Source organism: Limnobacter sp. (genome assembly GCF_036846585.1).
Classification (GTDB): domain Bacteria; phylum Pseudomonadota; class Gammaproteobacteria; order Burkholderiales; family Burkholderiaceae_B; genus Limnobacter.
The window spans coordinates 1-56,217 of sequence record NZ_DAIUBR010000017.1 but is presented as its reverse complement, the minus strand read 5'-3'; the positions used below and the strand labels follow the sequence as shown (position 1 = coordinate 56,217).

Below are 56,217 nucleotides of genomic sequence, written 5' to 3'. Positions count from 1 at the left end.
TGTGAAACAGCGTACTGCATGGGCTGGGAACGAATAAACTCCGCAGCATAAGGCCCAAGTTGATCATTCGCGGGCACTTTGACGCCGAATTGGAGTGGTTTGGTTTTGGTCAGTTTTTCAAGAATGTGGACGGCAGCCAAGGGATCGGCAGGCCGGACAATGGAGGCAAAAATAGGGATGTCGTGATACACGTAATCCTGCCAGGGTTTGTCGATAAATCGAATGATCTGGGAATCGGGCTTGCGCCCCAACTGCTTGAATCGCTGAATCAATCCACCCAACTGCTCCAGACCGTGATCAACCAGCACCCAGTGGGCAGGCAAATTTCGTTTGGCCAACAATTCATCAAGCGACAGTTCATGCACGCTGGCCTGCATCAACATTGCTGCTGCACGCAATCGGCTTTTCAGTTCTTGAGATTCAATGCACAGGGTCAGTTCGGTCATTCAGGGCTCGGCGCACAAGGTTGAAAGTCAACAATCATTGTGCAGTCTGAGGCCCTGAACCGTATCACCCCTTGGAGCTAGTCATACGGCAGGTACCCTCTCCTCAATGCGTACTTTCTGACTGCCCCATTACCTCAAGGCGAAGCATGTCTCGGGCACGGGACAGCCGTGACCGAACGGTGCCAATCGGCAAGTCCAGCTCAAGGGCAGCATCTTGATATGTAAACCCGTCCAGCAACACCAGCTGAACAACATTTTGCATTTTGGCAGGCAGGTGATCAATCGCCTGCTTCAAGGATTCCATGCGCTCTTGCCGCATAAGGGACTCCTCGGGTTCGCAAAAAGAATCTGCCGGGATCATGCTGACCTGCTCCTCGAAATCATCTCCTTGAAAACGATAGCTGGTGTCGCGATAGCGAAAGTTTCTCACCAGATTCAAGGCTATGCCAAACAACCAGGTTTCGGGTTTGGATTCACCACGAAAACGCGCCCAGTTTCTGAATGCAGCCATGTGGGTTTGCTGAATCAGGTCATCCACATAATCTTCACGGCGCAGGTGTTTGCGTACAAAATGGGTCAGCCTGGATTGTTGGGTTTTTAGCAAGGTCTCCAGCGTTTGCAGCTGGGCTTGGGTCAATGGTGCAACGGCTTCGTCGTTGAATTGAACACTGATTTCAATTTGCTGCTTGCTTACGTTCTGCTGTTCCATGTCCTGCCTCTTTTTGCTTGTGTGTAATACCAAGCGTTGTGCAGTGTGCATGCCAGCGTCGCAAAAATATTAAGATATTGATTTAAATAACTATTTATTGATTAGCTCCACCCATTAATTCGATTTTTTACAAAACCGTTGGTAACAATGGCTTAAAAAATCAAAACCCACACCCCAGCAGGGTGCAAGGAAACTTGAGTTGCGGTGTAAAATGCGGGCAACCCGCCGTAGTTCAATGGATAGAACGAGCGCCTCCTAAGCGCTAGATATGGGTTCGATTCCCGTCGGGGGGACCAGTGATAAAAAAAGCCCCTTGCTTTGCAAGGGGCTTTTTGTTGAAATGCAGGCCGCTTAACCAGCTTGCTCGGTCACTATTTTCCAGCGATCATCCTCTTTCTTCAAACGCAAGGTTTTGCGCACATTGTCTGAATACTTGTCGGCTCTGTAGGCTTGGTCGAACTCAGCCGTTGCTTCTTCGCCATTCATCTGTACGTTCAAGTTGCTGATGTCCACTTCAATATTGGACTTGCTGGCAATCCGTTCGCGGCGCTGGCGTTCCCACTGGGAGCGGTCAAGCGAACCCGGCAACTCGAAATCAACGGAATAAAAGCTGAGATAACCTTCCACATCGCGTGCGCTCCAGGCCGCAGCCCAGTTGCTGACGGCCTCTGTCACTTCAGCTTGCACCAGGATGGCGGGCATTGCTGGTGCAGCTTCGACAACGGGTGGTGCCTCTTCAGCAGCAGCGGGGTCAGGCTGGGGCGGCGCTTCAATGGCTGGCTCCGCTACCGCTGGTGTGGGGTCTACCGTCAGCGTAGGCACCTGGTCCAGCACAGAGGGGCGCAATTGATCCAGGCCCAGGAAGTGACTGGCTGGCCTCAAGTTGTCGGCGTTGTTGATCAAGGCCTGGCCACCATAAGTTACGATGAGCAAACCGATAAACAAGGTGTACACCGGCAACAACCAACGCTCGTACCGGTAGTAGAACGGTTTGTGCCGGGTTTCCTCTGCGGCTTTGTCCATTTCCGCTTCGCCCACCACTTGCCTTGCGAGCAATTGGTTCAAGGCCACCGGCGGCGACAGGTAACCCAATTCGAAGGCGGTGATGACGATCATCCAGAAGTGAACAGGGTGAATGCCATTGCTGTACGCGATGGGGGCCACCGTGGCGGAAACCAGAATAACCGCACCGAACGGGTCCATGACCATGCCGATAAACACCATCATGAACATGAAGATGGTCAAGGCCATCCAGATGCTGCCCATTTCAGCAGGTACCACGCTCATCAAGCCTGAACGTTCGATCATGCCACCCACGCTAATGGACAATGCCATCAACATGATCAGCGCACCAATGTGGCCAATGGTTTCATTGGTCGCACTGCGAACGGCCACTTCGAGGCCCTGCTTGTTGCTTTTCTTCTCGGCAAGGGTATCGCCACCCAATTTTGTGGGGCCGCCACGCAGCTTGTCGAAAATGATAACGAACAACATGATCACGGGCAGCATGACTGGCGCGGTGAATTCGTCAAGCTTGGTGTCCAACAGGTATTCGTAGCCATACACCACCAACATCACGATCAAGATGTAAGGCGAGACGGGCACCAAAGCACGCAGCGATTGCGGCAATGCTTCTTTGGCCCTGGCACGTTCAGTAACCCGCCCCTCTGCTTTCAGCAGCGCAATGATCATGAAAATGGTGGAGGTAAGAATGAACACGAACAGGCCCCAACCATACAGTTCGCTGGTGGTAACTTCTTTGTTCAATGCGGCAATAACAACGATAAGCAAACAAGGGCGAAGTACTACACCCAGCGAGCCGGACATGGCTGTCGCTGCAAGCGCGAAGTGGCGACGTGCACCCACGGCCAGTACCTCGCGGTATACGATGGCACCCGCTGCGATCACGAACACACCGGACGCACCTGTGTAAGCAGTGGGTACGGCTGCGGCCAACAGCACAATGTAGGTGAATACTTCAGGGGGCAGTTTCCAGGGGCGCAGAATGTCCATGAACAGGGACACCACGCGGGTTTGCTTGAGCAGCATACCCGCCCACAAATACAGGGCCAGGTTCAGGAAAATACTGGACAGCTCGGTAATTTGACCGAAATAAATTGCCAAGCCGGCAATGTAGTCATCCATGAAAAAGTTGATGCCCGCATTCAACGCCATGAAGGCGTAAAGCGGAATGCTCAGCAAGCCCATGCCGTAACTGCCGCCCTCTTCAGCCTGGGCTGGCATTTTCAGCACGTCTTTCAAGCTGATGAAAGACAATGCCGCAAACAAGGCAATCGCAATGATACTGATGATCGGGTTTTCAACCGCCACGCCTGAATCGTATTGAAGTTTCAGGTAGTAAGTGGCAGAAATGGTCATCAACAGGTTTGCACCCAGCATGGCCAGCGAATACACCTGAAAATCTTTCTTGGTGCGCGGTGGGCGCAAGCTGATGTGGTGAAACTGCTTGGTGGTTGAAATGGCTGCAATGGCAACCATGATCAACAGAATCAGCGGACGGTTCTCAGTACCAAACTTGAATATGCCAAAGAAGCCGGTTTCGATTTCGCGAAATACTTCAACTTCAGGGGTGATGGCTTTGCTGACCCGTTCATACACAGCAACGCGTTCGCGGCACTGATCGCGCGCGGCCTCCAGCGACATCCGTATTTCATTTGGATCAATGGCCACATCGCCAAACAACAGATCCAGATCGGATTGTGGTGCTGTTTCCGCATCGGCCACTTGCTTGCCCACCAGTGCATCAATGTCGGGGTTGGCATCACAGGTGGGGGCAGATGGATCCGCGCGCAGCAAAAAGTACTGCACCTGGTTTGCAGGGTCGCCAAACATGCGTTCGCCAAGGCGAAGCAATTGACCATGCACCATCTCACCTGTACCAATAATCAGGGTGAGCAGCAAAAGGGAAAAGATGGGTAGGCTGGAAAGCCACTCGGAGGATGTGCGACCAAACCACTTCTTGCCGGCGGAGCTCTGCATAACGGATCCTTGTCAGCGTCAACTTGGCAGTTGACTGATCTTAAATAGCCAATTAAAGGTAATAAAAAGGGGGCAACGACAAGCCCCCCTCACTGCCACGGCGGCAGGCGAATAAAATAGTATTCGCCTTGCTGGGTTTACAGTTCAGTTTTTGTCGAACACTCGGAGTCTGCGCGATTCACGCTACAACGGATTTGCTTCATGATATTAAGCGCTTTGGGGTCATAAGATCCACCCTTGGCAAGGCTTACGCGTGATTCACGCAGCAAAATTGTGTATTTCACGGAATCGGCAGCGGGAATGTCCATCCACGCGCCGTTTGGAATGCCCTTTTCAGCATTGTTGATGATCTGCATGCCTGTGGAGAATTTCTTGGACCAGTAATCGCGCGACTTTTGCGCAAAACCTTCGGGGAATTTGCTCTTGTTGACGATCAGTTGATAGGTCAAAACAGCCACAGGGAAACGAACAATGGCACCGGCTGTGCCCAAGCCCTTGTACAGTTCCAGTGGTTTGTAAGCAGCGGCCGGGGCAGCAATAATATCTACCGAACCGTTGTTGAATTTGGCACCGAAGTTGGAAATGTCGGCAGACACTGGGGATGCGCCCACCTTGGAAATCATTTCTTTCTGGGCCGAATCGTAGTCAAACGAGGCGATTTTCTTGCCGGCCAGTTTTTCAACTGAATTGATGTCGCGGCTTTTCACATACAGGTACGCGGCACCGAACGGGAAAATACCGGCCACTTGGTAGTTGCCTTGGGTCATCAAGGCATCCGCTTTGGGGCCAGAAAATAACTGGATTGTGCGCTTGACCACTTCGTAGCTCAGTGGCATGTCCACCTTGCCATCTTTCACAACAGATGCGGCACCCAGTGCATCAATGGAACCAGCAACGGAATTGTAGGCTCGCGTGCGAAACGAGGTTGCAACCAGCATGTCGCACTGACCCGTCTTGAAGTTTTCTGACGCTATTTTTTCGTCCGTGAATGCTTCCAGCTCCAGGTCAGCACCAAAGCCTTTGGCCGCCAGTACATAATCCTTGCTCAGGTTGAACACGTCGCCACCTGCGCCCAGAATATCGAACACACACACTTTCTGTTTGGCCAAAGCCGGTGATGCTGATGCCATCAGGGCCAAGCCAAGGCTGGCGGTCATTGCTTTGATTTTCAATTTCATTGTCTGGTCTCCCACAATTGTGTTTTCGCAACCCGAATGCGTTTGCTAGAAGTTGCCCCGGGCTTGTTGTACGCAAAAACTTAGTTCAACAGATCGTCCACGTTTAACCCTTCGGGCATCGCGGCTTCTTCATCCCAATATTTTCCCATGCTGCCCACGGGGGTTCGAGTGCCCACATTTTCTGTCCAGTAACGGTCAGATAGGTTGGTCATCACAGCAACGGAAATTCCTTCCACCAAGGCATACTGCTGGCTTGGCTTGTAGTCTTTAACATTTGCGAAACGCTTGGTTGAATCGCGGAATCGCAATGTATCGCCCACGGCCAGCGCGGACAATCCGTACATCACGTGGGAAAGGCGGACGCCTTGGCGCTCCCCGATCAGCATGGACAAACGGAACGTACCCCAGACATCTTTTCCTTCAGATGCACCGGGCAAAATGCTCCACACCACTGCACGCGCTGCATTGGGCGCGCCCCACCACTTGGCATTTGAAATGCAAGTGAGCGCACGTTCGGATTTCGGGGCAATGTCGGTGGGAACACCCACCATTTGCTGGGACGCAATGTCGTTCACCACTGCCTGCAGGCCAGCCACGGTGCCCAACAGGTAAACCAGCTCATCGAAATCACGGGTGAATTCCGGGCAGCCTTCGCCATACTCAAAATCGTATTTGTCTTGGAGTTTGTTGCGCATGGCCTCGAAGGCACCCAACTGGCGGCGAGCAGTAATTTCAAGCAAACGCTTTTGGCCAATTCGCGCGTCTTGGGCCTCTTCAATGTTGTTTTGCTTGGCTGCACGCAAATAGCGCAGTTCTTCTTCGACGGCGCGTTGCTCGGCGCAAGCTGCAGAGGAAACCAGTAGAAGGGATTCAAGCAATTGGGGATCACCGCCAAAAGCACGGGTTCCACCAGAGATCAGGGGATAGTTGCCTGTGGCGAACCGGCAGGCCATGTCGACATCTTCGATTTCAAGCTGGGGGGGAATGATTCGGCGTTCAATCAGATTGATGGCCAGGTTGGTGGCCCCTCTTTCGATACTTGCACAGCCAGCTGCAAAGGCCGATGCCGCAAGAACCCCCGAGATGGCTGCCATGCGCCATACGCCTGCTTTGATCATTGATGTCTCCGTGTATTTTTCTTTTATACCTTGTCTGGTCAATATTTGGATTTGACCTTTGAGTAACAAGATTAGTGCTGGTTATTAAACCATGAAAAATTAGCCCGTCCAAGAAAAGTAAACACTTGTTAATAGAAGCCCTATTCTATTTAAGTGCTCAAACTGCAGGAATGAGCCCAAAAGACCCTTTATATGAAAGCAACAAAATACCGGGAACCACGGAAAATGAATGAACTCCACAGATGACTCACCACAAATTTATGAGCCCGATTGAATTACAGGCCAAGCGCATTGAAACGGAGCCAAAGAGCCTTCCAGCCCAGGCCGACCAGATGAAGCAGGCGGTCAAAGACATGACCCCGCTGAAAGGTAAAACCGCATTGGTGGTTGATTCTGCACTGGCAACACGCCGTGCCTTGCAAGAACAGCTTTCCCAACTTGGCGCCAAAACCGTGATTTTCGCCAGTTCAGTGTCCGAAGTAGAGCAACACCTGGCTTCCCGGGAGTTTGCACTGCTTGTGTGCGAATACCAGCTTGAGGGCGACCGCAACGGGCAGCAATTGCTGGAAGATTTGCGTGTTAACAAGAAACTGGCCTGGTCTACTGCATTCATGATGGTGACCGGCGAGCGCAGTTACGGCAATGTGGTGGCTGTGGCTGAGTTCGAACCCGATGATTACCTGATCAAACCGTTTACCGCATCAACCCTGTCAGATCGGGTTGTGCGGGTGTTTAACCGCAAGGCGCGTTTGGCCACGGCCTACGAGGCAATGTTCGACGGAAAATACCCTGACGTTCCCAAGATATGCGAAGAACTTGAGACGCGTTTTCCCCAATACCTCAATGAACTGGAACGCATGCGGATTGAGTCTTTTTTCTGGTCAGAGCAATACGACAAAACCGAGCAGGAATTGATTGACAAACTGGATCGATCACCCAAGCCCTGGATGCAGTTGTTGTTGGCCAAAGTGAATCTGGAAAAGAAGAAATTCGAGGAGGCCAACGAGTTGCTGGCTGAGGTGGTGAAAAGCAACCCGGAATACCTGGCGGCCTGTGATTTGTTCGCCGAGGTGCTTTGGGAACAAAACAAACCCGAAGAAGCGTTGGAGATTCTGGAGAAAATGGGGGCGAAGGCCCTGGCATCAACAACACGTTTGCGCAAACTGGCAGACCTTGCTGTTCGGCTCGGTGACAACACACGATCCAAGAATTACCTGACCAAGGTCATTGACCGGTCAAGAAATACGTCACTTTCACAAATTCACGATTATCTGCAACTGTCAAAAATTTATGTGCAGGAAGGCAAGCATGAAGAAGCGGAAAAACTGACTGCAAAAATGCGCAGCACCGTGAACTCAAGCGAGCTTGATCTGGCACGCGCAATGATGGCGATTCAAAAGGAAATTGCAGACGGTCGCGGCACAAAGGCGACTGAAAAGCTTTCGGATTTTTTTGAAAACAATACCGAAACACTTTCAACGCTGGGACCGGACACGCTGACCAGTCTTCTTGAATTGTGTTTTGCGGTGAGCATGGACAACAAGGGTTACGAACTGGCCAGCCAGATCACTAAACACAAACCATCCAAGGCCATGCTGGACCGAATTCGCGCCGCGATTGCAGAGTTCAAGCATGCCCAGCACCGATCCCAAGACGACGAGTAAGACCGCAAGAAGGCATGCTGCTACATTGCCCAGGCACTGCGTATCAAATCATCCAGATAAGCACCATAAAATTCGGGCAGGCTTGCACCCAGCAACGGCTTGCCTGCCACTGCCCCTTGCGCATTGAATACCATGACGGTCGGTGAAAATTTGACATTCAAGGGCTTGGACAATGATTGCCCAGTGTAGGTTTCTCCATCAAACCAAACGAAGCTGCGCTTGTCATCCGAAAACTCAATTTCGTACACACGCACCTTGCCCTTGTAATTGGGGTCTTTGTGAATGTGGCGCAGCGATTGTTGCCGTACTTTTTCACAGTACGCACAATCGGGAAGCGAGAACAAAACAACAACGGCCGCTGATTTCTGCTGTTGAAGGTTGACCGGAAAATCAAGCGCCTGCCCACCCGCAGCAAATGCGGGCGAAAACCAGGTCAACAAAAACAGCAGCCAGATTGCTTTCATGGAACTTAGACCACGTAACCGGGGTTCTTGTTCATTCCAACCAGTTTCGGTGTGTAAGGCACTTTGGTGGCAATTGTTTTTTTGTCTTTCAGGTAGGTTTCCACCACATCCCAAATGGGCGGTTCGCCATTGTTGCGGGCTTCTTCGGCCACAGGTGCCCAGCCGGCAACCTTGTAAGTTTTTGAAGCATCAATGGGTTTGCCATTCAAGCGCATGTCGGAAATTCGCTTGCCAGCACTGCCATTGGGGTCGCAGGTGTAGGTCAAGCCACCCACACGCACCATGTCGCCACCTTGTTGGTAGTACGGATCGGGGTTGAACAGGTTATCGCACACGTCCTCCAGCACTGTCTTGATGAAATCGCCTTTCATGTCGGTCAGTGTGGTGTTGGGGTAGGTGATGGCGGTTTGATCCATCAAATGTTCGCGTGTAATGGTTTGGCCTGGCAGCAGGCTGGTTCCCCAGCGAAAGCCAGGCGAGAATGCAATTTCGGCGTCCTTCACGTCCATCAGGGCATCCACGATCAACTGATCCCAGCTGCCGTTGAAGTTGCCGCGGCGGTACAGCAAACCTTCACTGACCGCCAAGGGTTCGCTCAGCTTTTCAATATAGGGTTTGCGAACGTTGGCAACAAAAGTTTCCATGTCCGGGTCGGCGGGCAACATGTTGGAGAACACGGGCAACAGGCGGTATTTGAAGTCGCGCAGTTTGCCGCCCTGAATGTCCATGTCGAGCACCCCGAGAAACTTGCTGTTGCTGCCGGCATTGGTCACGTGCGTGGTGCCTGCCGGATTTTTGACAGGTATGGCCTTGGGAATGCCATCGTGCGTATGCCCGCCCAAAATAAAGTCGATACCGCTGACACGGCTGGCCATTTTCAAATCCACGTCCATCCCATTGTGGGAAAGCACAACCACAACCTGCGCACCCTTGCCGCGCACTTCGTCCACCACCTCCTGCATGCTTTCTTCCTGTATACCGAAGGACCAATCGGCCACCTGATAACGAGGATTGGCGATGGGTGTATACGGGAAAGCTTGGCCAATAATGGCGATTTTTGCGCCGTTGATGGTTTTCATCACATGGCTTGGAAACACGGCATCGCCAAAGTCGGCAGTCTTGATGTTCTGGGCAACAATGTCAATTTTGCCCTTGAAGTCTTTCTCGGCGATTTCCAGCACACGCTCCATGCCATAGGTGCATTCCCAGTGCAGGGTCATTACATCCACACCCAGCATTTTTGCGGCATCCACCATGTCTTGCGCATTGGTCCACAGGCTGGTCGCTGAACCTTGCCAGGTGTCGCCCCCGTCCAGCAACAACGCACCGGGTCGATCGGCTTTCATCATTTTCACCAAGGTGGCCAAATGTGCAAAGCCCCCTACCTTGCCGTAGCGTTTGGCCGCTTCGTCAAAATTCAGGTAAGTGAATGCATGGGCCTGCGCAGTGCCCGGCTTGATGTTGAATGCTTTCAGCAGCGATTCACCCACCAGGTGCGGTGCTTTGCCCAAGGCCAATGCCACACCCAGATTCACATTGGGTTCGCGGAAATAAATGGGCACCAGTTGCGCGTGGCAATCGGTCATGTGCAGCAGGCTTGCATTGCCAAAAGGCTTCAGGTCATAAAGCTTTTCAGGTTTAGCACCGGCCAGCACGTTGGGGGAGTTGATTGCCATGCCTGCGGCAGAGGCGGCCGCAAGCATGCCCATGAATTCGCGTCTATTCATCTGCATTGGATTGTTTCGCTTATTTGTTGACGGGCGAGTCAGGCGCCATCAACAACGCCATCACATCTTTCAACTGGGTTTCGGTCAAAATACCCTCTGCGCCAAATCGTGGCATGTTGGAACATGCGTTGTATGCATGCGAGTTCCATATCTTGGCCCAGGTGTACTTCATGATTTCCTCGGAATTACCACGCAGTTTGCCGTACTGGTACAGGGACGGGCCAATGTTGCCATAGGCCAGTTCCTGCGGTGCCAATTGGTGGCAGGCGTAACAGTTGCCGCCTGCGGTACTGCCTTCCTTGTCATTGAACTGGAAGCCCTTGCCGCTTTGTGCCAGTTTTTCACCGGCCTTCCAGTCGCCCAGGTACTTGCCATCGGCTGGATACTTCACGGCTGCCAAAGCAGCATTTTGAAGCTCGGTGCGTTTGGCATCGGGCAAACCACCTGGGGCGGTTTCGGCGACAGAACAGGCTTTTTGAAGTTCAGTCTGGTTAACGCGCTCCAGTTTGGCCTGGCCTTTCGTTTTGAACGAAGCCAGCAAAAGCTGATGAATTTCTTCATTGCCTGGTTCAGCCGCCGCAGACTGGCTTTCCGTATTGGCGCATCCAGCCAATGAGACACCGAACATGGTGACCAACAACAGGCTGATAGAGTATTTGATAGTGCTACGCATGATTGTTCTCCTCGTTGTTAGCGCTTAAGCGATGTGGCCTGCATGGTACCGCCCTCGGCTTTGACACCCAGGTAAGTAATCAGGTCAATCGACGCTTGCGAGCCGTATTTCAACTCGGGGAAACGTTGCTGGCGGAAACAGTCGTACATGCGCCATTGCATGGAACGAACCGCACCTTGGGAAACCCGATAGGCTGGCCAGGCGCCAAAAGCGGCCTGTGCGGGCTCGGGCTTGGTCAGGTTGGGCAAACCTTGCAGGCGAATGCGCTGGTCATCTGTTGCATGACAGCTTGCACAGGAGAAATCATACGGACCGGCACGGTAGAAGAAAATTTTCTCGCCGCGTGAGCGGGATGCCCGCTCTTCGGGGTGTGATTGCGGCACCTTGATGGTCGCACCGCGTGACTCGGCATAAATGTAAGCAACCAGTGATTCCAGCTCAGAGGGTTTTTCCCCGGCACTTGAAAATGGTTTCTTGGTGATCTCGGCAACATCGCGCCCCTGCAAGGTCACCATGCAGTGCACCAGACGGGTTTCAATGTCCATCACCTTGCCTGCATCGCTGAAAAAACGCGGCATTTGGGCCACAGCGCCTTCCAGCTTTCCTGGCCCCATGCCCACATCGCATTGCTCAAGCGAAGCATTCTTCGGGCCTTGTTGCTTCTTCCACAGGTCTTCACCGCGCAGTTCTATCAGTTCGGCCGGATTGCCATCGGCCAGCATGTCGCGGTATTCCTGAATGCCCTGCTCAGTGGTTTTCTGTGCAAACGCATTCATGGTGAACAATGCGCCTGCAACAGTGCCCAACAGAATGGCAAGCACTTTGCGGGTTGCTGCGTTTACTGTTTGCCTCATCTCACTCCCCTTTTTATGGTTATGCATCTAATTGAGGTTACGCTATTTTCGTTTTGTCAGTTCTTGAATCACCCTTGTTGTCGGTCCAGGTAATTTCGAGCGTATCCCCGGCTTTGCCGCCCTTGAAAGCAAACGACATGAACGGGTTTTTCGACACGGCAGGACCCCAGTTGGCTTGCAGCACAACCTTGTCATTGCATTTGGCTGTCACGTTCTGGATAAACCATGCAGGCACCAAACTGCCATCTGACGCTTTGCGCTGACCGGTTTCCATGTCATGCGACATCAACACTTTCACTTCCACTTCGTCGCCATTTGCCTTGGCGCGAATTTTCATTGGATCACCCATTTTTCATCTCCTGAATATTGTAATTAACCGCCACAACCGCCGAGGGTCACTTTGACCTCTTTCTTGGCAAAGTAATACTTGCCATCGGCTTTCACAAGCGCGTACACATCGCTGGACTTGCCCATTTTTACACGTGTATTGACCTTGGCTTGCGTGCCTTCCGGGATCATGAATTGAGCCGACATCATGGAAGGGTTGTTGGCCACCAGCAAGGAAACTTCGGTGGTATTTTTCAGTTTGCTTTCTGCGCCCACGGGGACCACAGCGCCGTTCTCGGCGATATCGGGTGCCACCACGGTGATGTCTTTGCTTTCGGTCGGCATGCTGCCGCCCAAGGCTTTCATCAAGTCGTCCATTGTTTTGGCATCGAATGCCTTTTCATTGTAAGCGGCCTTTGCAAATGCTTCATTGGGTTTGATCAGGCCTGCGGCAATTGCCAAACCAAGTACCGTAAGGCTCGATGAAGCCTTCAGCATGGTGCGTCTGTTCTGGTTCATTGACTACTCCTCCTAAGAATTCTGTTTACTCACTTCTTTTTGGACAAAAACCAAGCGGAAAGTGCACTTAAATCTTCATCTGACAAATGTCCTTGCGCAGGCATGGGCATGTCACCCCACACACCGCTGCTGCCACCTTTTATTTTACCGGCCAAATAATCTTTTGAATCCGGTTTGTCCGCATACTTTTGTGCCACAGCCACAACGGAGGGGCCCAGCTTTTTCTCATTCACTGCATGGCAGGCCACACACCCGTTGGCCTTGAACAAGGATTCCCCGGAATTGGTGCTCAGCTTGGGTTCAGCTGATTTTTTTTGCCCTGCATCTGCAACAGTAACAGAACCTCGAACCGGCCCGATCAGACGGTTTTGATCTTTCAAATTGCCGTGGGAATCGCGTGCATACTCGGGCAGGGAAGACGTAATTTTCACAACCGGTTTGCAGTTTGACATGCAACGCTTTTCTTTGACATCGGGTTTACCCGAAACCAGCCACATGCCGTGCCTGGTTTGCATGCCATTGCGGTTGGGCAGTTTTTTCTGCACCTCGGCCATGTTTTTGTCACTCAAGATGAAATCATCTTTAACCAACCCACCCATGTTCAAAATGTAGGCCGTTACGGCATACACCTCTTCCGTACTCAGCGTTTTAGGTGCAGTCCAAGGCATGGCACGGTTGATGTAATCCCACAACGTGGACAAGGTAGGCACCTTCATCAACGTGGTTCGCTGTGGTGATGAACCATTTTTCAAGGCGGCAACACGCCCGGACTTGATGTCTTCTTCCGTAGTGCCGCCCACTATGGGTGTGAACACTTCATTGCTTTCACCGAACACGCCATGGCAAGACGCACATTGTGCTTCCCACACCTGCATGCCTTTTGCAACACTGCCGTTGCCTTTGGGCAAACCGACGAAGTCTGGGCGCACATCAATGTCCCAGGCTTTCAGTTCATCCGGTGTGGCCACTTTCCCCAAACCATCCATTGAATATGCCGCTCCCGTACCAACAACAAACGAGCACAAGAACGCCGCAACCAAAGCACGGAATGACAAGCCATTAAAGCGCTGTTCAAACTTGAATTTATTCATCGTTGTCACCCCAAATGCACGTTGTGCACTTCACCTGCCGCATCAACACGCCAGCTTTGAATTGCATTGTTGTGATAAACGCTTTTTTCGCCACGCACCTCGCGTAGCGCCCTGTATGCCGGCTGCACATAACCTGAACTGTCGACAGCACGGCTTTGCAGCAACACGTCACTTTTACCGTCCCAAACCCAAGGCAAATTAAAGCGGGTCAAGGATTTGTCATTGATCGGCCCTTGCAATCGGGCAGTTTTCCAGTTTCTTCCGCCATCGGTGGACACGTCCACCCCGGTTATTTTTCCCCGCCCGCTCCAGGCCAACCCGGTAATGTTGTAAAAACCCTTGCCAAGCAACTTTTGACCGCCCGACGGTGTGGTGATCACGGACTTGCATTCCTGAATGGATGTGTATTGACGGTGCGTGCCATCCGGCATCAAATCCACGTAGTGAATTACCTCATCCTTGGTGCCGTAGGGTTTGTCGCCCACCTCAATTCTGCGAAGGTATTTGACCCAGCTCACGCCCTGCACACCGGGTACCACCAGGCGAAGCGGGTAACCGTTTTCCGGGCGCAGCATTTCGCCGTTTTGTCCATAAGCCAGCAACACTTCCCCACTTTCAACCATTTCCATGGGAATGGTTCGGGTCATTGAGGAACCATCGGCCCCTTCAGCCAGAATGAAACGGCCTTTCTTCAGGTCCACACCACAGTACTCAAGCACCTTGATCAAAGGCACGCCAGTGAATTCAGAACAACTCAACATGCCATGGGTGTACTGCACGGTGGGCACGGCCACATTGCCCCATTCCATGCCTGAATTTGCCCCACATTCAATGAAATGAATGCGGGAAACCGATTCCATTCGCATCAGTTCGTCCACGGTGAACACCATTTGTTTTTTGACCAAACCATTGATCATCAAGCGATGCTGGGTGGGGTCAATGTCCCACCAGCCTTGGTGGTGGCGCTCAAAATGCAGGCCGGATGGCGTCACAACACCAAACAATCCCTGCAGGGGACAAAAGGACACCGACGAGGCATTCACGCGGGTCAAGCCAGGCGACTCACGGCGCTGCAGGTTTTCCTCATACTTCGAAGGCAGGCCATAAGGGCGTGCGGCCACAGGCTGCCCCAAACCCTTGCTGTGCGCGGGCAAATTCAAAATGGCGGGGTCGCCCTTGGCTGCGGCAGCCAGGGCGGGCGACGCAGCCACGGTGCCCACAGCCGCTGCAGCAAAGGCTTTTTTGAAGAAACTTCGGCGGTCGGTTTCGTTGACACGGTTGACCAAAGCAATGTCAGACCGACTGACAAAGTTTTCTGGCGCCCGCACCACGTGCCCCAATGGGGTGTCTGATGGGATCTCGAATGACACAACTGTCTCCTGATGGCTTTATTTTTTCAAGGCGCTTTATTTTCTTTGTATGCGCATATGCTCATATCTAGAATCTACCCTCTAAATAAAACTTTCACAAGTACTTTTAACTTAGGGTTTCTTCTTAGACTTTTGCGTTCGAAGGGTGTCGTGGTCAATTTTGTACTCGGGCCTGGAGATGCCCTGGCTGACAGGATCGGTGGGCAGCACGTTGTGCACCGCCTGTGCACCTACCTTGGCGACAAGGCGCACGGTGTCGTAGGCGGAATGGGTAATTTTCTTCTCCACCATGTGAACCGCCGAGGAAATGGGCGCAATGGGGCGAATTTTCTTCAGCACTGCAAATGGAATGTCGGCAATGCGGCGGTGCACGCCTTCAACCTGGCGTGTGCCTTCGTCCAGCGTTGCGGAAACCAAGTCAACGATGCCTCGCAAATGCGGTTCAAGTGACTTTTTACGGGACATACAAACCTCTTTGGGTCTTGATGGGTGTTAAACGAATTCTAGAAGAGATTCAAATTCTGCGGTAGGCAAACCATTCCACTGTAAAATAATGAAATTCAGAAACAGATACAAACATTGTGGCAATTATCATTTACGACCTGGAGTGCGAATACTCCCATCGCTTTGAGGGCTGGTTCCGCTCCAACGAAGACTTCGATGCCCAGCGCGAGCAAAAGCTGTTGACCTGCCCTGAATGCGGCACTTCGGCCATTCGCAAAGTGCCATCCAAGGTAAATATTGGCAGCAAAAGTACTGTGGCAGTTCAGCCCGCAGACGCTCCCGCTTCAGCGCCAACGCCTACTGTAGCCCACAAACCAAATTCCGTCGATGTGGCCACAGCCTTTGTAATGGCCCGGCAGGCCATTCAAGCCTTGATCAACCACTCCGAAGATGTGGGTGAGCGCTTTGCCGAGGAAGCACGGAAAATTCACTACGAGGAAGCGCCCATTCGCGCCATTCGGGGGCAAGCCAGCCCGGAAGAATTTGAAGAACTGCGTGATGAGGGCATCGAAGTGATCGCCCTGCCCGTTCTGCCCAGCGAAGAAGAATTGAACTAGGTTTTATTTCACGCGGCGCTTTTCAAGTTTTCGGGCCAGCGTTCTGCGGTGCATGCCTAGCCGCCGTGCGGTTTCTGAAATGTTGAAATCGGTTTCTACCAGCACTTCGTGAATGCGTTCCCACTCCAGGTTTTTGATGGACGTGGTCCGATTTGTCAATTCAACGGGTTCGCTGCCAGCAACGTGGCCAAACGCCGCTTCTATGTCGTCGGTGTTTGAGGGTTTTGCCAGGTACTGGCAAGCACCCAGCTTGATGGCCTCCACCGCAGTGTTGATACTTGCAAAGCCGGTTAACACCACAATCAACATGGCCGGGTTGTGTGCATGCAAAGCCTGCACGCAATTCAAACCTGAGGATTGCCCACTTAGTTTCAAATCAACCACGGCGTGCGTGGGTGTTTGTTTAAGCAGCAATGCTTGCATTTCATCCTGATTGCTGGCGTGAAGCACTTTGTATTCACGGCGCTCAAAAGAACGTCGTAATACACGTGCAAATGCCTCGTCGTCTTCGACCAGCAACAAAAACCTTTCGGTACCGCCAACCTGGCTCATTGCGAATCCTTTTCCCGGTTGAATTCTTGAAGCACCAGCGAATTCAAGGGCAAGGTCATTCGTACTTCTGCACCACCACCTTCAGAATTGCGTGCCTGCAACGTGCCGCCCAGTGTGCGTGCCACGTTCATGACCAAAAACAGCCCCAAGCCACCACCGGGACGCCCCTTGCTGGAATTGTAGGGTGTGCCCAGCTGCTCAAGAATATGCTGCTGAAAGCCAGGCCCTTGATCGGTCACTGTCAGCAACAAATGTTCTTCGGTTTTGGACACCTCAAAACGCAACCAGTTCGGTGAAACTTCCAAAGCATTGTCCAGCACATTGAATACCATCTGCTTCACGGTGGAATCAAAGGCCACCGTGAATTCTTCATCAATGATGTTGATGTACTCAAAGTGCTGGGCCGGGCGGGTGCTTTCCCATTCCTCCACCAGCTGTTCGAAAAAGTCATTCAAGGTGGTTTTCGAGGAGGATTCGCCGCGTGTTTCACCCGCAGACAACAAAATGCTGCTGACAATGCTTTTACAACGCAGCAATTGTGTTTCGATTTCCTCAATTTCTTCCAGCATGGCCGTGTTGCCAGCAAATTGCGGCATGCGTTTCCAGTCGCCAAGCACCACTGACATGGTGGCCAAAGGCGTGCCCAGTTCATGTGCAGCACCACTGGCCAGCAGGCCCATGCGAACAATGTGTTCTTCCTCTGCAGCACGCTGCCTCAGGCTTGCAAGCGCAGCATCGCCAGCACGCAGGTTGCTGCCAATCCGCGTGATGAAGATGACAAGCAGCGCCGCATTCAATACAAAACAGATCAGCAAACCTGAGGCATACAAATCGGCAAGTTGATAGGGGCTGTTGAGCGGCCATTCCAACGGGCGGTTAAACACGGAAAGAAAGGCCAGGCACAGGGTGGTGATCCACACGACACTCCAAGTGGATTCCGAGCGCAACAACACCGCACTCAAGATCACCTGCAACAAAAACAGGAAAACAAAGGGGTTGTTGATGCCACCAGTGAAGTACAACTGGGCGGTCAGGCTGCCGATGTCAACCAGCATGGCCAGAAACAATTCACGGTTGCTGACCACGCGTTCTTCATGCCAACGCAAATGACTGCCAATGTTGAAGGCGATCAAACACACCATCACGGCCAGCATGTTGAACAGCGGCAACTGGATGCCAAAGCCCCAGGTGGCCACAACAATGGTGGCAATTTGCCCGCCCACGGCCAGCCAGCGCAGGTGGATTAAATGCAGCATGTTTTTGTGGCCGGTTTCGTTGAGCACATTCGTTTCTTCGAAGGCGCGTGCGCCCTGTCGAACGGTAACAATGTCGGAATTAATGGCCATGCAAACTGAAGTCCTGCTGCGGTTCTGAAAAAACGTGGTGATTCACTGTGCCTGTTTACTTTTTATTCAACCACACGGTAATGCCCGCCACCATCAAAGCCAAAGCATACCAAGTGACGGCGTACACCAAGTGGCTGTTGTGAAACTTGATCACAGTTAATCCATCCACCGGGTAGGTTTTGGGGGTGAAACCGGTGATTTCATCGCCCAGGTTGCGCGGTGTGCCTACGTCGATAAAGTACGGTGCAGCGGGTTGCAGCCCATGGTGGGTCGACAGTGCTGCGATGTCGCGTGAATACCAGCGATTGCCTTTGGGGTCGTTTTCACGCAGAAATGCCCCCCCGGCTTCGCTGATGCGCAACAACCCACGCACCTCAAACTGCCCCTGTGTATTTTCGGCGGTCATGGGGTCGGGTTGATCAAGCGGGATATAACCGCGATTAATCCACACAATTTCCCCGCCGCCGCTACGCAGCGGGGTCATCAACCAGTGCCCTGCCCCCAGTGCCGTGTTGGCTTGTACGCGGGTGGTATACCGGGGAAGTAACTCACCCTGCACTTTTACGCTCAGGTATTCATGGGTTTCGCGGCTTACGGCAGACCATTGGGCTTGCACAGGTGCACCCACAGGCTGCGCATGCACGCGGCTTTCCACTCGGTCAATCAAATCAAGCTTGTAATCAAGCCGGTACACCTGCCAGGTGCCGAGAGCGAAAAACACAGCGAAAAAAAAGGCCGCCAGGGCAATACCCAGCAGCCTTTTCACCGAACTGCTTGCACGTACTGACTGAGGCTTTGAAACTTCATTCATCGTGCGCCGCATTCCCTTATTTCAGTTGTTGAATCGACTCGATGGCCTCGTGATTCATGCCGGGCATCATATTGGAATTCAAGTGGAACATTACCCAGATTGATCCGACCAGTGTGATGACCACCAGAATCAGGGTGAACATCAGGGCCAGCATGGTCCATCCACCTTCCGATTTGCTGTTCATGTGCAGGAAGTAAACCATGTGCACCACAATTTGAACAGCACCAAAGCCCAGAATGACCAAGGCCGTAGTGACTGAATTGTTGAACACATTGCCCATCACCAAGGCAAAGGGAACGGCCGTCAGAATGACGGACAGCACGAAACCGACTGCGTAATCGCGCATGCTGACATGCACTTCATCGCCTTCGTCATGGTGGTCGTGGTGGTCGTGGTGGTCGTGGTGGTCGTGGTGATCGTGTTGATGTGCGCTCATGGCAAAACTCCCATCAGGTAAACAAAGGTGAATACGCCGATCCAGATCACGTCCAGGAAGTGCCAGAACATGGACAGGCACATCACGCGGCGGCGGTTTTCAACAATCAGGCCGTGCTTTTTCAACTGAAACAACAACACCACCAACCAGATGGTGCCGAAGAACACGTGCAGGCCATGCGTGCCCACCAAGGCAAAGAAGGCTGTCAAAAAGCCGCTGCGCTGGGGCGTGGCACCAATGCTGATGAAGTGCCAGAATTCATACAGTTCAACGGCCAGAAACGCCACACCCAATACACCGGTGATGCCCAGCCAAACCAGGGTTCTTTTCAAATTCCGGTTTTGCGCACCTACCATGGCCACGCCATAGGTGATCGAACTGAGCAACAAAAACGCGGTGTTCAAAGCCACCAGGTTCAGGTCAAAAATTTCAGCACCGGTTGGGCCACCGGCGTAGTTGCGACCAATCACCGCATAGGTTGCAAACAGGCAAGCGAAAATCAGGCAATCGCTCATCAGGTAAATCCAGAAACCCAGTAGCGATCCGTTTTTCGGATGATGCCCCTTCACGTAGTAACGTGAACTGGTGTCAGTGGATGCATTCATGGCTGCATTCATCAATAAGTCAGACATGGGCTTGCTCCAATTGGGTACGTGCGGCTTCAGCGCGGGCCACTTCATCGGCCTTGATGTAAAAGTCGCGCTTGTAATTGAATGTGTGCGCGATCACAGCCGCCACCAAGGCAGCACTTGCACCGGCGGCCAGCCACCAGATGTGCCAGATCAAGGCAAAACCTATCACCGCACTGATGGCCGAAATAATGAAGCCGGCAGCCGTGTTCTTGGGCATGTGAATGTCGACAAAACCGCTCAATGGGCGCTTGTAGCCATTCTTCTTCATGTCAGCCCAGGCATCGGTGTCGTACACAACGGGCGTGAAAGCGAAGTTGTAGTCTGCGGGTGGGCTTGAAGTGGCCCATTCCAGCGTGCGGCCATCCCAAGGGTCGCCTGTGGTGTCGCGCAGCTTTTCACGGTCACGGAAGCTGACATAGAACTGCATGATCATGGCCGCAATGCCCACGGCAATCATGGCGGCACCCAAGGCAGCAATCTGGAACCAGATTTGCAAGGTTGGGTCTTCAAACTGGCTGACCCGGCGGGTTACGCCCATCAAGCCCAACACATACAGCGGCATGAAGGCGAAGTAGAAACCGATGACCCAGAACCAGAACGACACCTTGCCCCAGAATTCATCCAGCTTAAAGCCAACAGCTTTGGGGAACCAGAAGTTGATGCCGGCAAACAAGCCGAACAACACACCACCAATAATCACGTTGTGGAAGTGCGCAATCAGGAACAGGCTGTTGTGCAACACAAAGTCGGCAGGCGGCACTGCCAGCAGCACACCGGTCATGCCACCAATCACGAAAGTGATCATGAATGCGATGGTCCACATCATGGGCAATTCAAAGCGGATCTTGCCCTTGTACATGGTGAACAGCCAGTTGAAAATTTTCGCCCCGGTGGGGATGGAAATAATCATGGTGGTGATCCCGAAGAACGAGTTCACGCTGGCCCCACTGCCCATGGTGAAGAAGTGGTGCAACCACACCAGGTAGGAAAGGATTGTAATCACCACGGTGGCGTACACCATGGAGCTGTAACCAAACAGGCGTTTGCGGCTGAACGTGGACACAACTTCAGAGAACACGCCAAACAGCGGCAGGATCAAGATATAAACCTCGGGGTGGCCCCAGATCCAGATCAGGTTCACGTACATCATGGAGTTGCCGCCAAGATCGTTCGTGAAGAAGTTGGTGCCCAGATAACGGTCCATGGTCAACATGCCCAACACGGCGGTCAGCACAGGGAATGCGGCCACGATCAACACGTTGGTACACAGCGATGTCCATGTAAATATGGGCATTTTCATCAAGCTCATGCCTGGGGCACGCATTTTTACAATGGTCACCACCAGGTTCACACCGGAAAGCAGCGTACCCACCCCGGCAATTTGAAGCGCCCAGATGTAGTAATCAACCCCCACGTACGGGCTGCTCAGGATGCCTGACAACGGCGGGTAAGCCAGCCAGCCAGTGGTTGCAAATTCACCAATGAACAGCGAAGCCATGATCAACACCGCGCCGAATGTGGTCATCCAGAAGCTGAAGTTGTTCAGGAAAGGGAATGCCACATCGCGTGCACCGATTTGCAGGGGCACGAGGTAGTTCATCAAGCCCGTGACCAAGGGCATGGCCACGAAGAAAATCATGATCACGCCGTGGGCCGTGAAAATTTGATCGTAGTGATGCGGCGGCAAAAAACCTTCATTTCCGTTGAATGCCAGCGCCTGGTGTGCACGCATCATGATGGCGTCGGCAAAGCCGCGCAGCAACATGATCAAACCCAGCACCATGTACATGATGCCGATCTTCTTGTGATCAATGCTGGTGAACCAGTCGTTCCACAAGGTGCTCCACAGGCGGTGTTTGTGAACAAGTGCCAACACACCCAGACCACCCAGCACCACCATCACGAATGTGCCCATGATGATGGGGTCGTGGTAGGGAATTGCGTTCAAGGTAAGGCGCCCGAAAATCGGGCTTGTTTCAATTGGATACTGAGTCATAGCCATTCTTCTTTGCTGAAGTCATGATTGGGAGTGCATCGGCATTTGGAGCAATGCGGCACATGGCGTCGTTGATCAAAATTGCCAACTCATCGGCAGACAAATCGCTGCGGTTGCGCATTGAATCGGCCATCATTTGGGTGTCCATACACACCGAACCTTCCACCACACAGCGATTCACAATGGCGTGGAACAAGTCGGGCGTCACGTCTTTAAATCTCATCACAGGGTGTTTGGTGGTGGGCTGTTCAAGCTGCAAATATTCAGCACGGCCAAGTGACTTGCCGTACGATTTGTTGCGGAGCACCCAACCTTCAAATTCGTCCTCGCTTACCCCTTCGTACTTGAAGCGCATGTGGGAAAAACCTGAACCACTGTAGTTGGCCGAGAAACCTTCCCACTGCCCTTCTTCGTTGATCACCGCGTTCAGCGTGGTTTCCATGCCGGGCATCGCGTAAATTTGCCCCGCCAGCGCAGGAATGTAGAAAGAATTCATTACTGTGCTGGATGTGATCTTGAAACGAACAGGCACATTGACCGGAGTCACCAGTTCATTGACTGTGGCAATGCCCTGTTCGGGATAAATGAACAGCCACTTCCAGTCCAGCGCCACCACCTGCACTACCAGTGGTTTGTGGTCAGGCGACAACAAGGTGCTTGCATTGATTCGATCGAGCGGGCGATACGGGTCAAGCTTGTGCGTGCTGACCCAGGTCACCAGGCCAAGCACAATAATGATCAACAACGGTGCGCCCCAAATAACCAGTTCCAGTTTGGTGGAGTGGTCCCATTCAGGGTCATATTCAGCCTGCGTATTGGCTTGGCGGTATTTCCACGCAAAAAAGCAGGTTAGAAAAATGACCGGCACAATGATGATCAACATCAATACCGTGGACAACACGATCAAATCTGCCTGCTGCGACGCGATGTCGCCCGACGGATTCATCACGATGGTGTTGCACCCCGCCAGCAGGAACAGCGGCACCAGCAACAAAAGACTGCGTTTCAATGGCTTGAACATAATATCCAGCATGGTTACAAGTGAATTCCATGCTAATTTACTGACGTGGGCTGCCACTGGGCATTGGACATATTGTCCCAGTTGACAAATAACACTTTCAAGCTATTGAAAACAAAAATAATATTGGAACACGCAAAGATTCGAGGAGAACTACAAATGTCCGGCATTAGCACCATCCACGCAGAACAGGACGTGACCACACCGGGCCACCATGGCAGCAACAGCAATGTATCCCCCGGTGAAATCGCCATTGGGGTGGTCATTGGGCGCGCCTCCGAATATTTCGATTTTTTCGTGTACGCGATTGCGTCCGTGCTGGTATTTCCAACGGTATTTTTTCCGTTCGAAGACCCACTGACCGCCACACTGTATTCATTCATTGTTTTCTCGTTCGCCTTCATCGCCCGCCCCTTCGGCACGGTCGCATTGATGAAAGTGCAGCAAAAATTCGGTCGCGAAACAAAACTGACTGTGGCCCTGTTCATGCTGGGCATTTCAACCGCCGGCATGGCGTTCTTGCCCAGTTACGCAACCTTGGGCGTGGGTGCCATTGTGCTGTTGTCGATTCTGCGAATTGGTCAGGGCTTGGCCTTGGGCGGTTCATGGGACGGACTGCCATCACTGCTGGCCCTGAATGCACCAGAAAACAAGCGTGGCTGGTACGCCATGTTGGGCCAACTGGGTGCGCCCGTCGGTTTCATCATTGCCGCGGGTCTTTTTGCCTACTTGTTGTATGCCTTGTCGAGCGACGACTTTTTAACCTGGGGTTGGCGTTATCCCTTCTATGTGGCGTTTGCAATCAACGTGGTGGCTTTGTTTGCCCGCCTGCGTTTGGTGGCCACCAATGAATATGCCCGCCTGCTGGAAGAGCGTGAACTACAGCCAGTAAAAGTGGTTGAAATCATGGGTTCGCAAGGGCACAACATTTTGGTGGGTGCCTTGGCTGCTTTGGCCAGCTACGCCCTGTTCCATGTTGTCACTGTGTTCCCCCTGTCGTGGATTGCATTGAATTCCGAGCGCTCTATTCCTGAGTTTCTAATCATTCAAATGGCAGGTGCGGTACTGGCTGCCGGTTCGGTGGTGTTAAGCGGCGTGATTGCAGACCGCTTGGGCCGCCGCAACACGCTGGGCTTTTTGGCCATCATGATCGCGCTGTTCAGCTTCTTTGTTCCCCACATGATGGGTGGCGGCGATGACGGTCAAACCGCCTTCATTTTGATCGGTTTTGTGCTGCTGGGCTTGTCGTATGGCCAGGCAGCAGGTGCGGTTACGGCAAACTTCAAGGCGAAGTACCGTTACATGGGCGCTGCGTTGACAGCTGATTTGGCTTGGCTGGTGGGTGCCGGTTTTGCGCCGCTGGTGGCGCTGGGCCTAGCTGCCCACTTTGGTCTGGAATATGTCAGCCTGTACCTGCTTTCAGGTGCAGTGGGTTCACTGGCTGCGCTTAGCCTGAACCGTGCCCTGGAATTGAAAGATTGATTTTGAACACACAATACCCGCTTGTGCAGGCACCCATGGCGGGTGTGCAAACCAGCGCGCTGTGCATTGCAGTCAGCAATGCTGGTGGGCTGGGTTCCCTGCCTTGCGCCATGCTGACCCGGGATCAACTTCGGGTTGAACTACAAGCCATTGAAGCCGGTACCAGCAAACCCTACAACGTTAACTTCTTTGCACACACACCACCGGAAATAGATTCTGCGCGCAACCAGACCTGGAAAAACGCACTGGCGCCCTACTACCGCGAATTCGGTTTGAACATTGATGAATTTCCAAGCGGCCAGGGGCGTACCCCATTCAATGCGGAATCAGCCGAACTGCTTGAAGAATTCAAACCACCTTTTGTCAGTTTTCATTTTGGTTTGCCAAAACCCGACTTGCTGCAGCGCGTGAAAGCAATGGGTGCAAAAATTATTTCGTCAGCCACCACGGTAGATGAAGCGATATGGCTTGAGGCGCATGGCTGCGATTTCATCATCGCGCAAGGGCTGGAAGCTGGCGGCCACCGCGGGCATTTTCTGAACCATGATTTGGCCCTGCAAATGGGCACATTCGCCCTGCTGCCCCAAGTGGTGAAGGCTGTGAACATACCCGTGATTGCTGCAGGCGGCATTGCCGATGCACAAGGTGTGGCCGCGGCCATGGCATTGGGTGCCAGTGCCGTACAAGTGGGCACTGCTTACATGCTGGCCAATGAATGCAGCACCAGTGCCATTCACCGCCGTGCTTTGAAAAGTGACGCAGCAAGGCACACCGCACTGACCAACCTGTTCAGTGGCAGGCCTGCGCGCGGCATTGTGAACCGCATCATGCGGGAATTGGGCGCGATCTCTGAATTTCCGCCCGAGTTTCCCCTGGCCACCCCGGGCATAACGCCCTTGCGTGCCAAGGCCGAGGCACAAGGTTCGGGCGATTTTTCACCGTTGTGGGCAGGCCAAAACGCCAGCACCTGTGTTGAGGCGTCTGCCGCTGACATTACCCGCAACCTGTCGCAGGGTTTCTAAAAGCAGCACACCCTGAATCCAGCACAGCCTGCTGGAAGTAGAAGTGTTATAGACATAACACTGCACGAGACATGCAAATCCCGGGAAATCCTTTGTCACACCGCTTTTTCGCGGCTGTGTTGTTTGCCATTGGCTTGGCAATTTGCCTGACAATCGGCCTGTCGTATGCGACTGAACAATCCAGAAACACCTTGGAACCAGTTGACGCTGGCTTTACGCGCAGCATGTTGCTGCACCATGCACAGGCCATTCAGATGGCCATGGTCATGCGCACCAACACGTCACCAGAAATTCAAGCCCTTGCCCAGTCAATCGTCATGAAACAAACCCATGAAATGGGCTTGATGGAGGGTTGGCTTACCGCATGGAATTCCCCGGTGATGGTGGATGGCCCGCCCATGCGCTGGGTGGAAGAAGCAACACACGTAAAGCACCTGGATGATCAATTGTTTCAGGCCCGCTGCAAGGCCGAAGGCGGTGCCATGGCTGGCGCAGCCACCCCGCAACAATTGGAACAACTTCGACAATCAAATGGTCGTGCACAAGAAAAGTTATTTCTTGAATTAATGATTGCACACCACCAAGCGGCCCTGTCCATGGCCTGGTTTACACAACGCAATGGCCATTCAAACCTGGTGAAAGGCTTGGCGGTCAGCATGATCCGCGAGCAAGGCACTGAAATTGGCTGGATGCACATGAAATTAAAACAACTCGACAATTCCTGAACCGGAGACATTCCCAATCATGTTGAAAAAAACCATCTGCGTTTCCCTGTCGGCCTTGCTGTTGCCCACCTTGATCGCGGGCTGCCTTGGCGGATCTGAATCGGGCAGCGGCCCAAACACCAGCACCCGAACCACATCAAGTCAGGCGGTGGATGGCGTGAACATTTCCGCCACGCCACAGGGGCGATGTGGCCCCGGTTCCCGCCAGGAAACCGGCATGCAAGGCCGTGTGTCGCAGGCCGACCATGACGCTGGGCTGGCTGCTGTGGGCTTTACCTGCAACACCGAACTTGTGGGTTCGTTCTCGCCAGAAACGGTGATCGGTACTGTGGGCGGCTTCAAGGTTGAACGCTACCGCGACAAGGCAGGCCGCGATTGCGCCTACTACGACAGCACCCTGCTGTACCCCACCAACCTTCTGGACCGCGAAGCAGGCGTGAATGTGTTCGACATGAGCGACCCCACCCAGCCCGTGCGCACAGCCCGGTTGCTGACACCTGCCATGTTGTCTCCGCATGAATCGCTGGTGCTGAGCCAGGAAGGCGGTGTACTGGCCGCCGTGCTAGGCAATCCGGCTTTCGGGCCGGGTGTTGTAGACATTTACGACGTGTCTGAGGACTGCCGCACGCCGGTGTTGAAATCGTCGACACCACTGGGTGTATTTGGGCATGAAAGCGGCTTGTCGCCCGATGGAAAAACGTTCTATTCAGCATCGCCATCTACCTCCACCCTAGTGGCGCTGGACATTTCCAACCCCAGCATTCCACGCCCCTTGTGGAGCGGTCAGTATTCATCGCACGGCCTGTCGATCAGTGCGGACGGCAACCGTGCCTACGTGGCCAGCCTGGGCGACCCCTCGGGCATGATAGTGCTGGACGTTTCTGAAATTCAGGCCCGAAAGACCGACCCGCAAGTTCGAGAAATTTCCACCTTGTCCTGGGACACGGTCAGCATTCCACAAAATGCCATTCCGGTGACCATCAAAGGCAAACCCTATGTGATTGAAGTGGACGAATACGCCACAGGTGGTGGCGGGCTCATCGTGTCTGCAAACGGCCCGCTGGTGGGCGCAGCACGCGTCATCGACATTTCGGATGAATCAAAACCCACTGTTGTTTCCAACCTGCGCCTGGCGGTGCACAACCAGGCCAACCGTGAAGAAATTGCCAACGACCCCGGCGCACAAAATGCGACAGGCGGTTACGCCGGGCATTATTGCAACGTGCCCACACGCATCGACCCCACCATTGTGGCTTGCAGCATGATTTTGTCGGGCTTGCGGATTTTCGACATACGCAACCCCGAGCGCCCCGTGGAAGTGGCCTACTTCAATGCCCCGGTCAAAGACCGCATGCTAACGCAGCCTGCACCAGCCAGCAACTGGGCCATGTCCAGCCCCGCTTTCGTACCCGAACGCAAGGAAATCTGGTACACCGATGGTTACCAAGGTTTCTTTGTTGTCAAAGTCACCAACAACGCATGGAAATGAGAATGAATTTTCAGTACCTGAATCTTGAAGTGGCCCACCAAGTGGCCACAGTGACCATTAACCGCCCCGACAAAGGCAATGCACTTGCACCCGATGTGCTGGACGAAGTGACCCACATGTTCAATGCGCTGGGTGCACGGCAAGACGTGAATGTGATCGTGTTCACTGGTGGCGAACGCTACTTCTCGGCCGGTTTCGATTTGAATGAAATCCGCAAACTTGAGAAAGTAAACAACGAAGCCTACACCGCCCTGTTTCACCGCGCATACCGCGCCATTCTGTTTTGCGAGCAACCCGTTATTTGCGCCGTGGGCGGTGCGGCCATTGCAGGTGGATTTGACTTGACCATGATGTGCGACATTCGCTATGCCTCCACACGCGCCAAGTTTGGTCAACGTGAAATTGTGCTGTCACTTACCCCCATCATGGACCCGCTGTGGCGCATCATCGGCATGGGCCGCGCCAAGGAAGTAGCATTGACTGGGCGCATTTACGATGCAGCGGAAGCCGAGCGCATGGGTTATGTCAGCAAAGTGTTTCCGGAAGGCGAACTGCTGTCATCGGTTGCGCAAATTGCGCGCGACATGGCCCAGTACGACCGGGCTTGCCTGGCTGAAACCAAGCGGCTTTCCAACGTGGTGCTGAACCAGGACCTGGATATGTCCATGCGCACACAGGAATGGCTGTTCAGAAGCTACATTGGTTCAGAGGACAACCACCAGCGCATTGATGCACTGCAGGCGCAACTGGCGGCAGTGCGGAAAATGAAAGGCCAGTAAATTACTGCTTGTATAATTATCGGTTTGATGTGACCCTGAATTAGTCGGGGCTTGTTTCTATTCATAAAAATCAAGGTCAACAAGACCGGAGAAAGAGACATGAAATCAAAAAGACTGATGTTGATTGTTGGTGTAGTGGGCATTGTTGTTACTACGGCTGCCTATGCGTTTATTGGGGACGGGCACGCACCGGTCGATTTTTTTGCGGGACACACTCACGATGAAAATGGACATGCAGTAGATGCACCTGAACACAGTGGTGGCCTGGACCGAAAGGGCTGTCACAACAAGTCAGTGCCCTATCACTGCCATTAAAAACACTTAAAACAGAAAGGCCATTGAAAAAGCCCGGCCTTTTTCAATGGCCACTTTTTCAGTCAACAATACCGTTCAAACTCAACGGGATCGTGCGCGCAAAACAGCTCCACTTCATTGCCATTTTTTTTCACCAGTTCCCTTAAACGCACTTGCGTGGCTTTTCGTTCCGCAGGCAAGGTTTGTACAAGTTTCTCGAAAAAGGCCAAGCCAGCCGGCATGGGTTCAGCGTGTTTCAATGTCACTTCACTGCGATGAAAATAAGCATCGCCACAGTGCAATAACCACTTGCGGCCCTGCTTCACCGCCACGCCCACATGGCCACGCGTGTGCCCAATCAAGGGCACCATCAACAGGTCAACACCTTCAATTGGACGAATAGCTTGAAAGCCATACCAAGCCTCCACAGTTTCTGAATGGATTGTCCACCTGGGGCCATGCTCGAACTGGGCTTTTCTGAACCGAAGTGAATCGCGCAAACTGGGGTTGATTGCATGGCGATGCTCCGCTTCAAACACATGAACCGCAGCTTCGGGGAAATCGCTCAAACCACCTGCATGGTCCAAATCAAGATGCGTGGGCACAATGTGCTTTACATCGCTGGGCTTGAACCCACGCCCCTTGATCTGTTCAAGTGCGGTTTCGCTCATGTTCAGCAGGGGTGCCGTCATGACCACAAAACCCGCACCCAAACGTCTTTGGGGTTCGCGAACATCAACTGTACCAACACCGGTGTCTACAAGAATCAAGCCCTGTTGACTTTCAACCAGCAGGCAGTGGCTCACCATGTTCGCCCGTTCAAAAAAACCACCGTTGCCGTTGATCAAACGCTTGCACACCGGGCACATAGTGCCGCAATTCAGGTGGTGAATTTTCATAAAAACCCAAGTTGATCAAGAACAGGAACTGATACTGCATGGTGTGACTTACAGATTCAAGCAGGCATTCAATTGGCCAGCTCCTGCACCAGCAACTCCGCCAGGTAATCGCAAGGCGGGCGTTTTGATTTGGCACTTCGAGACAACACCACTTCAACAGGCTGAAGGGGAGGAAGCCCCTCTGCGGTTCCAAGCTGAATTAAATGCGATGGCATGCCACATTTGGCCAGTGGTGCAATCGCAAGCCCAGCATCGACCATGCTGACCAAGCCTTGAACGGCCGGGCTTTCATACGACATGCGATAGGGAATTTTGGCCTGCTGCAAAGCCTTCAATGCGTGCGCGCGTGCAGTGCTGCCCTGCCCAAATACGGCAATGGGCAACGGGCGTTCTTTCCAGATCATTTTGTTGCTGGATGAGCCCGCCCACACAAGGGGTTCCATGCGAATCAACTGACCGGGGCAACCTTTTGTACGGGTAATGCAGGCCAAATCAACTGTGTTGTCTTTGACCATCCGTGCAATTTCATGACTGGGCCGCCCCACCACCTGAATTTCAACGCGCGGGTACGTGGCAGAAAACTTGCGAAGCACGGGTGGCAACAAAGAAGATGCATAGTCGTCGGGCACGCCAATGCTGACACGTCCCTTGACTTCAGGCCGGGTTATTTCCGCGAACGCTTCATCACGCAGGGCCAACATCTGGCGGGCGTAACCCAGCAAGGTGTGGCCCTCTGCAGTCAGTTCCAGATTGCGGGTGTCACGCACAAACAAGGCCTTGCCCAGCAATGTTTCCAACCCCTTGATTTGCATGCTGACCGCCGAGGGCGAACGGTGCACCTGCATGGCACCCGCCGCAAAACTTCCGGAATCTGCAACAGCGACCAGCATGGTCAAGGAATCCAGATCAAGTTTTTTCATTTCATCAGTTTTTCTGAATAATTAATTCAGTTTAATTCGTTTTACGAAACCTTGCCAAGCATGAATAATTCGCACCACAGTTGAACAATCAAAACGAGATTGAATGAAATGCAGGACACAAGCTCACTTTATGCATTTCTGGTGGTTGGTGGTTTGTTGTCCATCACCCCCGGGCCAAACATGATTTACGTCATCTCACGTTCCATTGCGCAGGGGCGACGCGCCGGGCTGACTTCACTGGGTGGTGTCATCGTGGGTTATCTGTTCTACCTGTTTGGCGCAGCATTCGGCATTACCGCGTTCTTCAAAACCCAAGCCCATGCCGCGCAAATTCTCAGTGCCTGTGGCGCACTGTACATGGCTTGGCTGGGCTGGAATGCGGTTCGCCCCGGCGGCCGTTCACCTTTGGAAATTCGCGATCAACTGCCACAAGAAGCGGCTGGAAAATTGTTTGCCATGGGAGCCACCACCAGCTTGCTGAACCCCAAGCTGGCGTTGATATTTCTCACCCTGCTGCCGCAATTCATTGATGAAACGCAAGGCCAGGTGCTGCAGCAATCGTTGCTTTATGGTGGATTGTTAATTTCCATGTTCGCACTGGCGAACGCGTGCATGGCCATATTTTCCGGCAGCATGGCCCGGTTTCTGGCTCGCAAACCAAGCTGGCTTTTGGCGCAGCGCATGTTGATGGGACTTACCTTGCTGGCACTGAGCCTGGAGATGGCATTGAACGCCTTGGGTTGATATGCTGTAGGCACTTACCATCGTTTTACTCAAGGAAGTTGATGATGCCTGACGCGGCCACGCCCCTTTTCCCGCTCACCACAGTGTTGTATCCACAAGGTATCTTGAACCTTCAAATTTTCGAGGTACGTTACCTTGACCTGATGAAGAAATGCCTGCGCGATGGCACGCCTTTTGGTGTGGTCAGCCTGCTGGATGGAACAGAAGTGCGTCGGCCTGAAGAAAAAGTTCAGCTGGCCAAAATTGGCACACTGGTGAAAATTGACCAGCACGATTTTGTCACGCCCACATTGATGGAAATTTCCACAATCGGGACACTGCGTTTTAAATTGCAGTCGGCCACACAAGAAAAAAACGGTTTGTGGGTGGGCGAGATTCAAACCTTGCCCGCAGACCCAGTGATAGAAATTCCAGACCACCTGCAGGGCGCAGCAAATGCCTTGGCTGAATTGATTGAATCGATCGACGACAAAGGCATTTCAGAACAACAACGGCCCTTTCGCAAACCTTACCGCCTGATGGACTGTGGCTGGGTGGCCAACCGCTGGTGTGAACTGCTGCCGCTGGACAAACCCACAAAGCTTCAACTGCTGGCACTGGACAACCCCCTGCTTCGCCTGGAGTTGATTGACGACACCCTGCAAGCGCAGGGCTTGATCGGGCCACAGTAGCGTCAGGTTGAGGTGATCACCACCTTGCCCACCACTTTTCGATCAAGCAAATCTTGCAGGGCCTGCGCACCCTGCGCAAGCGGGTAGGTTTTAGACACCAATGGCTTTAACTTGCCCTGTTCAATCAGCGCAAACATTTCACCCAGGTCTTTGATGAAATCGAACAATTGGCGGCTCACAAACTCACCCCAAAACACACCCACAATCGATGCGCCTTTGAGCAAAGGCAAATTCAGTGGAATGCTTGGAATTTCGCCGTCTGCAAAACCGATCACCAAGTAACGGCCATTCCAGCCAATGCTTCGAAATGCGGGTTCGGCAAACTTGCCGCCTACCGGGTCAAAAATCACATTCGGCCCTTTGCCACCAGTCAACTCCTTCACGCGTTCACGCAAGTCTTCGCTGCTGTAATTGATCAATTCATCGGCACCATTTTCTTTGCAAATGGCCAGCTTTTCCGCAGTGGATGCAGCCGCAATTACCCTTGCGCCCAAGGCCTTCGCAATTTGAATGGCAGCCAAACCCACGCCACCCGCGGCACCCAGAACCAGCAGGGTTTCACCCGCCTTCAACTGCGCGCGGCCTTTCAGCGCATGGTAAGAAGTACCATAGGCCAAGGTGAACGAGGCCGCGGTTTCGAAGCTGATGGCAGCAGGCATGGGAATAATTTGCTTGGCCTGCACCACCACTTTTTCAGCGAACGCACCATGCGAGCAAGCGCCGATCACGCGGTCACCTACTTTCACATTCTTCACGCCTTCGCCCAGTTGCGACACCACCCCCGCAAGCTCGGCGCCTGGTGCAAACGGTAAAGCAGGCTTGAACTGGTACTTGCCTTGAATAATCAGCGCGTCCGGAAAATTCACGCCTGCCGCTTTCATGTCAACTACCACCTGGCCAGGACCTGCCTGCGGGTCGGCAGTTTCCTCGTACACCAAAGTGTCGGGCAGGCCCAAAGTTTTGCACAGCAATGCTTTCATTGTTTTGTCTCCGGTTATTTTAGGTTTTGGGTTTTATTTGGGCAGCGTGGGGTTTTGCTTCGTCAGAATTTCTTTCATGCGGGTTTCAATCACCGGGAACATGTAGTTGTGCGGAATCACGTAAAACCGCTTTTCAGCAATCGCGTTGAAAGTTTCCACAGCCATGTCATCCGCTGTTAGCTGCCCGCTGGCAATTGCCTTGCCAATGCGTTTGTTCAGTTGCGCAGTCAGGCCTTCGATTGGGTTTGTTTGCGCCACATCGTCGGGGCGATTGCGTTCAGAATTGCCAATGCCCGTGGGCACCCAGGCCGGGCACAGCAAGGAAACACCCACTGGCGATTGGGTCATTTGCAGTTCAAGGCTCAAGGTTTCACTCAACGTAACCACACCGTGTTTGCTGACGTTGTACGCCGCCATGCCAGGGTTGGAAACAAGGCCGGCCACTGAAGCCGTGTTCACGATGTGCGCTGGCCCACCTTGTGCCTGCATGCGCGGCAAGAATTCAGAAATGCCGTGCACCACACTCCACAGGTTTACCTGCAAAACCCATTCCCAATCGGCCACTGTGTGTTCCCAGGTGGTACGCGCCAAAGCCACACCTGCGTTGTTGAACAGCAAATGAACTTCATTGAATTGCTGATAAGCGGCATCGGCCAGCGCCTTGATTTCCGCTGCATGGCGTACATCGGTACGAACAGCCAACACGCGGTTGGCAGGCAAATCCAGTTGTTCGATGGCCTTGTTCAGTGCAGCTTCATCGATATCAGTCAGCACCACATTCATGCCCTGTGCCGCTGCCTGTTTGGCCAAGGCAAAGCCAATACCACTGGCCGCCCCGGTGATCACGGCTGTTTTGCCGTTGAAGTTGTTCATTAATTTTGTCTCCATGTGTTTCTGGTCTTTTTTGCTTCTTGCGAGCCAAACCAGACTAACAGAAGGAAGTGATAAAAAACTGTCTGGCACTTGCCTGAAAGAATTGATCTTCTTTACTTTTCCTTTAAAAACAATCAAAATTCCAAAAACAAAGGAAAAATTATGAAATACAAAGAGTTAGACAACAATCAAATTAGATTTTTAACTGACATTCGCCAAACTTACCAAACTTTCCTTGATGCAAAAGAAGATTTGGCACGTTTTAAAGGCTCGATGAAATGGAAAACAACCGACTCGGGCATTTACCTGATCAGAGTACTGGATAGTCGCGGAACAGAAAAATCACTCGGAAAAAAAGACACTGAAAAAGTGAAAATTTTCGAAAACTTCACCTCGGGAAAAGCCCAAGCACAAGAACGCCTGGAAACCTTGAAATCCTCACTTTCACGCATGTCAGGAATGGCCAAAGCTGCAGATTTGGGAAGATTACCTGCAATTGTAGGGAAAATTTTGCGCAAACTTGATGATGAAAAACTATTGGGCGAACACATTATGGTGGTGGGTACGCACGCCCTTTATGCCTACGAAGCTGCGGCAGGCGTACAATTTGATTCTGAAATGCTGGCCACCGCCGACGTTGATTTGCTGATCGATTCACGCAAACAACTCAAGCTGATGATTACAGACCCTGCAATTGCGGAATCTGGCATTCTTGGCCTTTTGTGCAAGGCTGATAAAACCTTCAAAAAATTACGCACTCAAACTTACACAGCAGCCAACGATCAAGGCTTTATGGTCGATCTGATCAAACCTGCGTTAAATCCGCCGTGGAAAAAAGATGCGTTACAGGAATCCTCCGAGAATGACTTAAATCCTGTGGAAGTACCCAACCTTGAATGGTTGCTCTCCTCCCAGCGATTTAGTTCTATTGTTGTAGACACATCGGGCATGCCAGCGAAAATGGTTTGCCCAGACCCAAGAGCCTTTGCAGTTCACAAAAAATGGATATCCACGCAAGCGGGGCGAGAAGCCGAAAAAAGATCGCGTGATTCATTCCAAGCGCAAGCGGTGATTGAACTGTCTACAGCCAAATTCCCCCACTTGCCATTGAGGAAATCGGAACTGAGTTATTTCCCGAACAACGTACTTGAAAACAGCACATTCAATTTTGATTTATAGGAAACAGCACACATTGGGTAACCTTAAAAGAAAGCGCCTGAAGCAGTGGTAACAAACCGGAATCAAACCCTTTCCTTCAACCAATTCACCACCCCCTGCCCCGCAGCCATACCGCTTGCAAAACAGGCTGTCAGCAAATAACCCCCGGTGGGTGCTTCCCAATCCAGCATTTCACCGGCCACAAAAGTGCCTGGTTTTCTCGTCAACATGTAGTTGCTGTTCATGCTTTCAAAACGAACGCCACCAGCGGTGCTGATCGCTTCGTCAATCGGCCGAACGCCGTGCACTGTGATGGGCAGTGCCTTGATGGTTGCAAGCAGCTTTTCACCATTCCGGAAATCTTCTTTGCTCATCACTTCATGCAACAAAGCCAACTTCACACCTGAAATTCCAAGCTTGCTTTTGAAGTAAGCCGACATGGATTGGCTGCTGCGGGCTAGCCCGGCCAGTTCATTTCGAATGCGATCAGCACTTCGCCCTGGCAACAAATCGAGCGTGAAAGTTGCACTGCCATGTGCATTCAAGCGTTGGCGAATTTCGCGAGAGAAGGCATAAACCAAACTGCCTTCCACACCATGCTGGCCAATCACCATTTCGCCTGGCCGTTCGGTTTCCCGGCCTTGTAAATCCGTGAACTGCAAAGCCACCGATTTCAAAGGTGCGCCTGCAAACTTCTCGCGCAGGTAATCGCTCCAGTTCACTTCAAACCCACAGTTCGCACTTTCAAGGGGTGCCACTTCAACGCCCTGCCCAAGTAGCCAAGGCACCCAGGCACCATCAGAACCCAACTTGGGCCAGCTTGCGCCACCGAGCGCCAACACCGTGGCGCGCGGTGAAATTTCAACATCACCTTTGGGTGTAGCAAATTGCAATTGCCCCAGATCGCCCCAACCTTGCCATTTGTGGCGCACATGCATGCGAACGCCCTTGCTACGCAAGCGGTGCAACCATGCACGCAACAACGGTGCGGCCTTCATTTCCTTGGGAAACACCCGGCCGGAAGTGCCCACGAATGTTTCAACACCGAGGGCATGCACCCATTCGCGCAACTTCTCGGGTGTCATCAAATCAAGTGTGGTTTGCAAAGCAATTTGCCTGTCCGCATAGCGGGTGCAGAAGCGGGAATAATCTTCGCTGTGGGTAATATTCAAACCGCCAATACCGGCCAGCAAAAACTTGCGCCCAAACGATGGCATGGCATCAAACACATCCACCTGCACGCCAGCATCGCTTAACACCTCGGCCGCCATCAGGCCCGCCGGGCCACCGCCAACAATGGCAACACACAAAGGGGTAGGTTCAGGCATGTGGTGCTGCGTTCAATTTGAAGTTGTATCGCGAAGTGGTTTGAGCAAGTGGCTTAAACCGTTGTGGTCAATTTCCTGCATCAAGGCCAGCAAACGACCAATTTCACCTTTCGGAAAACCTTCGCGCGCAAACCAGTTCAGGTAATTGCCGGGCAAATCAGCAAGCAACTTGCCTTGGTGTTTACCAAACGGCATTTTCATGGTCACAAGCTTTTGTAAATCGTCAGGATTCATGGGCCCAATTATAAATCATGTGCTTTGAATGGGGCTAACCCACACATCAATTGACCTTGCGGTGAATGGGCAGCATAATCACCGCATGAAATGCGGAGAAAAAACCTATATCTGGCAGCAAACCAAGTGGCCCTTCTGGACATATGACCTAAAGCGGCTGCTGCCGTTGCTCGCCTTGGTGAATCAGGCACAGGGTCGACTACAGGGGCGCATGCAGGGCCTTGGCATTCAAGCACGCGACCACGCGACATTTCAAGTACTGACAGAAGATGTCATTAAATCCAGTGAAATTGAGGGTGAAAACCTGAACGCAGACAAAGTCCGTTCTTCGCTTGCCCGCCGCCTGGGGCTGGACATTGGTGCCCTTGCACCCGCTGACCGCCATGTCGACGGGGTAGTTGACATGGTGTTGGACGCCACGCAAAACTACAACAAGCCACTCACAAAAAAGCGATTATTCAGTTGGCACGCGGCACTATTTCCAACTGGCTACAGCGGCTTGAACAAAATCAGGGTAGCCAACTGGCGAGACGATGCACACGGCGCAATGCAAGTTGTTTCAGGACCACTACACCGCCAGAAAGTACACTACCAAGCACCCCCAGCAGCTTGGGTCAACGCCGAAATGACTGACTTCCTGAACTGGTTCAAGGAAGACAAACACGACGATGCTGCGTTAAAGGCCGGGATCGCACACCTGTGGTTTGTCACCATTCACCCCTTTGATGACGGCAATGGCCGCATTGCGCGTGCCGTCAGCGATATGGCTTTGGCCCGTGCCGAAAACTCAAGCCAACGGTTTTACAGCATGTCGGCTCAAATTCAACTTGAGCGCAAAACCTATTACGACATGCTGGAAAAAACCCAAAAAGGAACACTCGACATCAGCAACTGGCTTGATTGGTTTCTCAGTTGCATGCTGAGCGCCATCGAAGGCGCGGAACACACCTTGAGGCAATTGCTTTATAAATCTGAATTCTGGCAGCGCTGGGCCGGCACACCCATGAACGAGCGGCAAATCAAATTATTGAACCGGCTACTCGACGGTTTCCAAGGCAAGCTGAGCACCAGCAAGTGGGCAAGCATTGGCAAATGTTCGGCCGACACCGCCCTGCGCGACATTCAGGAATTAATACAGCACGGCATACTTGAAAGAATATCGGCCGGGCGCAGCACCGCTTACGCTATCAAATCTGAACCCGGGTACCCAACTCCACCACGGCATTTGAAGGCAACCTGAAAAACTCCACCACGCCACCGGCGTTGCGACTCATCGCTGCAAACAATTTTTCACGCCACCGCACCATGCCTGAACCTGCAGTGGGCACCACTGTTTCACGGCTCAAAAAGTAAGTGGTTTCAAACAGTGAAATTTTCAAACCAATTTCATCGGTCAACTCAAGCGCCTTGGGAATATCGGGCGTGTTCATAAAACCATAGCGCACAGTCACTTGCCAAAAACCCCGGCTAAGCGACTTCACTTCCACACGATTCAAGTTGCCAACCCAGGGCACGCTTTCAAACACTACTGTCAAGATCACATTCGATGCATGCAACACCTGGTTGTGCTTCAAGTTGTGCAGCAAGGCCATGGGCACTTTCTCGGGGTCAGCCACCGGGTACACGGCTGTGCGGTACGCGCGGTTAATTTGGTCCACATTCAGCGTGGGCAAAAATTCGTTCAAATCAATGCCTTCTTTCTGAATGCTTTTCATCAACAACTTGCGGCCACGCCACCAAGTCGACATGACCACAAACAAGGCCAGACCCAGCAGAATTGGAAACCAGCCGCCGTCCATCAATTTAAATGCACAGCTCACCACCAGCAACACATCAATCAAGATAAAAAAGATAGTGGCACCCACCGACAACCAGGCCGGCAAACCCCAGCTGTGTCGAATTACAAAATACGTCAGCGTGGTGGTGATCAACATGGTCAAGGTAACGGCAATGCCATAAGCACCCGCCAGGTTGGACGAAGTTTTGAACATCAACACCGCCAGCAACACGCCCGCCAGCAGCAACCAGTTCACGCCAGGCATGTAAATTTGTCCAGATTCCTTGGCCGAGGTGTAGTGAATTTTCATGCGTGGCAAAAAGCCCAATTGAATGGCCTGCTTGCTCATGGAATACGCGCCGGAAATAACCGCCTGCGAAGCAATAATGGCCGCCATGGTGGCAAGGCAAAGCACGGGGATAACCCATGCATCGGGAAAAGATCGATAAAACGGATTTTCAATGGCGCTGGGGTCCGCAATCAGCAAGGCCCCCTGCCCCAAATAATTCAAGGCCAAACACGGAAACACAAGAAAGGTCCATGCCAGGCGAATCGGCTTTTTGCCAAAGTGACCCATGTCAGCGTACAACGCTTCTGCGCCGGTCAATGCCAACACAATTGCACCCAGTGCGGCAAACAGTTCCCAGCCACGGTCCAGTACAAACTGAATACCGTGAATCGGGTTCAAGGCGTGCAGAATTTGTGGTGCATCCACAATATTGGCCACACCCACCAGGCCTAGCGTGACAAACCACAACACGATGATCGGCCCGAAAAACCGGCCCACCACTGAAGTGCCATACCGTTGCACGGCAAACAAACCGACCAAAATCAATGCGCTCAGCGGAATGATGTAAGGGGTCAAGGTAGGCGTAATCAGCGTAAGCCCTTCCATGGCACCCAGCACTGAAATGGCTGGCGTAATTACACTGTCGCCGTAAAACAGCGTGGCGCCGAACACACCAACCAACAACAACGCGGTTTTCAGTTTCGGGTTTTTGCGAACCGCTTCAGATGCCAAGGCGGTCAGCGCCAAACCGCCGCCCTCACCATGGTTGTCGGCCTTCAATATCAGGATCACATACTTCAAGGTGACCACCAGCATCAAAGCCCAAAAAATGACTGAAATGGCACCAGTCAGGTTCTCGGGGTTCAATGGCACCCCCGAGTTTTCACCAAACACCTCCTTCACTGTGTACAGCGGGCTGGTACCAATGTCGCCATACACCACGCCAATGGCACCCAAGGTCAAGGTGGCAAGGCCGGCCTTGGTGGTGTTGTCTTTCACATCGGGTTTGTTCATTGTTGTAGCGCGCCTGCAGATTAAACACAGACCGGATGATGCACCGCAACATGTAAGGAAGTTATAAGGATATTTGAAAGGACTTAATCGCCAGACAACATGCGATATCCCACACCCGTTTCAGTCAAAATGAAATGCGGGTCGGCAGGATTTTTTTCAATTTTTGCGCGCAGCTGCCCCACATAAAGGCGGGTGTATTGCGTGTGTTCCAGATATTCCGGACCCCACACATCGGCCAACAATTGCCGGTGGCTTACTGCCTGCCCCGCACTTCGAACAAGGCGGGCGAGTAATTCATATTCGGTTGGCGTCAACTTCACATCGTGGCCATGCAGGGATATTTCCCGTTTCACCAAATCAATGTGCAAGCCATCGCGCTGGTAAAGCAGCGTGGCAGGCTGGGCCAGATTGCCACGGTGGCGAAGTGCAACGCGAATGCGCGCCAGCAATTCACCCACACTGAATGGCTTGACCAAATAATCATCTGCCCCAGCATCCAGTAGCTCAATTTTGCTTTCCTCCTGCGGCCGGGCTGAAATCACGATCACCGGTGCCTGGCTTGCCTTGCGCGCAAGGTCCAGAAACTCCCTGCCATCGCCATCAGGCAAACCCAGATCGAGCAAAAACAAATCAAAAACCTGCCCGGCCGATTGATTGGCCAAGAGGGCTTGCGCCTCTGAAAAACTGGCAGCGGTTGATACCGAATGTCCTTCGGTGACCAAGGTATTGCGAAGCGCCTTACCCAGCTCCCGGTCGTCTTCAATCAATAAAATTCGAATGGCCATGAATCGGCTTACTCCTGATCAGCAGGAACAGGCAAAGCAAAACTGGCCAGCAAACCCGAACCTGCCTTCGATGAAAAAACAAGCCGCCCAGCATGAATTTGCGCCACAGCCAGGCAAAGCTGCAAACCAATCCCCAAACCCCGTGAACGATCACCCTGCGCAATTTGTGCGGCGTTCATGCCCTTGCCACGATCGGTCACATCAAACAACACCTCGCCTTCACGCCGGGTCACATTCAACTCGACCGTGTGCGGCGCACCTGAATGTTTGATGGCATTGTCAATCAGATTGTCCAGCATCTGCTCCACCAACACCATATTGCAATTCAAAAGTGGCAGCCCCGCCTGAACTTTCACAGTGGGCAAATGGAGTTGCCTGCGTTGCCTTAGCCGTTGAAACACGGCAGCCACCATGTCTTCGACCGATTCAAGTTGCATGGGCACCTGCACCTGATCACCACTTAAACGCGCCAGGGTCAACGCGTTGTCGGTAAGGCGTGCCACCTGTTCCGACTCATCGCGAATCAACTCGGCGTAATGTCGAATTTCTTCCTTTGACAACTGATCAGCCTGCTCAAGAATGGCCGAAGCCGAGGTCATGATGCTGGCCAACGGTGTGCGCTGGTCGTGCGCAATCGACGTTAAAAACAAGCTGCGTGTTTTCTGGTTTTGTGCCAATTCACGGGCACTTTGCGCGCGCAACAAATTTTCCCGTCGCTCACAGGCCAAGCCCATTTGATCCAGCAGGGCCTGTACATCCCTTGCCCACGGTGCACCATCAAGATCAACATTGTCACCCAAACACAGGCACACACCGTAGGCTTTTGATTTTCCGCGCATTGGCAGATAGAGGTCATCCAGGTTTTCATAACGCCCGGTGCTTTTGCCCAAGGCCTTGTTCTCTTTCAGGCAAGCCTGAAAACCTTCAAACTGTAGCTTGTTCAGCGTGGTGCCGGCTGGCAATTCCGGCTCCTGAAAACCCAACACAACACTGCGGCAGTTCTCGGTCAGTGCGCGCACCAACTGCACAAGCTGTGGCAACAAGGTATGCGGATCTTCCACCTCACGAAGCTTTTCACTCCACTGCATCAGTTGCAAGATACGTTGCGCTTGTTGATGTTCACGTGCGGCAATCTGCTTTTGGCGGCGCAACAGGTAGGTTACCAACCACGACACGCCCATCATCGTGATCAGAAGAATACCGTGTTCACGCAAATCCACATGGAAGGTGTGAACGGGCGGCACCATTTGATAATTGAACATCAGCACAGCCATGGCACTCAACGTCAGCGACAAAGCCAAAGGCAACAACAGGGAATAAATCGACGACACCAGAATGAGCAGCACCGGTGCGTTGGCCAGGGTGATCCAGTCGTGCGGGTACATCAGAAGCAGCATCAATGCAGCCCACATGGTCACACCCAACACACCGGCAGACAACACATTCAGTTTCATTTTTTTGTCTCACCGCAATTCGCAGCCAAGTGCACCAGCAAATGTTTTGCAAACGAATTCAACGCCTCCGTTTTGCGAACGCACACCTTCAAATCGCGTTGGGCCCATGGCTCATCCAGTTCAATCACCGACACATCAGCACGCAACTTGCCCTGCTGATCAATCAAAGCACTGCGAGGCACCAAGCCAATGCCCACACCCGCTGACACCATTCTGCACACCGCCTCAAAACTTCGCACCTGAATTCGAACATCCAGGTGCTTGCCCAATGCAGCCGCGGTATTCACCGTGAAGGTGTGAATGGAAGACCCGGCATGCAACATCACAAACGGGTCGCTCAACACCTCATTGAACTTGATCCGTTTGCGGCGGGCACGCGGGTGATTCAGCGGTGCAATCAACACAAGGTGGTCAAACCGGTATGGAATCAGCTCAACGTCTGCCCCTTCCACCTCGTCAGCGACCACGCCCATGTCAATCTCGCCCCGAACAACCGCCATCACAATGTCCAGGCTGGGGTGCTCTTCCAGCGACATGCTGACCTGCGGAAAGTCTTTCAGGAATGCGGACAAATCGGCTGGCAAATACGTGTGCGTGGCATGGGTGTTGGCCCACAAGCGAACATGCCCGCGCACACCCCGCGCCAAGGGCGAAAGGTCTGCGTGCATTTGCTCCAGCTGGGCAAACACACGGCGTGCGTGGCGCATCAGCGTTTCACCGGCTGCGGTCAAGGTAACACCGCGCGCCTGGCGCGTGAACAGGGGCGTGCCCATGGCCTCTTCCAGCCCACGCAAGCGGTGGCTGGCCGACGAAGGCGCCAAATTCACCTGCTGCGCCCCATGGGTCAGGTTCCGTGCCTCGGCAATGGCGAGAAACACACGCAGATCATCAAGGTCATAGCGAGAAGGATTCGTCATTTTCGAACGCTTAGTTGCTGAAATATCAATTTTCATTGAATTCTAGCGGGTTCATCATTCGATATACAAGAATTCTCGAGCTCATCATGATTGCCGCGGCCACCCTGTACTTCAACCGAATGCCCCTTGAACGAATGGGCGTGTTGCTGGCCGTGCTGGCAGCAACCGGCTTCTCCATGAAAGCCATCTTCGTGAAGCTGGCCTACAGTGTGTCGACCATCGACCCGATCACCGCGCTTTCACTGCGTATGCTGTTTGCCTTGCCGCTGTTTTTGTGGATCGGCCGCAAGGTGTTGAAAAGTGGCCCGCCCTTAAGCCGGTCAGACTGGGGCATGCTGGTGTTGCTCGGGCTACTGGGCTACTACGGCGCCAGCATTCTCGACTTCATGGGCCTGCAATACATTTCTGCGGGCCTGGAGCGCTTGATCCTTTTCACCTACCCCACCCTCACCCTGATGATAGGCGTACTGTTCATGGGCCATGCGCTGAGAAAATCGCAAGTGGCGGCGGTGGTGTTGTCCTATATTGGAATTGGCATCGCGTTCTGGCACGACTTGTCGTTTACGGAAAACACATCAACCTTGCTGTTGGGTGCGGCCTTGGTGTTTGGCTCGGCTTTGTCATACGCCCTCTACAGTGCAGGCACAGAAGGCATGGTGCGCAAAATTGGTTCACTGCGCTTTGCCGTGCTGGCCACGCTGGTATCCACAGGTGCCACCCAATTGCACTTCGTTGCCACACAGCCCATCAGCAGCCTGGTGCAGCCTCTCCCGGTGTATGTGTATTGCGCAGCCATGGGGGTGTTTTCCACGGTGTTGCCAGTGGTGTGGCAAACAGCCGCCATTCGCATCATCGGTTCAGCCCGTACCGCCTTGATCGGCACGCTTGGACCGGTACTTAGCATTGTGTTTGCATGGGCGTTGCTGGCTGAACCCATTTCCGTGTTTCAGTTGATAGGCGCCGGGTTTGTGTTGGCTGGGGTCTACCTGGTTGGGCGAAGCAAGCAAAACCCGCAAGAAGGGTATACTGCCCGCTGACCACACCCATGAGACTTGGCAATGAATGACTTGCTGGGCCGCCTGAAAACCGCCGTCGAGCACCCCCACGAAGACCATGTGTCTGTCCGCTTTCTTGCGGACATGCACGGTGAATCCGCCCATGGCGCAATGCTGCTTTTTTTGGCAGTGCTTACCCTGTTGCCCGTCCCTTTTTCCGGGCTGCTGTTCTCGCTGGGTATTTGGTCGGTTGCACACAGAATGTGGACCAACAACAGCGGGCACGGCCTTCCTGAGTCGGTGTGCCGTGTTCAGCTATCCAAAGCATCCGCCACCCGGATGATTAAAATTCTGGGCTGGGTTTACACCAAAGCCGACCGAATTTGCACCCCACGGCTTGAATCATTAAGCAGCCCCACCCACAGTGGCTGGTTGGTACCATTCATTGCGCTGATGGGTTTCATGATTTTTCTGCCAATACCCGGCGGCAACAGCACCCCCGCCGTTGCCCTCATTTTGATTGGGCTTGGCTTAATGGCGCAAGACGGTTTTGCGATCATCGCGGGCATTGTGACTGGCTTGATGGGTGTGGGGGTTTTGGGTTTTTTGGTGTGGATGATTGTGCGGGTTGTGTAAAGAACAAACAGCGGCTGGTTATTTACTATTCGTAGTGGCTCCACAGCCTGAGAACCTTGACCAATCTCTCGTCTTCAAGCACCTGATAGACCAAACGATGCTGAATGTTGATGCGACGTGAATAAGCCCCAGCAAGATCACCAATGAGTTTCTCGAACGGTGGCGGCTTGCAATACGGATCTTCCGACACAAGCGCTAACAATTCCTGGGCTTTTGGTTTAAGGCCGCTAGAGGCCAGCTTTTTTGCATCTTTCTGGGCTTGCTTGGTGTAAATCAACCGCCATGTCACCAGTCCAGCTCCTCATCACACTCATCCACAGGGGCATCCATTCCCTCACGAATAGACTCCCGCATACCGGGTACGGAGAGCAGATAAAGGGTTTCCTGAATGGCCGACCAGTCTTCTTCGGAGACCAAGACGGCCTTGTTCCGCTTACCCATAATGACTATCGGTTGGTGGGACTCGGCAGTTTCATCAATCAACCGATAAAGGTTACTGCGTGCCTCAGTTGCTGTGATTCCGGTCATGACGCACCTCCTGCGCGTTCAACTTTTTACCAAGTGTACGCTTTTTCGTACGTACGTCAAGACGAATGTTTTGGATGGTATTTGCGCAACCGGACAACAGTTATGCATTTTTCCGATCGCTTGGTAATGCAAGTGTAGAGAGATACAGATGCTCCACTTGCTCTCTAGCCCAAGGAGTTTTTCGAAGAAATTTCAGGCTGGATTTCACAGACGGATCATTCTTGAAACAATTGATACTAATTTTATTGGCGAGCTCATTCCAGCCGTAGTGTTCAACAAGCTTCACGACGACAGTCTCAAGAGTGACTCCATGCAAGGGGTTATTAGATTGCTCGACATTCATGCTTGAGGTACGCCCCTAGAATTAATGTTCATTACATGCATAACGCTGAAATAAGCAACGGCCCGACAAGGCCGACCGAGGGAGACCGCAGGCCGGAACGAACCTGATTGCCTTGTTAATTGATAATCTCAATGTACCACTTAGGCTTGATACGTTCGAAATCTCGGCGCACGTTTGACCGCAGGGATTTCTTGGAATCCAGCACCTTCGCTTGCCCACCCTCCCTGACGAACAAAACCCAATGCCAAAATGGCTTGCCATGCTCCATTCGCCATTTGATTGCGAGAAGTGCTTTATCGGGCAGATGCTCCCATGATTTAAATGGTGCCTCTCGTGGAGAAACAGCCACCCCACAATCACGCAAAAGCTTCCGGACATACTCCGTGTCCGACCAAAGCGAGATGTCAGATGCATGAATACCCAGAGCACCGGCTCTCTTTTTAGCCTCGGCATAGCTGAGACCAGCGAGCGCAGCAGATGCGGCAATGCCGCAACCAGTTGCTTCTTCTTGGATGACGACTTCCATATCTTTACCAATTAACTAGTTTTATCAAACAATAACGGTGACCTGCCCCAACACCCTAATTGACATTCATCAGGCACCGTTGGTACATCAATTCATCACCCTCAAATTCTGATTGCAATTTGCTCAGCGTTTCCACCGCGCAGCGCGGCGCAATTTCCATTCCGCCCCAACTAAAACCCAAAGACGCTTCCTCTTGTGTGGTTTGGGGGGCGGCCACCCAAATGCTGCCTGGTGTACCCACAACATCCAAATTTGCGCCATTGAGTTTTAAATTGCTGGCCATGTTCTGTGGCAGCGAATCAAGAAGCGTGCGCGCGTCAACAATCGCTTGGTCACCACTCAGAAATACATCCATCTTGATCAATTCAAGTGTTCGGTAGTTTGCTTCAAAAATTTGTTGCCCTGCCCGGTGCCGATAGCCCATGTAAACTTGACTCACCCCAGCAAAAATTATCCCCCCTGCCATGGCAATCAGCAGCAGCCCAAGCCCAAGACCTTTGAGCAAATCAGCCCGAAGGCTTACCTGGTATGCCGGGTTATATCGGTGCGCCATGCGCATCTTCTTGAGTACACCCATGAAGTGTTTAATCAAAAGAGTCAGCTGCAGTACAACCAGTATTGCAAGCACCACACTTAGCAAGGGCCATTCGCTAAACCAATTACTCACACCGGAAATCGAGGTGAGTGCAAGCAACAAGGCAATACCCACGGCATATTGGGCACAGGCATTTATTTTTTCTAATCTCAACGCTTGGGTGCTTTTTACAAACGCCGCAATCAATGGGGTTGCCTGCAAGGTCAACCCGGCGGCATGACTGGGCAATTGCTGGCAAAAGGTTTTACACCGTGCGCTGAATTGTTCTTCATTGCTGGGCAGCGTTTCATCCCAAATCGCGACACAACTAGATGGTGCCACGTCGATTCCCTTGGCAGCCAAACGATTTTTAAGCTGCATAAACTCGCCGTCATTTTGCACAATGAAAAGAATTCGGTCGGGCGACATACAAAACAATACCAGTTCAATTTCTTCAATCACAAACTCGGTTAAGTCCCGAAGATCAAGTACCACACCTTTGGCTTGTGAAAGAGATCGCCAAAGACGGGCCTTCCAATCCTCCTGTGCTTCCAGGCTCAAGAACTTCGAGCCAGCATAGGCCAGCATCATGGGGATCAGCAAAATAGGCTTGAGAAAATGCGGCACGCGCTTTCTGGGGTCGCGAATTCCGGAAAGCCTGTACCCACTGCCCAGCACCACTTCCAGCATTTCACGAATCCTGTAACTACTTGCGTCTTTTTTGAAACTGCGCAGGTAGAAAATATTTGTTGTTTGTTTCGGCAGCGCCAATGCATACACAAAAATCAAAAAAGCTGGGGCGATCAACAACACGCCAGCCTGAATCAGCAATTCCACGTGGTCTTGAACAATGCCAAGAACGAGCAGGCAAGTGCCCATAAGCAGTTGAGTTGCAATTAAAAAAACAACAACGGTGCGAAGCGAGTACAGAGGGTCGCTTAAAGGTCTGGGCAAGGGCTTGGGCGAAAACAGGTGTTGAACCTCTTGGTTTTTTGGTGAGGCATTTTGCATAAGGATTTACCTGTGGGAGGATTTTCGGTTGGCTGCCGGACAATATTGAACCAGCCGTTGAATGCCGCAGCATAATGTTTCCGAGGATTCTTGACCCCTTGCCGGATCGATGATCGTGCAATACAGAGCGATCTGAGAGGTCGATTTTCAAATAACCGATTCATCAAATTACCTTCTTAGATTTTTTTTACAGCTTCAACGTTGGAGTTGATCGGTCAGCGACGCCAGCAATCGGTAATTCAGCTCGCCGGTTGAGTCGATTGGCGCGAGCGATGCCAAGCGATGTAAGCCAGTCCATCGCTGTTTGCAGACAAGCGGTAAGGCGTCGTACGAAGTGGTTGTAACATGAGTGCTCGGATGCTGGTCTGTGAAGCCTAACGTCATGCTAAGCGGCGCGCTTTTCAGCGTCCACTTGAGCTTTTTGTTAGGTGCCTTTTGTACATTCTTAATGAAAACCATCCGCCAGCCAGGACCACTAAGGGCGCAACGACCATAAATATATCTATAAGCTTATCTGATTGGTTTGGCGTATAGCCTATTTGTGCAATTTGATATTTTGATACTAAAGAAAAAATAATGAAGCAAATGACTCCTGATACTATTGCTCCAGCGAGAGACGCTATAAATTTCATAGCACCTCCCAGAACCATATTTCTTTAGATTGAGAATGATCAGAACCAAGCCCGAAAGAACCTATCCTCAGATACATTTGAACTATTGATCTTGGATGTACTAACCGAAAACCATTCCACAAATCGATATGATCGCCACTGCGATTTCTGAATGACTCCTTCTTTCCATTAACCGTTCTCTGCCAATAGTCTTTGAAAAATATGATTCCTTTTTTTCCATTTAGAGCGCTTTTGAAATCAGAGGGTTCTACCTTTATAGCTTTCTTTACTCCAGGGATGGGGAGTTTACTCAAGCCACTCGCTAATTCCTCAGCGGCCAAAGTATGCCCACTAGACTTCTCGTGGTGCCAACAATGTCGAACACCCGGTAACGAACCGGTCTTTACTCCGCATGCGGCGAGCGCAGCTCCCACTCGAATTGCACATTGATCAGGAAAGTTGGGCTTTCCATTTGCACTACATGGATTGTCATTCCCTGTAACTTGTGGGTGTGATTCCCATAATTTTTTGAAAGTAACCATTTTTTCTCCTGGATGATGGTTTGATTGCACCTAACTAGTGTTATCGAACAATAACTGCGATATTCAGTTATTCGCACCATCTGGAAACACGCTGAAATGCCAGTAAATTCAGAATATTGAATGAGATTACCGTCAATCTAATGAAAAATAAACTCTGATTATCCGAACAGCACGAATGGGCAAGCAACCCATTCCGCAATCAACTAACCCCCATAAAACTCGAACACCAGCACTCCCATTCCATCTGTATCAAACATCTGAACATTCACATCGGTCAAACCAAGATCTTTCGCCAAGTCTGGCAAATGCACAAGCGTCAACAAGGCTTCTATTGAAACATCAGCCAGTGCTTTTTTTACCTGTTTGCTACTTGTTACTGAAAATAACAAGTCAGGCAGAACATCCAACGCTCTACTCACACTGGCAACGTCGTCATCAGGACCAAGTAAAACCGTCAGCCTTGCACCGTAATGGGTGCATCCAAACAGCTCAAGATAAAACCCGCCCACCTTTTTAAGGTTTCCGCTGTAGCGTGCCTTCCTCTCGATTTGCTCAAATCCGATTACGTGCTTGGAAGTTCTAAATTTTTGCAGATCAACCCCACTGCTTTCATACGCACAAGTGGTCGGCGATTCAGCCCAAGAGGGGGCGGCGCACCACAACCCAGCGCACAGCAGCGATACATAAACTACGGCTTCTTTGATCATGATTTACTCGGCTGAGGTATTTCAAGATGGAATGCAGGATCGGATGGAGGTCCTAAATATTTCGACACCCTAGCAACTATTGCTGTCGGGTGATAACAGATGGGTCGGGCCACTTCGCCGGGGGGTTAAAAACAAAAAAGGCCCGGGTTGTTATACCCAGGCCTTTTTCAATTTTTGGTCGGAATGAGAGGATTCGAACCTCCGACCCCTTGCACCCCATGCAAGTGCGCTACCAGGCTGCGCCACATTCCGAGAAAGCGGATTATACATGAAACGCTTAAGCTTTCAGGGCCTCACGCAGATTTAGCAATTGTTCTTTCAAAACTTCGCGATCAATCAAAATTGGCAGCGGTGTGTCGCCAGCCGGACCGTTCTTTTCCTGATCCAAACGATTGCGAGCACCATTGATGGTGAAGCCATGTTCATACAGCAATTCACGTATTCTGCGAATGAACAGAACTTCATGGTGCTGGTAGTAACGGCGATTGCCACGGCGGGTAATCGACTTCAATTGCGTGAACTCTTGCTCCCAATAGCGAAGCACGTGAGTTTTAACGCCACACAGTTCTGACACTTCACCAATGGTGAAATATCGCTTGGCCGGAATGGGTGGCAAGCTGGCTGTGGGCGGCGTTCCGTCTGTGTTTACGGTTTTTTGCATTGAGTAATTGGCTTTTGCTTAAATAATTTAGTGAAAATTATTCAACCAAAGCTTTAAGTTTCTGGCTGGGATGAAAGGTTACCACTCTACGCGCTGCAATGGGAATCTCTTCACCGGTTTTTGGGTTTCTGCCGGGTCGTTGAGGCTTGTCGCGCAACTGAAAATTGCCAAAACCTGACAATTTTACGGAATCGCCGCCTTCCAGCGTGGTGCGAATTTCATCAAAAAAAGCATCCACGAAGTCTTTCGCTTCACGCTTGTTCAGGCCCAGGCTGTCAAACAGCATTTCAGCCAATTCAGCCTTGGTGAGGGAGCCCGAGGCCAGACCGTCTTCAATCAGGTCCATCCGGTCAGAGCGGGCATTCATTTCATTGGTTCGGTCGTCGTTCAACACAAATTGATCCACAGTGAGTTCTACCTATTTATCAATATTTATCGCAAGCGAGCCGCACAACGCTGGCCGGCCTGCTCAATCATTTTCTTCAACAATGGCTCGATGTCTGTATCAGTCAAGCTGCGGTCGCTTGCCTGGAGGGTTAATCTGAATGCCAAACTTTTCTCATTTAGATTCAGACCCTTACCTTCTTCTTTCGGTACAAATTCATCAAAAAGGATAACCGATTTCAGCCAGCCAAGGTTGTCATCTTTCACTTCCACAAGCGCTTTTTTTAGTTGCACAGCAGCAATATTCTGGTCTACAACAAATGCCAGGTCGCGAACAACTACTGGCTGTTTGGACACCTCCTTGAAAGCAGGTAATTTACGGGTATTTAACCCGTCCAGCAGCAGCTCAAACACAATGGGTGCCTGTGGCAAGTCGTATTCCTGCGCCAGCTTGGGGTGCAGCTCGCCAATAAACCCGATAGGCTGTCGGTTCACCAGCACACGGGCGCTGCGCCCTGGGTGCAAAGCGGGGTGCGGGATTGACGGCTCAAACACTTCGAAGTCTACTTTGCGGCCATGCAGCAATTGTTCCACGTCGCCCTTCACATCGAAAAAGTCGAGTGCGCGGTTGTTGCCAGCGGCCCATTGCAGTTGGTCGGCCAAACCATAGGCCAAACCACCCACTTTCCAGGTTTGCTGAAAGCCGGCCACGGTTTGCGCACCGTCTTGCACTTTCTCGTTGCGTTCAAACACACGAGCCACTTCAAATACGCGCAGGCGGTCTACGCGGTGGCCCAGGTTGTGTTTCAACACGCCGGTAAGGCTGCCAATCAAAGTGGAGCGCATTACGCTAAGGTGGCTTGCTATGGGGTTGAGCAAGCGCACAGGGTTGGTGTTGCGGTTGAAGTCGGCTTCCCACTGTTCAGGCGTGAAGCTGTAGCTGACCACTTCCTGGTAACCCAGTGCAGCCACTTGATGGCGAATTGCGTGGCGGCTAATTTTGCCTTCAGCTGCGGGCAACATTTTTAGTTTGCCCATGGGCGCACGCAGCGGCAGGCTGTCGTAGCCCACCACACGGATCACTTCTTCAATCAGGTCTTCTTCTATTTGAATGTCGAAGCGGTAGCTGGGTGGGTTGACCACGTAGCGTGTATCTGCAGTTTGCCCATCCGCGCCCTGCCCTTCGGCAGTGAACTGGAAGCCCAGCTTGGTGAACACATCTTTCACCTGCTCGACAGTGAACGGCATGCCAATCACCATTTCCGCACGCGCATGGCGCAGGGTAACTGGCTTGCGTGCGGGCAGGTTCAACACCTGATCAACCACAGGGCCGGCTTGGCCACCGCAAATTTCAAGAATCAGCGCGGTAATGCGCTCAATGTGGTCGGGAATGGTTTGGAAATCAACACCACGCTCGAAACGATGCGATGCATCGGATGAGAAATTGAATTCACGCGCACGGCCCACAATGGCGTCGGGGTGCCAAAACGCGGCTTCCACGAAAATATTGGTGGTGCCTTCATTCACGGCGGTGTGGTCGCCACCCATAATACCGGCCAGCGCTTCGGGACCGTTGGCATCGCAAATTACGCCCATGTGCGGCTTAAGCGCCACTTCCATGTCGTTCAGCAGCTTCAGCTTTTCGCCTTCGCGTGCCCAGCGCACAGTAAGGTCGCCCTGCACTTTGTTCAGGTCAAACACATGGCTGGGGCGACCCAGTTCAAGCATCACGTAGTTGGAAATATCAACCAGTGCATTCAAGCTGCGCTGGCCTGCGCCTTCAAGGCGGTCGACCATCCACTGCGGGGTTTTTACGTTGTTGTTCACGCCGCGAATAACGCGACCTGCAAAACGGCCGCACAGGTCGGTGTTTTCAACTTTCACATTCAGGGTGTCGCCAATGGTGGCCGCCACGGGTGCAAACGAAGGTGCGTTCAGCGTGGCGCCTGTCAGTGCGGCTACTTCACGTGCCACGCCCCACACGCTTAAACAGTCGGCACGGTTGGGCGTCATTTTCAGGGTGAACTTCATTTCGTTCAGCCCAAGAAGTTCACGCACATTGCCGCCCACTGGGAACTCATTGTTCAAAATATGCAGGCCGTCGACAACGCTGGGCACGCCCAGTTCTTTGCCGGAACACAGCATGCCGCCGCTTTCAACGCCGCGCATTTTGGTGGGCTTGATTTTGAAGCCGCCGGGCAATTCTGCACCGGGCAAGGCGCAAGGCACCTTCAGGCCTTCAGCCACGTTGGGGGCGCCGCAAACAATTTGGCGCACATCGCCTTCTGCCACCTGCACTTGGCACACGCTGAGGCGGTCCGCATCGGGGTGCTTGTCTTTTTTGACAACCAAACCCACCACCACGCCAGAAAATTCCGGGGCAAGGGGTTCAAGTTCTTCAACTTCGAGACCCGCCATGGTGAGTTTGTCACCCAACTCTTGCGTGTTCAAGGGGGTGTTGACGAGTGACTTCAACCAGGATTCTGTGAATTGCATCTTGAAATATCCAATACTGGCTTGGTTAAACTTAGTTGAATTGCTGCAGAAAACGAATGTCGTTTTCGTAAAACAGGCGCAGGTCGTTGATGCCATACCGCAGCATGGTTAAACGATCGGGGCCCACGCCAAAAGCAAAACCGGTGTAGGTTTCAGGGTCGATACCCACATGGCGCAACACATTGGGGTGCACTTGGCCGCAACCGGCAATTTCCAGCCACTTGCCCTTGTTGGGGCCGCTGGTAAACGCCATGTCAATTTCCGCAGACGGTTCAGTGAACGGGAAAAATGAGGGGCGGAAACGAATGGTGATGTCGTCGGTTTCGAAAAAGGTTTTCAGGAAGTCCATGAACACCGCTTTCAAATCAGCAAAGCTGACGCCTTCATCAATCCACAAACCTTCAACCTGGTGAAACATGGGCGAATGGGTTGCATCGCTGTCCACGCGGTACACACGGCCCGGCGCAATGATGCGAATGGGGGGCGGCTTGTTGGTTTGCATGTAGCGCACCTGCATGGGCGAGGTGTGCGTGCGCAGCAGGTTGCCACCAGTGCCTTCTACATAGAAGGTGTCGTGCATGGAACGCGCGGGGTGGTTTTCCGGCGTGTTCAATGCAGTGAAGTTGTGAAAGTCGGTTTCAATTTCGGGGCCATCAGCCAAATCAAAACCGATGGTGGTGAAAATTTCCTCGATGCGCTCAAGCGTGCGCATGGCCGGGTGCAAACCGCCGGTACCACGCGTGCGGCCGGGCTTGGTGACGTCGATTGCCTGCGCCTGCAACTTGGCTTGCATGGCGGCATCGGCCAGGGCCTGGCGCTTGGCATTCAACACGGCTTCAACCTGTTGCTTGAGCTGGTTGATTTCAGCGCCACGGGTTTTCTTTTCTTCGGGCGTCAGCGCTGCCATGCCTTTAAGCAACTCGGTGACTTTGCCTTGCTTGCCCAAAAACTGGGCCTTGATGTTTTCAAGACTGGCTGGGTCAGTTGCAGATGACATGGCCTGTTCGGCCTCGGTAAGAATGGCTAAAAGCGAAGCATCCATGGGTATTGGGTCGATTCTTTTTGAGATTGGAACGGCTTTGAGTAGAGCCCTGAATTGTACCGCCTGAAAACAAAAACGGAGCCCGAGAGCTCCGTTTTGTTTAGTCTTTTCGCCAACTTAAGTGAAATACCTCAGTGGCAACACTTGTGACAAAAATTTGACTTGGCTGGTGAATTAAGCCTGCGCTGCGCGCACTTGACCCACGATGGCAGCGAAGGCTGCTTTGTCGGTCACTGCCAAATCAGCCAACACCTTACGGTCCAGACCAATTGCGGCTTTCTTCAAGCCGTTGATGAATACGCTGTAGGTCATGCCGTGTTCACGCACTGCTGCGTTGATACGGGTGATCCACAGGGCGCGGAATACGCGCTTCTTGTTGCGACGGTCACGGTATGCATACTGACCAGCACGCATCACCGCTTGCTTGGCAACGCGGAATACATTGTTACGACGACCGCGGAAGCCTTTGGCTTGGGCGATTACTTTTTTGTGACGGGCGCGAGCCGTTACACCACGTTTTACTCTAGGCATTTTTCACCCTCCCCTTATGCGTAAGGCATCATGTCGCGCACGCGACCGATGTCTGATTTGTGAATCGTTTCCATGCCGCGCAATTGACGCTTGCTTTTGGTCGTTTTCTTGGTGAGGATGTGGCGCTTAAAGGCGTGGCCACGCTTGATCGATCCGCTTGAACGGACCAAGAACCGCTTTGCAGCGCTCTTTTTGGTCTTCATTTTGGGCATCTTGGTGCTCCTATTACTGCTTGGTGGTTAAACCAAACCTGCTTGCAGGTGGCTTCGACGAAGCACTTTTCTAACCTGGTGGGCAATTTGTTGCAAAATGCAATACGCACAATGCAGCAAGCCCGCGATTATAGCGCGGGTTTGCTGTATCTGGCAATTACTTCTTGCGAGGCGCGATCATCATGACCATCTGGCGGCCTTCCATTTTGGGCATTTGTTCAACCACACCAATTTCATCCAGGTCGGTACGAACACGCTCCAACAGGCGGGCACCAATGTCCTGGTGAGCCATTTCACGTCCACGGAAACGCAATGTGACTTTGCACTTGTCGCCATCTTCCAGGAATCGGGTCAGGTTTTTCAGCTTGACGTTGTAATCGCCGTCATCTGTTCCGGGGCGGAACTTGATTTCCTTGATTTGAACTTGTTTTTGCTTGGACTTGGCTTCCGCGGCTTTCTTTTGCTCTTGGTAGCGGAATTTGCCGTAATCCATCAGCTTGGCCACCGGGGGCACAGCCTGCGGTGCAATTTCCACCAAATCCACACCGCCTTCTTCAGCCATTCGCAATGCGTCTGGTGTTTTAACGATGCCTAACTGCTCACCCTCAATTCCAATGAGGCGCACTTCAGGGATTCGAATTTCCTCGTTCGTGCGATTTTTCTTTTCTGCTACGATGTCTAGCCTCTTTTCTCAAGTTAAAAAAATCAGGCTCTGCTGCTGATTTCACCCAGCAGGCGCTGAATGAAGCTTTCAACAGGCAGTGAGCCCAGGTTTTCGTTGCCGCGCAAGCGCACTGCAACTTGGTTTGCGTCACGTTCCGCGTCACCGATTACGGCAATATACGGGATTTTCTGCATGGTGTGCTCACGGATTTTACGATTGATCTTTTCATTACGCAAATCCGACTCAACCCTAATGCCTTGTTTTTTCAACATTTGCACCACATTGTGGGCATAGTCATTGTGGGCTTCGGTGATGGTGGCCACCACCACTTGCACGGGTGAAAGCCACAGGGGCATGGCACCGGCATGGTTTTCAATCAAGATGCCAATGAAGCGTTCCATGGAACCCACGATGGCACGGTGAAGCATCACCGGCACACGGCGGCTGTTGTCTTCGGCCACATATTCAGCACCCAGGCGACCTGGCAACTGGAAATCTACCTGAATGGTGCCACACTGCCAGGAGCGGCCGATTGAGTCTTTCATGTGGTATTCAATCTTGGGGCCGTAGAAAGCGCCCTCGCCCGGCAACTCGGTCCATTCTACGCCACAGGCCGTCAAGGCTTGACGCAGGGAATCTTCGGCTTTGTCCCAGGTTTCATCGGTGCCCAAACGGGCATCCGGGCGCAAGGCCAGCTTCACATTGATTTCATTGAACCCGAAATCGGCATACACCTGCATGGCCACCTGGTTGAACTTGGTCACTTCCTCGCGCACCTGGTCTTCGGTACAGAAAATATGACCATCGTCTTGCGTAAAGCCGCGCACACGCATGATGCCGTGCAAAGCACCCGAGGTTTCATTGCGGTGGCAGGCACCAAATTCACCATAGCGCATTGGCAAGTCGCGGTATGAACGCAAATCTGATT

General features: G+C 52.4%; 60 protein-coding genes and 2 tRNA genes (1 of these 62 only partly in view). 15 read left to right on the top strand and 47 right to left on the bottom strand.

Annotated elements, in window-relative coordinates; all coding sequences use genetic code 11:
- On the bottom strand, positions 1-446 hold the 5' portion of the coding sequence (locus V7028_RS09455; protein ID WP_334119831.1) for a sigma 54-interacting transcriptional regulator. It extends 889 nt beyond the left edge of the window; 446 of the gene's 1,335 nt are visible here — the first part of the coding sequence; the start codon lies at positions 444-446; its stop codon lies beyond the left edge, outside the window.
- A gap of 103 nt (positions 447-549) precedes the next feature.
- Entirely contained in the window at positions 550-1,155 is a 606-nt protein-coding gene (locus tag V7028_RS09450; RefSeq protein ID WP_334119830.1) for an RNA polymerase sigma factor, read from the bottom strand.
- 221 nt (positions 1,156-1,376) lie between these two features.
- Here V7028_RS09450 and V7028_RS09445 point away from each other — a divergent pair.
- A tRNA-Arg gene (locus tag V7028_RS09445) sits at positions 1,377-1,451 on the top strand.
- A 55-nt stretch (positions 1,452-1,506) separates the two neighbouring features.
- On the opposite strand, the gene V7028_RS09440 is transcribed toward V7028_RS09445, so the two are convergent.
- The 3 genes from V7028_RS09440 to V7028_RS09430 all read right to left on the bottom strand — a co-directional run bounded on the left by V7028_RS09440 (position 1,507) and on the right by V7028_RS09430 (position 6,451).
- On the bottom strand, positions 1,507-4,155 hold the full coding sequence (locus V7028_RS09440) for a TRAP transporter large permease subunit (protein WP_334119829.1): 2,649 nt from the start codon (positions 4,153-4,155) through the stop codon (positions 1,507-1,509).
- 137 nt (positions 4,156-4,292) lie between these two features.
- Positions 4,293-5,333, bottom strand: a complete 1,041-nt coding sequence (locus tag V7028_RS09435) for a putative solute-binding protein (protein WP_334119828.1) — start codon at positions 5,331-5,333, stop codon at positions 4,293-4,295.
- Between the two features lie 80 nt (positions 5,334-5,413).
- Positions 5,414-6,451 (bottom strand): hypothetical protein, encoded by a 1,038-nt coding sequence (locus tag V7028_RS09430; protein ID WP_334119827.1) that lies wholly within the window; start codon positions 6,449-6,451, stop codon positions 5,414-5,416.
- 242 nt (positions 6,452-6,693) lie between these two features.
- Here V7028_RS09430 and V7028_RS09425 point away from each other — a divergent pair, with 242 nt between their 5' ends.
- Entirely contained in the window at positions 6,694-8,115 is a 1,422-nt protein-coding gene (locus V7028_RS09425; protein ID WP_334119826.1) for a response regulator, read from the top strand.
- Between the two features lie 20 nt (positions 8,116-8,135).
- Here V7028_RS09425 and V7028_RS09420 read toward each other — a convergent pair whose 3' ends face one another.
- The 9 genes from V7028_RS09420 to V7028_RS09380 form a co-directional block, all read right to left on the bottom strand.
- Positions 8,136-8,579 carry a thioredoxin family protein gene (locus V7028_RS09420; RefSeq protein ID WP_334119825.1) on the bottom strand — a complete coding sequence of 148 codons (444 nt, stop codon included), beginning with the start codon at positions 8,577-8,579 and terminating at the stop codon, positions 8,136-8,138.
- Between the two features lie 5 nt (positions 8,580-8,584).
- Entirely contained in the window at positions 8,585-10,312 is a 1,728-nt protein-coding gene (soxB, locus tag V7028_RS09415) for a thiosulfohydrolase SoxB (protein ID WP_334119824.1), read from the bottom strand.
- Positions 10,313-10,325: 13 nt separating this feature from the next.
- Entirely contained in the window at positions 10,326-10,979 is a 654-nt protein-coding gene (soxX, locus tag V7028_RS09410; protein WP_334119823.1) for a sulfur oxidation c-type cytochrome SoxX, read from the bottom strand.
- A 17-nt stretch (positions 10,980-10,996) separates the two neighbouring features.
- Positions 10,997-11,833 carry a sulfur oxidation c-type cytochrome SoxA gene (gene soxA, locus V7028_RS09405; protein WP_442918722.1) on the bottom strand — a complete coding sequence of 279 codons (837 nt, stop codon included), beginning with the start codon at positions 11,831-11,833 and terminating at the stop codon, positions 10,997-10,999.
- A 37-nt stretch (positions 11,834-11,870) separates the two neighbouring features.
- Positions 11,871-12,182, bottom strand: coding sequence for a thiosulfate oxidation carrier complex protein SoxZ (gene soxZ, locus V7028_RS09400; RefSeq protein WP_334119822.1), 312 nt, complete (start codon positions 12,180-12,182; stop codon positions 11,871-11,873).
- A 23-nt stretch (positions 12,183-12,205) separates the two neighbouring features.
- On the bottom strand, positions 12,206-12,679 hold the full coding sequence (soxY, locus tag V7028_RS09395; protein WP_334119821.1) for a thiosulfate oxidation carrier protein SoxY: 474 nt from the start codon (positions 12,677-12,679) through the stop codon (positions 12,206-12,208).
- A gap of 29 nt (positions 12,680-12,708) precedes the next feature.
- Positions 12,709-13,770: a c-type cytochrome gene (locus V7028_RS09390; protein ID WP_334119820.1), complete on the bottom strand. Its 1,062-nt coding sequence runs from the start codon at positions 13,768-13,770 to the stop codon at positions 12,709-12,711.
- Positions 13,771-13,775: 5 nt separating this feature from the next.
- Positions 13,776-15,140 (bottom strand): sulfite dehydrogenase, encoded by a 1,365-nt coding sequence (gene soxC / locus V7028_RS09385; protein WP_442918721.1) that lies wholly within the window; start codon positions 15,138-15,140, stop codon positions 13,776-13,778.
- Positions 15,141-15,251: 111 nt separating this feature from the next.
- A complete protein-coding gene (locus V7028_RS09380; RefSeq protein ID WP_334119819.1) occupies positions 15,252-15,605 on the bottom strand; it encodes a hypothetical protein in 354 nt (117 codons plus the stop codon).
- 116 nt (positions 15,606-15,721) lie between these two features.
- On the opposite strand from V7028_RS09380, the gene V7028_RS09375 reads away from it, so the two are divergent.
- Positions 15,722-16,201 carry a DUF1178 family protein gene (locus V7028_RS09375; RefSeq protein WP_334119818.1) on the top strand — a complete coding sequence of 160 codons (480 nt, stop codon included), beginning with the start codon at positions 15,722-15,724 and terminating at the stop codon, positions 16,199-16,201.
- 3 nt (positions 16,202-16,204) lie between these two features.
- Here the strand turns inward: V7028_RS09375 and V7028_RS09370 are convergent, their stop codons facing one another.
- Genes V7028_RS09370 through cyoA form a run of 7 tightly spaced genes read right to left on the bottom strand, consistent with a single transcriptional unit; the run spans position 16,205 to position 22,995 of the window.
- Positions 16,205-16,753 (bottom strand): response regulator transcription factor, encoded by a 549-nt coding sequence (locus V7028_RS09370; protein WP_334119817.1) that lies wholly within the window; start codon positions 16,751-16,753, stop codon positions 16,205-16,207.
- Positions 16,750-18,099, bottom strand: a complete 1,350-nt coding sequence (locus V7028_RS09365) for an ATP-binding protein (protein ID WP_334119816.1) — start codon at positions 18,097-18,099, stop codon at positions 16,750-16,752. The genes V7028_RS09370 and V7028_RS09365 overlap by 4 nt, the downstream gene beginning before the upstream one ends.
- A 55-nt stretch (positions 18,100-18,154) precedes the next feature.
- Entirely contained in the window at positions 18,155-18,910 is a 756-nt protein-coding gene (locus V7028_RS09360) for an SURF1 family protein (protein WP_334119815.1), read from the bottom strand.
- Between the two features lie 16 nt (positions 18,911-18,926).
- Positions 18,927-19,346 (bottom strand): cytochrome o ubiquinol oxidase subunit IV, encoded by a 420-nt coding sequence (gene cyoD, locus V7028_RS09355; protein WP_334119814.1) that lies wholly within the window; start codon positions 19,344-19,346, stop codon positions 18,927-18,929.
- The gene (gene cyoC / locus V7028_RS09350) at positions 19,343-19,963 is read right to left on the bottom strand and encodes a cytochrome o ubiquinol oxidase subunit III (RefSeq protein ID WP_334119843.1); all 621 of its coding nucleotides are present in this window, start codon (positions 19,961-19,963) and stop codon (positions 19,343-19,345) included. Before cyoC ends, cyoD begins: the two co-directional genes overlap by 4 nt.
- Positions 19,964-19,970: 7 nt before the next feature.
- Positions 19,971-21,974, bottom strand: coding sequence for a cytochrome o ubiquinol oxidase subunit I (cyoB, locus tag V7028_RS09345; RefSeq protein WP_334119813.1), 2,004 nt, complete (start codon positions 21,972-21,974; stop codon positions 19,971-19,973).
- Positions 21,955-22,995, bottom strand: coding sequence for a ubiquinol oxidase subunit II (cyoA, locus tag V7028_RS09340; RefSeq protein WP_334119812.1), 1,041 nt, complete (start codon positions 22,993-22,995; stop codon positions 21,955-21,957). Before cyoA ends, cyoB begins: the two co-directional genes overlap by 20 nt.
- A gap of 156 nt (positions 22,996-23,151) precedes the next feature.
- Between cyoA and V7028_RS09335 the strand changes: the two genes are divergently transcribed.
- The 6 genes from V7028_RS09335 to V7028_RS09310 all read left to right on the top strand — a co-directional run bounded on the left by V7028_RS09335 (position 23,152) and on the right by V7028_RS09310 (position 28,804).
- Positions 23,152-24,474, top strand: coding sequence for an MFS transporter (locus tag V7028_RS09335; protein WP_334119811.1), 1,323 nt, complete (start codon positions 23,152-23,154; stop codon positions 24,472-24,474).
- Complete coding sequence (locus V7028_RS09330) at positions 24,471-25,496, top strand: NAD(P)H-dependent flavin oxidoreductase (RefSeq protein WP_334119810.1); 1,026 nt, start codon at positions 24,471-24,473, stop codon at positions 25,494-25,496. The genes V7028_RS09335 and V7028_RS09330 overlap by 4 nt, the downstream gene beginning before the upstream one ends.
- A 71-nt stretch (positions 25,497-25,567) precedes the next feature.
- Positions 25,568-26,221 carry a DUF305 domain-containing protein gene (locus V7028_RS09325; RefSeq protein ID WP_334119809.1) on the top strand — a complete coding sequence of 218 codons (654 nt, stop codon included), beginning with the start codon at positions 25,568-25,570 and terminating at the stop codon, positions 26,219-26,221.
- A gap of 19 nt (positions 26,222-26,240) precedes the next feature.
- Positions 26,241-27,710, top strand: coding sequence for an LVIVD repeat-containing protein (locus V7028_RS09320; protein WP_334119808.1), 1,470 nt, complete (start codon positions 26,241-26,243; stop codon positions 27,708-27,710).
- 2 nt (positions 27,711-27,712) lie between these two features.
- A complete protein-coding gene (locus V7028_RS09315; protein WP_334119807.1) occupies positions 27,713-28,489 on the top strand; it encodes an enoyl-CoA hydratase/isomerase family protein in 777 nt (258 codons plus the stop codon).
- Between the two features lie 99 nt (positions 28,490-28,588).
- On the top strand, positions 28,589-28,804 hold the full coding sequence (locus V7028_RS09310) for a hypothetical protein (protein WP_334119806.1): 216 nt from the start codon (positions 28,589-28,591) through the stop codon (positions 28,802-28,804).
- 62 nt (positions 28,805-28,866) lie between these two features.
- Here V7028_RS09310 and V7028_RS09305 read toward each other — a convergent pair whose 3' ends face one another.
- Positions 28,867-29,682, bottom strand: coding sequence for an MBL fold metallo-hydrolase (locus V7028_RS09305; RefSeq protein ID WP_334119805.1), 816 nt, complete (start codon positions 29,680-29,682; stop codon positions 28,867-28,869).
- Between the two features lie 68 nt (positions 29,683-29,750).
- A complete protein-coding gene (locus tag V7028_RS09300; RefSeq protein WP_334119804.1) occupies positions 29,751-30,602 on the bottom strand; it encodes a LysR substrate-binding domain-containing protein in 852 nt (283 codons plus the stop codon).
- Between the two features lie 108 nt (positions 30,603-30,710).
- On the opposite strand from V7028_RS09300, the gene V7028_RS09295 reads away from it, so the two are divergent.
- Positions 30,711-31,346: a LysE family translocator gene (locus V7028_RS09295; protein ID WP_334119803.1), complete on the top strand. Its 636-nt coding sequence runs from the start codon at positions 30,711-30,713 to the stop codon at positions 31,344-31,346.
- 41 nt (positions 31,347-31,387) lie between these two features.
- Positions 31,388-32,017 (top strand): LON peptidase substrate-binding domain-containing protein, encoded by a 630-nt coding sequence (locus V7028_RS09290; protein ID WP_334119802.1) that lies wholly within the window; start codon positions 31,388-31,390, stop codon positions 32,015-32,017.
- 2 nt (positions 32,018-32,019) lie between these two features.
- On the opposite strand, the gene V7028_RS09285 is transcribed toward V7028_RS09290, so the two are convergent.
- Positions 32,020-32,997, bottom strand: a complete 978-nt coding sequence (locus V7028_RS09285) for an NADPH:quinone oxidoreductase family protein (RefSeq protein WP_334119801.1) — start codon at positions 32,995-32,997, stop codon at positions 32,020-32,022.
- A gap of 33 nt (positions 32,998-33,030) precedes the next feature.
- The gene (locus V7028_RS09280) at positions 33,031-33,870 is read right to left on the bottom strand and encodes an SDR family NAD(P)-dependent oxidoreductase (RefSeq protein ID WP_334119800.1); all 840 of its coding nucleotides are present in this window, start codon (positions 33,868-33,870) and stop codon (positions 33,031-33,033) included.
- Positions 33,871-33,960: 90 nt separating this feature from the next.
- Between V7028_RS09280 and V7028_RS09275 the strand changes: the two genes are divergently transcribed.
- A complete protein-coding gene (locus V7028_RS09275; RefSeq protein ID WP_334119799.1) occupies positions 33,961-35,049 on the top strand; it encodes a nucleotidyltransferase domain-containing protein in 1,089 nt (362 codons plus the stop codon).
- 62 nt (positions 35,050-35,111) lie between these two features.
- Here the strand turns inward: V7028_RS09275 and V7028_RS09270 are convergent, their stop codons facing one another.
- Both V7028_RS09270 and V7028_RS09265 read right to left on the bottom strand, forming a co-directional pair.
- A complete protein-coding gene (locus V7028_RS09270) occupies positions 35,112-36,356 on the bottom strand; it encodes a TIGR03862 family flavoprotein (protein WP_334119798.1) in 1,245 nt (414 codons plus the stop codon).
- A gap of 12 nt (positions 36,357-36,368) precedes the next feature.
- Positions 36,369-36,590: a DUF3820 family protein gene (locus V7028_RS09265; protein ID WP_334119797.1), complete on the bottom strand. Its 222-nt coding sequence runs from the start codon at positions 36,588-36,590 to the stop codon at positions 36,369-36,371.
- A gap of 85 nt (positions 36,591-36,675) precedes the next feature.
- Between V7028_RS09265 and V7028_RS09260 the strand changes: the two genes are divergently transcribed.
- On the top strand, positions 36,676-37,830 hold the full coding sequence (locus V7028_RS09260; RefSeq protein WP_334119796.1) for a Fic family protein: 1,155 nt from the start codon (positions 36,676-36,678) through the stop codon (positions 37,828-37,830).
- Here V7028_RS09260 and V7028_RS09255 read toward each other — a convergent pair.
- From V7028_RS09255 to V7028_RS09240, 4 genes are all read right to left on the bottom strand, one after another.
- Positions 37,778-39,670 carry a potassium transporter Kup gene (locus tag V7028_RS09255; protein ID WP_334119795.1) on the bottom strand — a complete coding sequence of 631 codons (1,893 nt, stop codon included), beginning with the start codon at positions 39,668-39,670 and terminating at the stop codon, positions 37,778-37,780. The genes V7028_RS09260 and V7028_RS09255 overlap by 53 nt on opposite strands.
- A gap of 83 nt (positions 39,671-39,753) precedes the next feature.
- Positions 39,754-40,455, bottom strand: coding sequence for a response regulator (locus tag V7028_RS09250; RefSeq protein WP_334119794.1), 702 nt, complete (start codon positions 40,453-40,455; stop codon positions 39,754-39,756).
- A gap of 8 nt (positions 40,456-40,463) precedes the next feature.
- Positions 40,464-41,909 (bottom strand): sensor histidine kinase, encoded by a 1,446-nt coding sequence (locus V7028_RS09245; RefSeq protein WP_334119793.1) that lies wholly within the window; start codon positions 41,907-41,909, stop codon positions 40,464-40,466.
- Complete coding sequence (locus V7028_RS09240; protein ID WP_334119792.1) at positions 41,906-42,826, bottom strand: LysR family transcriptional regulator; 921 nt, start codon at positions 42,824-42,826, stop codon at positions 41,906-41,908. Before V7028_RS09240 ends, V7028_RS09245 begins: the two co-directional genes overlap by 4 nt.
- An 86-nt stretch (positions 42,827-42,912) precedes the next feature.
- Here V7028_RS09240 and V7028_RS09235 point away from each other — a divergent pair, with 86 nt between their 5' ends.
- A complete protein-coding gene (locus tag V7028_RS09235; RefSeq protein ID WP_334119791.1) occupies positions 42,913-43,863 on the top strand; it encodes a DMT family transporter in 951 nt (316 codons plus the stop codon).
- Positions 43,864-43,884: 21 nt separating this feature from the next.
- The gene (locus V7028_RS09230) at positions 43,885-44,457 is read left to right on the top strand and encodes an exopolysaccharide biosynthesis protein (protein ID WP_334119790.1); all 573 of its coding nucleotides are present in this window, start codon (positions 43,885-43,887) and stop codon (positions 44,455-44,457) included.
- 25 nt (positions 44,458-44,482) lie between these two features.
- Here V7028_RS09230 and V7028_RS09225 read toward each other — a convergent pair whose 3' ends face one another.
- From V7028_RS09225 to thrS, 16 genes are all read right to left on the bottom strand, one after another.
- Positions 44,483-44,746, bottom strand: coding sequence for a Txe/YoeB family addiction module toxin (locus V7028_RS09225; RefSeq protein WP_334119789.1), 264 nt, complete (start codon positions 44,744-44,746; stop codon positions 44,483-44,485).
- Positions 44,743-44,985, bottom strand: a complete 243-nt coding sequence (locus V7028_RS09220; RefSeq protein ID WP_334119788.1) for a type II toxin-antitoxin system Phd/YefM family antitoxin — start codon at positions 44,983-44,985, stop codon at positions 44,743-44,745. Before V7028_RS09220 ends, V7028_RS09225 begins: the two co-directional genes overlap by 4 nt.
- Before the next feature lie 100 nt (positions 44,986-45,085).
- Positions 45,086-45,328, bottom strand: coding sequence for a VF530 family protein (locus V7028_RS09215; RefSeq protein ID WP_334119787.1), 243 nt, complete (start codon positions 45,326-45,328; stop codon positions 45,086-45,088).
- Positions 45,329-45,443: 115 nt separating this feature from the next.
- Positions 45,444-45,854: a hypothetical protein gene (locus V7028_RS09210; protein ID WP_334119786.1), complete on the bottom strand. Its 411-nt coding sequence runs from the start codon at positions 45,852-45,854 to the stop codon at positions 45,444-45,446.
- A gap of 55 nt (positions 45,855-45,909) precedes the next feature.
- A complete protein-coding gene (locus V7028_RS09205) occupies positions 45,910-47,439 on the bottom strand; it encodes a hypothetical protein (protein WP_334119785.1) in 1,530 nt (509 codons plus the stop codon).
- 628 nt (positions 47,440-48,067) lie between these two features.
- On the bottom strand, positions 48,068-48,592 hold the full coding sequence (locus tag V7028_RS09200) for a T6SS effector amidase Tae4 family protein (protein ID WP_334119784.1): 525 nt from the start codon (positions 48,590-48,592) through the stop codon (positions 48,068-48,070).
- 203 nt (positions 48,593-48,795) lie between these two features.
- Positions 48,796-49,299 carry a hypothetical protein gene (locus V7028_RS09195; RefSeq protein ID WP_334119783.1) on the bottom strand — a complete coding sequence of 168 codons (504 nt, stop codon included), beginning with the start codon at positions 49,297-49,299 and terminating at the stop codon, positions 48,796-48,798.
- 175 nt (positions 49,300-49,474) lie between these two features.
- A tRNA-Pro gene (locus V7028_RS09190) sits at positions 49,475-49,551 on the bottom strand.
- A 25-nt stretch (positions 49,552-49,576) separates the two neighbouring features.
- A complete protein-coding gene (locus V7028_RS09185) occupies positions 49,577-49,960 on the bottom strand; it encodes a MerR family transcriptional regulator (RefSeq protein WP_334119782.1) in 384 nt (127 codons plus the stop codon).
- Positions 49,961-49,997: 37 nt separating this feature from the next.
- Positions 49,998-50,327, bottom strand: coding sequence for an integration host factor subunit alpha (locus V7028_RS09180; protein WP_442918725.1), 330 nt, complete (start codon positions 50,325-50,327; stop codon positions 49,998-50,000).
- A 65-nt stretch (positions 50,328-50,392) separates the two neighbouring features.
- Entirely contained in the window at positions 50,393-52,840 is a 2,448-nt protein-coding gene (pheT, locus tag V7028_RS09175) for a phenylalanine--tRNA ligase subunit beta (RefSeq protein ID WP_334119781.1), read from the bottom strand.
- A gap of 31 nt (positions 52,841-52,871) precedes the next feature.
- On the bottom strand, positions 52,872-53,837 hold the full coding sequence (gene pheS / locus V7028_RS09170) for a phenylalanine--tRNA ligase subunit alpha (RefSeq protein WP_442918724.1): 966 nt from the start codon (positions 53,835-53,837) through the stop codon (positions 52,872-52,874).
- A gap of 219 nt (positions 53,838-54,056) precedes the next feature.
- Positions 54,057-54,413: a 50S ribosomal protein L20 gene (gene rplT / locus V7028_RS09165; protein ID WP_008249959.1), complete on the bottom strand. Its 357-nt coding sequence runs from the start codon at positions 54,411-54,413 to the stop codon at positions 54,057-54,059.
- A 14-nt stretch (positions 54,414-54,427) separates the two neighbouring features.
- The gene (gene rpmI, locus V7028_RS09160; RefSeq protein WP_105029855.1) at positions 54,428-54,625 is read right to left on the bottom strand and encodes a 50S ribosomal protein L35; all 198 of its coding nucleotides are present in this window, start codon (positions 54,623-54,625) and stop codon (positions 54,428-54,430) included.
- 157 nt (positions 54,626-54,782) lie between these two features.
- Positions 54,783-55,301 (bottom strand): translation initiation factor IF-3, encoded by a 519-nt coding sequence (gene infC / locus V7028_RS09155; RefSeq protein WP_334119842.1) that lies wholly within the window; start codon positions 55,299-55,301, stop codon positions 54,783-54,785.
- Positions 55,302-55,330: 29 nt separating this feature from the next.
- A partial coding sequence (thrS, locus tag V7028_RS09150) for a threonine--tRNA ligase (protein WP_334119779.1) occupies positions 55,331-56,217 on the bottom strand: 887 nt, incomplete at its 5' end.

Bases quoted from the DNA above. Each gene is read 5' to 3' on its own strand.
- pheT (WP_334119781.1), bottom strand. From the start codon at position 52,840: ATGCAATTCACAGAATCCTGGTTGAAGTCACTCGTCAACACCCCCTTG.
- V7028_RS09325 (WP_334119809.1), top strand. From the start codon at position 25,568: ATGCAAATCCCGGGAAATCCTTTGTCACACCGCTTTTTCGCGGCTGTG.
- cyoA (WP_334119812.1), bottom strand. From the start codon at position 22,995: ATGTTCAAGCCATTGAAACGCAGTCTTTTGTTGCTGGTGCCGCTGTTC.
- rplT (WP_008249959.1), bottom strand. From the start codon at position 54,413: ATGCCTAGAGTAAAACGTGGTGTAACGGCTCGCGCCCGTCACAAAAAA.
- V7028_RS09260 (WP_334119796.1), top strand. From the start codon at position 36,676: ATGAAATGCGGAGAAAAAACCTATATCTGGCAGCAAACCAAGTGGCCC.
- V7028_RS09180 (WP_442918725.1), bottom strand. From the start codon at position 50,327: ATGAATGCCCGCTCTGACCGGATGGACCTGATTGAAGACGGTCTGGCC.
- soxZ (WP_334119822.1), bottom strand. From the start codon at position 12,182: ATGGGTGATCCAATGAAAATTCGCGCCAAGGCAAATGGCGACGAAGTG.
- V7028_RS09440 (WP_334119829.1), bottom strand. From the start codon at position 4,155: ATGCAGAGCTCCGCCGGCAAGAAGTGGTTTGGTCGCACATCCTCCGAG.
- V7028_RS09250 (WP_334119794.1), bottom strand. From the start codon at position 40,455: ATGGCCATTCGAATTTTATTGATTGAAGACGACCGGGAGCTGGGTAAG.
- V7028_RS09280 (WP_334119800.1), bottom strand. From the start codon at position 33,870: ATGAACAACTTCAACGGCAAAACAGCCGTGATCACCGGGGCGGCCAGT.
- cyoB (WP_334119813.1), bottom strand. From the start codon at position 21,974: ATGACTCAGTATCCAATTGAAACAAGCCCGATTTTCGGGCGCCTTACC.
- soxX (WP_334119823.1), bottom strand. From the start codon at position 10,979: ATGCGTAGCACTATCAAATACTCTATCAGCCTGTTGTTGGTCACCATG.
- V7028_RS09450 (WP_334119830.1), bottom strand. From the start codon at position 1,155: ATGGAACAGCAGAACGTAAGCAAGCAGCAAATTGAAATCAGTGTTCAA.
- V7028_RS09430 (WP_334119827.1), bottom strand. From the start codon at position 6,451: ATGATCAAAGCAGGCGTATGGCGCATGGCAGCCATCTCGGGGGTTCTT.
- V7028_RS09185 (WP_334119782.1), bottom strand. From the start codon at position 49,960: ATGCAAAAAACCGTAAACACAGACGGAACGCCGCCCACAGCCAGCTTG.
- V7028_RS09245 (WP_334119793.1), bottom strand. From the start codon at position 41,909: ATGAAACTGAATGTGTTGTCTGCCGGTGTGTTGGGTGTGACCATGTGG.
- V7028_RS09205 (WP_334119785.1), bottom strand. From the start codon at position 47,439: ATGCAAAATGCCTCACCAAAAAACCAAGAGGTTCAACACCTGTTTTCG.
- V7028_RS09210 (WP_334119786.1), bottom strand. From the start codon at position 45,854: ATGGAAGTCGTCATCCAAGAAGAAGCAACTGGTTGCGGCATTGCCGCA.
- V7028_RS09425 (WP_334119826.1), top strand. From the start codon at position 6,694: ATGACTCACCACAAATTTATGAGCCCGATTGAATTACAGGCCAAGCGC.
- V7028_RS09305 (WP_334119805.1), bottom strand. From the start codon at position 29,682: ATGAAAATTCACCACCTGAATTGCGGCACTATGTGCCCGGTGTGCAAG.
- V7028_RS09285 (WP_334119801.1), bottom strand. From the start codon at position 32,997: ATGAAAGCATTGCTGTGCAAAACTTTGGGCCTGCCCGACACTTTGGTG.
- V7028_RS09435 (WP_334119828.1), bottom strand. From the start codon at position 5,333: ATGAAATTGAAAATCAAAGCAATGACCGCCAGCCTTGGCTTGGCCCTG.
- V7028_RS09335 (WP_334119811.1), top strand. From the start codon at position 23,152: ATGTCCGGCATTAGCACCATCCACGCAGAACAGGACGTGACCACACCG.
- V7028_RS09265 (WP_334119797.1), bottom strand. From the start codon at position 36,590: ATGAATCCTGACGATTTACAAAAGCTTGTGACCATGAAAATGCCGTTT.
- V7028_RS09310 (WP_334119806.1), top strand. From the start codon at position 28,589: ATGAAATCAAAAAGACTGATGTTGATTGTTGGTGTAGTGGGCATTGTT.
- V7028_RS09390 (WP_334119820.1), bottom strand. From the start codon at position 13,770: ATGAATAAATTCAAGTTTGAACAGCGCTTTAATGGCTTGTCATTCCGT.
- V7028_RS09295 (WP_334119803.1), top strand. From the start codon at position 30,711: ATGCAGGACACAAGCTCACTTTATGCATTTCTGGTGGTTGGTGGTTTG.
- cyoC (WP_334119843.1), bottom strand. From the start codon at position 19,963: ATGAATGCAGCCATGAATGCATCCACTGACACCAGTTCACGTTACTAC.
- V7028_RS09360 (WP_334119815.1), bottom strand. From the start codon at position 18,910: ATGAATGAAGTTTCAAAGCCTCAGTCAGTACGTGCAAGCAGTTCGGTG.
- V7028_RS09290 (WP_334119802.1), top strand. From the start codon at position 31,388: ATGATGCCTGACGCGGCCACGCCCCTTTTCCCGCTCACCACAGTGTTG.
- V7028_RS09300 (WP_334119804.1), bottom strand. From the start codon at position 30,602: ATGAAAAAACTTGATCTGGATTCCTTGACCATGCTGGTCGCTGTTGCA.
- pheS (WP_442918724.1), bottom strand. From the start codon at position 53,837: ATGTCATCTGCAACTGACCCAGCCAGTCTTGAAAACATCAAGGCCCAG.
- V7028_RS09215 (WP_334119787.1), bottom strand. From the start codon at position 45,328: ATGAATGTCGAGCAATCTAATAACCCCTTGCATGGAGTCACTCTTGAG.
- V7028_RS09195 (WP_334119783.1), bottom strand. From the start codon at position 49,299: ATGATCAAAGAAGCCGTAGTTTATGTATCGCTGCTGTGCGCTGGGTTG.
- V7028_RS09320 (WP_334119808.1), top strand. From the start codon at position 26,241: ATGTTGAAAAAAACCATCTGCGTTTCCCTGTCGGCCTTGCTGTTGCCC.
- V7028_RS09370 (WP_334119817.1), bottom strand. From the start codon at position 16,753: ATGAGCCAGGTTGGCGGTACCGAAAGGTTTTTGTTGCTGGTCGAAGAC.
- soxB (WP_334119824.1), bottom strand. From the start codon at position 10,312: ATGCAGATGAATAGACGCGAATTCATGGGCATGCTTGCGGCCGCCTCT.
- cyoD (WP_334119814.1), bottom strand. From the start codon at position 19,346: ATGAGCGCACATCAACACGATCACCACGACCACCACGACCACCACGAC.
- V7028_RS09235 (WP_334119791.1), top strand. From the start codon at position 42,913: ATGATTGCCGCGGCCACCCTGTACTTCAACCGAATGCCCCTTGAACGA.
- V7028_RS09380 (WP_334119819.1), bottom strand. From the start codon at position 15,605: ATGTCCCGTAAAAAGTCACTTGAACCGCATTTGCGAGGCATCGTTGAC.
- soxY (WP_334119821.1), bottom strand. From the start codon at position 12,679: ATGAACCAGAACAGACGCACCATGCTGAAGGCTTCATCGAGCCTTACG.
- V7028_RS09240 (WP_334119792.1), bottom strand. From the start codon at position 42,826: ATGACGAATCCTTCTCGCTATGACCTTGATGATCTGCGTGTGTTTCTC.
- V7028_RS09200 (WP_334119784.1), bottom strand. From the start codon at position 48,592: ATGGTTACTTTCAAAAAATTATGGGAATCACACCCACAAGTTACAGGG.
- V7028_RS09420 (WP_334119825.1), bottom strand. From the start codon at position 8,579: ATGAAAGCAATCTGGCTGCTGTTTTTGTTGACCTGGTTTTCGCCCGCA.
- V7028_RS09255 (WP_334119795.1), bottom strand. From the start codon at position 39,670: ATGAACAAACCCGATGTGAAAGACAACACCACCAAGGCCGGCCTTGCC.
- rpmI (WP_105029855.1), bottom strand. From the start codon at position 54,625: ATGCCCAAAATGAAGACCAAAAAGAGCGCTGCAAAGCGGTTCTTGGTC.
- soxA (WP_442918722.1), bottom strand. From the start codon at position 11,833: ATGAGGCAAACAGTAAACGCAGCAACCCGCAAAGTGCTTGCCATTCTG.
- V7028_RS09365 (WP_334119816.1), bottom strand. From the start codon at position 18,099: ATGGCCATTAATTCCGACATTGTTACCGTTCGACAGGGCGCACGCGCC.
- V7028_RS09220 (WP_334119788.1), bottom strand. From the start codon at position 44,985: ATGACCGGAATCACAGCAACTGAGGCACGCAGTAACCTTTATCGGTTG.
- V7028_RS09315 (WP_334119807.1), top strand. From the start codon at position 27,713: ATGAATTTTCAGTACCTGAATCTTGAAGTGGCCCACCAAGTGGCCACA.
- V7028_RS09230 (WP_334119790.1), top strand. From the start codon at position 43,885: ATGAATGACTTGCTGGGCCGCCTGAAAACCGCCGTCGAGCACCCCCAC.
- V7028_RS09270 (WP_334119798.1), bottom strand. From the start codon at position 36,356: ATGCCTGAACCTACCCCTTTGTGTGTTGCCATTGTTGGCGGTGGCCCG.